The following is a 50505-nucleotide window of genomic DNA, read 5'->3' on the forward strand; positions in this document are numbered from 1 at the left end:
ACCGCCAAGCTCAACGGACTCGAGCCATTACGCTGGCTCAGCGATACACTCGAAAAGCTGCCCACCTGCCCGAACAGCAAGATCGACTCCTTGCTACCGTTTGCACAGTCTACCCAGTCGTAAACCGCATTCATAGGTGGGTGGGCCGGACGCTTACTGAAAAGGGGCCTTCGCTCATGATGAAGTCGCTCGGTGAACGGTATGTTCAATACATTAACCGTCGCTATACCAGGACCGGTACGTTGTGGGAGGGGAGGTATCGATCTTGTCTGGTGCAGAGTGAGCGATACCTGATGGTGTGCCACCGCTACATCGAGTTGAATCCTGTTCGTGCTCACCTGGTAGACGCACCTGCGCGCTACGAATGGTCTAGTTTCCATTCAAATGCATTCGGCGTGGAAAACGCCTTAGTGAAACCTCATGATTTGTATTTTCGTCTTGGATACGATCAGCGATCGCGCGAGCTCGCATATCGCGAATTGTTTAACGACGCGCTTACCGAGGAAATGTTGGTGCATGTTCGCCGTGCGACGCGCCACACGCGTGTATTGGGAACGCCTGAATTTAGGGACCAAACTAACAAAATTCTTGGCCAACAAGCTCTCGCCAACGACGTGCGCCCGTTGGCAGCGCCAAACAGTTAATTTTCCCCAAAACGGGGTCAGACCTAGGTCTGACCCCGTTTTGGGGTAACTGCCTGGAGACCAAAAATGAAAATGGTTGTCGCAGTTTGAAAAGAACTTTGTTGCATGGTTTCCTATAATGGGGCAACCGCCCAGCTGTACCAGCTCGGGCAAACCCCCTAACATTGGATGAGGAATGCCATGAACGCAAAGCTTGATTCGGCTGTCACCACGCGGCCTGTCACACGCCAGACTTTCGACGAAGTACTGGTGCCGACCTATGCGCCAGCGGCAATGGTGCCGGTGCGCGCCAGCGGGCTCGACTTGTGGGACCAGGCCGGCAAGCATTACCTCGATTTCACCGCCGGCATTGCCGTCACCAGCCTCGGCCACGCCCACCCGGTGCTGGTCGATGCCCTCACCAAGCAGATCAATACCCTGTGGCACCTCGGTAACGGCTACACCAACGAGCCGGTCCTGCGCCTGGCGCTGGCGCTGACGTCGGCCACCTTTGCCGACCGCGCTTTTTTCTGCAATTCCGGCGCCGAAGCGAACGAAGCGGCGCTGAAGCTGGCGCGCAAGTACGCCCACACCAAGTTCGGCCCGCACAAGTCGCGCATCGTGTCGTGCCTGTCGTCGTTCCACGGCCGCACCTTGTTTACCGTGTCGGTCGGCGGCCAGCCGAAATACACCGAAGGCTTCGAGCCGCTGCCGCAAGAGATCAACCATATCCCGTACAACGACGTGGACGCCGCGCGCGCCGCCATCACCGACGACGTCGCCGCCGTGATCGTCGAGCCGATCCAGGGCGAGGGCGGCGTCATCCCCGGCGACCTGGCATTCCTGAAGGCGCTGCGCGAACGCTGCGACGAAACCGGCGCGCTGCTGGTATTCGACGAGGTGCAATCCGGCGTCGGCCGCACCGGCGCGCTGTACGCCTACATGGAATGCGGCGTCACGCCCGATATCCTGACCTCGGCCAAGGCACTCGGCAACGGCTACCCGATCGGCGCCATGCTGACCACCAATGCAATTGCCGAACATTTCGGCGTCGGTACCCACGGCACCACCTACGGCGGCAATCCGCTTGCCGCGACGGTCGCACTGAACGTGATCGATACCATCAACACGCCGGCCTTCCTGGCGCGCGTGAAGGAAGCCAGCGCCAAGCTGTTCGCCAACCTGACCAAGCTGGCGGCCGACTATCCGCAGCTGTTCGGCCAGGTGCGCGGCTCGGGCCTGCTCATTGGCCTGCCGGTGGCCGAGACTTTCAAGGGCCGCGCCAAGGACTACACCAAGGCCGCCGAATCGCTCGGCCTGATGCTGCTGATCGCCGGCCCGGACGTGATCCGCCTGGCGCCGGCGCTGATCGTGTCGGACCAGCAGATCGCCGACGCCGACCGCATCATGCGCGCCGCCGCCGACGCCATTCTGGCCGCAGCCTGATCCCGGCCGCGCGGCACGCATCGTCCCCACCTAAGGAAGTCACCATGCATGTTGTTCGACCGGCGGAGCTGTCCGACATCGCGGCCCTCGAAAAGCTGGCCGCGGTGACGATGCCGGGTGTCCATACGCTGCCTAAGACGCGCGAGAAAATCGCCGCTTCGGTGGAGCGCTCGATCGCCTCGTTCGCCGCGCACGTGGACATCCCCAGCGAAGAATCCTACCTGTTCGTGCTCGAGAACCCGACCTTTGGCGAGATCGTCGGAACCGCCGCGATCTACGCGTCGGCCGGTTCGAACGGCACCTACTTCTCGTTTCGTAACGACGTCATCCAGCAGGTCTCGCGCGACCTCAATATCAGCCACAGCGTGCACGCGCTTACCTTGTGCTCCGAACTGACCGCGTACTCGCAGCTGTCGGGCTTTTACGTGCAGGGCCGCGAAGCGGCCGGCGTCGAGGCGGCGCTGCTGTCGCGCGCGCGCCTGCTGTTCGCGGTGCTCGCGCCGCACCGCTTCGGCGACCGCTTCTTCGTGCCGCTGGCCGGCGTCACCGACGCCACGGGCTCGTCGCCGTTCTGGGATGCGCTCGGCCGAAAATTCTTCAAGATGGATTTTCTCGATGCCGAAAAAGTCATCGGCGGCGCCCGAAACCGCACCCTGATCGTCGAATTGATGCCGCACTATCCGGTGTATGTGCCGCTGCTGCCGGGCGACGCCCAGGCCGCGATGGGACAGATCCACCCGGACGGCGAACTGGCCTTCAACCTGCTCACCGAAGAAGGCTTCGAGGCGGACGACTACATCGACATCTTCGACGGCGGCCCGATCCTGCAAGCGCACAAGAATTCGCTGCGCTCGTTTTCCGGCGCGGTGGTGCGCAGCGTGATGCTCGATGAACGCGGCGGCGGGCGCGATGCGGCCGTTACCTACGCCATCGCCGCCAGCAGCGAGCAGAACTTCCGCGCCATCACCGCGGTGTGCCCTTCGGTCGACGCCAGCGACTGCGTGCACCTGCCGCGCTCTGCCATCGATGCGCTGATGGTGGCGCCCGGCGACAGGGTCATCTGCGTCAGAATCTGAGAGAGAACCATATGCTAGTCGTACGCGCCATTACCACGTCGGACCTCGATGCACTGTTAGAGATGGCCAGCCAGGTCGGCACCGGCATGACCACCCTCAAGCCCGACCGCACCATGCTGGGCGACCGCATCGCGGTGGCGGTGGCCTCGTTCGCCCAGACCATCGCCCCCGAAAAACGCGACTACATGTTCGTCATGGAGGACACCTCGAGCGGCCGCATGGCCGGCGTGTGCGCCATCAAGGGCGCGGTCGGCCTCACCGAGCCGTTCTATAATTACCGCATCGGCACGCTGGTGCACTCGAGCCGCGAACTCGATATATTCACCCGCATGGATACGCTGTACTTGTCGAACGACCTGACCGGCTCGACCGAACTGTGCTCGCTATTTTTGCATCCGGACTACCGCATCGGCCATAACGGCAAGTGGCTGTCGAAAAGCCGCTTCCTGTTCATCGCCCAGTTCCCGCACCTGTTTACCGAAAAGCTGATCGCCGAGATGCGCGGCTTCCAGGCCGAAGACGGCAGCTCGCCGTTCTACGAGGGACTCGGCCGCCATTTCTTCAAGATGGACTTCGACCATGTCGACGACCTCACCGCGCTCGGCAAGAAGTCGTTCATCGCCGAACTGATGCCGCGCCAGCCGCTGTACGTGGCCTACTTGCCGGACGACGCCCAGTCGGTCATCGGCATGGTCCACCGCAGCACCGCGCCGGCGCGCAAGCTGCTCGAGCAGGAAGGCATGCACTTCGAGGGCTACATCGATATCTTCGACGCCGGCCCGGTGCTGCAGGGCCGCGTGTCCGAACTGCGCGCGGTGCGCGACAGCGCCGTGGTAGCCGCCAGCGAAGGCGCGTCGGCGCCGGACGCCGAGCAAACCCTGATCTCCAACACCGTGCTGCAGGACTTTCGCATGATCGTCGCCCAGGCGGCGCCCGCCGGCGGCAGGCTGCCTCTCAGCGCGGCCCAGCTCGAGCTGCTCCATTGCAGCCGCGGCGACCCACTGCGCACCCTGCCACTCAATGTAAGGAAGAACACCAATGTCTAATTTCTCCAATTTCATCGGCGGCGAGTGGCTGCCTGGCGGCGGCATTGAGCTGGTGACGATCGATCCGTCCACTGGCCGCCAGACCTGGTCGAGCAACGAGTCGACCGCGGACGACGTGCGCCACGCCGCGCAAGCGGCCAGCGCCAGCTTCGCGCAGTGGGCAGCAACGCCGTTCGATGAACGCATCGCCATCTGCACGCGCTTTCGCGACCTGCTCAAGCAGGACGCCGAGCAGCTGGCGCAGATCATCGCCGAGGAAGTCGGCAAGCCGTTGTGGGAAGCGCGCACCGAAGTGGCCACGATGGCCAACAAGGTTGACATCTCGGTGCAGGCCTACGCCGCGCGCACCGGCGCCAGCTCGGCCAGCGTGGCCGACGGCACCGCCGTGCTGCGCCACCGTCCACACGGCGTGTTCGGCGTGTTCGGCCCATATAACTTCCCTGGCCACCTGCCGAACGGGCACATCGTCCCGGCGCTCATCGCCGGCAACACGGTGGTGTTCAAGCCGAGCGAATACGCGCCACGCACCGCCGTCAAGACGGTCGAACTGTGGCAGCAGGCCGGCGTGCCGGCCGGCGTCATCAACCTGGTCAACGGCGGACGCAATACCGGCATCGCGCTCGGCCAGCAGCCGCTGCTCGACGGCGTGCTGTTTACCGGCAGCTGCCAGACCGGCGTCGCACTGCACAAGCAGTTTGGCGGCCAGCCGGGCAAAATGCTGGCGCTGGAAATGGGCGGTAACAATCCGCTCGTGGTATGGGATGTGCTCGACGTCGACGCGGCGGTCCACCACGCGGTGATGTCGGCGTTTATCTCGGCCGGCCAGCGCTGCACTTGCGCGCGCCGCCTGATCGTGCAGGACACGCCGGCCGGCGCCGCCTTCATCAAGCGTCTGGTCGAAGTGGCGGCCACGCTGACGGTCGGCCCGTCGAACGCCGAACCGCAGCCTTTCATGGGCCCGGTCGTGTCGAACGCGGTCGCCGCGATGCTGGTGCAGGCGCAGGCAGCCATGGTCGCCAAGGGCGGCGTCACGCTGCTGCAGATGCGCCAGCCGGATGCGAACGCCGGCTTCGTCACCGCCGGCATCGTCGACGTCACCGACGCCAAGGGCATCCCCGACGAGGAGTGGTTCGGGCCGCTGCTGCAGGTGATCCGCGTGGCCGACTTCGATGCCGCAGTCGGCGTCGCCAACGCCACCGAGTTCGGCCTCGCCGCCGCGCTGCTGTCGAACGACGCGGCACTGTGGAAGCGCTTTAGCGAGCAGGCGCGCGCCGGCATCGTCAACTGGAATCGCCCGACCACCGGGGCGGCCAGTTCGGCGCCGTTCGGCGGCATCGGCAAGTCCGGCAACCATCGCCCGAGCGCCTACTACGCGGCCGACTATTGCGCCTACCCGGTGGCGTCGATCGAAACGAGCGACCTGGCGATGCCCGCCAAGCTGTCGCCGGGCCTGACCTTCTGACACGGAAAACCCCGATGCAAACTGCACGCGAATACAACTTTGACGGCCTGGTCGGCCCCTCGCACAATTATGCCGGCCTTTCGTTCGGCAACGTCGCCTCGTTCAGCAACGTCAAGAGCGCTTCCAATCCGAAGCAGGCGGCCTTGCAGGGACTGGCGAAGATGCGCGCCCTGGCCGCGCGCGGCTTCGCCCAGGCGTTGCTGCCGCCGCACGCGCGTCCCAACTTTCGAATGCTGCGCCGCATCGGCTTGACCGGCACCGACGCCGACGTGCTGGCGCGTGCCTGGCGCGAGGCGCCGGTGATCCTCGCCTGCGCCTATTCGGCCTCGCCGATGTGGACCGCCAACGCCGCCACCGTCAGTCCTTCGGCCGACAGTTTCGACGGCCGCACCCACTTCACCAGCGCGAACCTGAACAACAAGCTGCACCGCGCCGAAGAACACATCCAGTCGACCCGCACCTTGCGCGCGCTGTTTGGCGACGAGCGCCATTTCGCCGTGCACGACGCGCTGCCCTCGACGCCGGCGTTCGGCGACGAGGGCGCTGCCAACCACACCCGCCTGGCCGCCAGCCATGGCGACAAGGGCGTGCAGCTGTTCGTCTACGGGCGCGTCGAATTCGACCCGTCGGCGCCGGCGCCGAAGCGCTATCCGGCGCGCCAGACGCTGGAGGCGTCGCAGGCAATCGCGCGCCTGCATGGCCTCGATGCGGCGCGCACCGTGTTCGCCTCGCAAAATTCCGACGTCATCGACCAGGGTGTTTTCCACAACGACGTCATCGCTGTCGGCAATGGCAATGCGCTGTTCTATCACGAGCAGGCGTTCGCCGACGAAGCGGCGGTGCTGAACAAGCTGCGCGCGGCGATGGACAGCGTCGGCGCCGAACTCGATGCGCTGCGGGTCGATACGCGCGCGGTGCCGGTGGCCGATGCGGTGACGAGCTACCTGTTCAACAGCCAGTTGCTGACCAAGTCCGATGGCGCGATGGCGCTGGTGGTGCCGCACGAATGTCAGGAAAACCAGGCGGTGTCGCGTTATCTTGAACAGCTCGTGGCCGGCGACGGACCGATCGATGAACTGATCGACTTCGACCTGCGCCAGAGCATGCGCAACGGCGGCGGACCTGCCTGCCTGCGCTTGCGCGTGGCGCTGACCGACGCCGAGGCTCAAGCGATGCACCAGGGCGTGGTAATGACCGAGGCGCTGTATGCACGGCTGGTAACCTGGGTCGAAGCGCACTACCGCGACCGCCTCGAGCCGAAGGACCTGGCCGACCCGCAGCTGGCGATCGAATGCGCGCAGGCGCTGGAAGAGCTGCAGCGCATTCTGGGTTTGCCCGGACTGTACGATTTGTCGTGACGGTGGCACGCGCCGTTTGATTACGCCGGCGTTAGCTGTTCTAATATCGGCAGCGTCGATTCTTTGACTTTTATTTTTGGACCGGCCACCCCGGTCTGCCTGTAGATCGCCCAGCGCGTGGCCACAAGCCGGCGCGCCAGCGAAGCGACAACACTCTCGATTGGAGAAGTAAATGAAACAGATGCCACAAGACTTGCGTACGCAGACTCTCGAACTGGTGAACGCCAACCAGGGTGCCGGACCGGCCAGCCAGGTATCCGCGCTGATTAGCGCCTGGCTCGGATCGCTCGACGAAGAGGACCTCGCCGGCACGTCGCCCGATAGCCTGGCGCCGGTCTTGTGGGCAGGTTTCACCGCGGCGGCCCGCCGCGAAGCGCCCGGCTGCGAGATCGTCCAGCTGCGCTACTCGGACGGCCGCGGCGGTATGGCCACGGCGCTGTTGATCCTCAACGACGACATGCCTTACCTGGTCGACTCGATCGTGATGGCGATGCGCAAACAGCGCGTCGCCGTGGCCGGTGTGATGAACGCGGTGCTGCCGGTGCGGCGCGATGGCGCCGGCGTCGCCGTCGCCGTTGGCGATGGCGCCGCGCTCGAGTCGTACGTTTTGTGCCTGCTGTCGGAAGACCTGGCCGCCGACGAGCTGGCCGCGCTGGTCGAGCGCCTGCAGATGGTGGCGCGCGACGCCGCCGTGGTGCGCCGCGATTCGGTGGCGATGGCCGACCGCCTGACCGCGGTCGCCGCGCAGGCGGCCGCGCACGGCGGCACCGGCCTCGAAGTGGCCGCTTTCCTCGAATGGGCCAAGAACGAAGGGTTCGAGCCGTTCGGCTACGCCTACTACGTTGTCAAGCCGGGCGAGCGCGAACTTGAACGCGACATCCCGAGCCGCATCGGCGTGCTGCAGGATACGTCGCATCCGGTGTACGGCACCTGCCTGGCCAACATCCCGGGCGACTTCGATACGCTGTCGCGCCGCGCCGACACGCTGTCGATCGTCAAGGCCGACGTCGAAGGCACGCTGCACCGCGACCAGCCGCTCGACTTCATCGGCGTGCGCAACACCGACACCCAGGGCAACATCCTCGGCGAGCACTGCTTCGTCGGCCTGTTCACCCGCGCCGCCACCGCCACGCCGTTGGCGCGCCTGCCGTATGCGCGCGGCCGCGTGGCCAAGGTGCTGAACTTGGCCGGCGTGCGCCAGGAAGGCTTCCGCGCCGAGAAATTCCTCGAGATCCTCGAGTCGCTGCCGCGCACCGAAGCGCTGGAAGCCGATCCGGAATGGCTGGCGCAGGTATGCAGCTCGGTCGTGTCGCTGTACAAGCAGCCGCGCGCGCGCGTGTTCGCCCGCCGCGACGTCTATGCGCGCCACTTGAACGTGCTGGTTTACCTGCCGCGCGAGCGCTACAGTGCCAGCGTCGCCGCCAGCCTGGCCAACGCACTGAAAGAAAGCTCCGGCGCGCGCGAAGTGCGCTCGCAAACGCTGGTCGCCGATGGCCCGCTGGCGCGCGTCTACCTGATCGCCCACGCCGCCCGCAATCCGCTCGACCTCGAGTCGGACATCCAGCGTCCACTGCTGTCGGTGCTGGACGGCTGGCACGACACGTTCGCCGCGCTGACCGACAGCGTCACCGACGTCGCCGCCCGCGGCAGCCTGCGCAAGCTGTGTGCCACGCTGCCGGTCAACTACGTATCCGCTACCGCGCCGGCAGTCGCCTTCCGCGACCTCGGCGCGCTTCTGTCGAACGGCCAGCCGGGCCACGTCTCGGTGCGCGTGGAAGCGAACAACGCCGACGAAGGCGGCGGCGCGTCGATCCGCCTGTATTCGGCGGCCAGCGTGCCGTCGCTGTCGCGCATTTTGCCGGCGCTGCACAACGCCGGCGTCGCGATCGACCGCGAGCAGACCTTTGCCGTCAACCTGGCCGACGGCAGCCGCCATTACGTTACCAGCCTGTCGGTCGATGCCGCCAGCGCGGTGAAACTGGCCAGGCCGAACGTGGTGGCCGTCGCCGAAGAGCTGTTCGCGTCGCTGTTCAACGATGAAGCCGAAGACGGCCGCCTGAACGGGCTGGCCATCGAAGGCGGCCTGCGCATGCGCGAAGTGCAGCTGGTGCGCGCCTACATCAGCTACTGGCGCCAGACCGGCGCCAAGTTCTCGGTGCGCTACATCGCCGACACCTTGCGGCGCCAGCCGATGCTGGTCAAGGAGCTGGTCGACGGCTTCCTGCTGCGCTTCGATCCGTCGCTCGGCGACGCCCAGCACCAGGTCGGCGCCGAACAGATCGCCGGCGTCAAGAAGCAGCTGGCGTCGGTCAACCATGCCGATACCGAGGAAATCCTCGCCGCGCTGGTCGACCTGATGCTCGCCACCGTGCGCACCAACTACTTCCAGAACGCGCAGGTGGGCGACAAGATCATCTTCAAGTTCGACACCATCAACCTGGCGCTGGTGCCTGAGCCGCGACCGTACCGCGAGATCTTCGTGTTCTCGCGGCGCTTCGAAGGCGTGCACCTGCGCGGTGGCCCGGTCGCCCGTGGCGGCCTGCGCTGGTCTGACCGGATGGAAGACTACCGCACCGAAGTGCTTGGCCTGGTCAAGGCGCAGATGGTGAAGAACGCCGTCATCGTGCCGGCCGGCTCGAAGGGCGGCTTCGTCTGCAAGCAGATGCCGCAGGACGCCGTGCGCGAGACCATCGCCGCCGAAGGCGAAGCAGTCTACCGCCTGTTCATCTCCAGCCTGCTGGAAGTGACCGACAACCGCGTGCGCGGCGCCATCGTGCCGCCGAACGACACGGTGCGCTACGACCAGGACGATCCGTACCTGGTGGTCGCTGCCGACAAGGGCACCGCGACGTTTTCCGACATCGCCAACGGCATCGCCGTGCAGCGCGGCTTCTGGCTGGGCGACGCCTTCGCGTCGGGCGGCTCGAACGGCTACGACCACAAGAAGATGGGCATCACCGCCAAGGGCGCGTTCGAAGCGGTCAAGCGCCACTTCTACGAAATGGACCACGACATGAACACCACCCCGATCACGATGGTCGGCGTGGGCGACATGTCGGGCGACGTGTTCGGCAACGGCGTACTGCTGTCGCGCCAGCTGAAGGTGCTGGCCGCGTTCGACCATCGCCACATTTTCCTCGACCCGACGCCGGACGTCGCGGTGTCGTTCGCCGAGCGTGAGCGCATGTTCGCGTTGCCGCGCTCTTCGTGGGAAGACTACGACAAGGCGCTCATCTCACCAGGCGGCGGCGTGTTCCCGCGCAGCGCCCGCTCGATCGAGCTGTCGCCGCAGGTGCGCGCCGCGCTCGACATCGCCGAGACCGCGCTGGCGCCGGAAGAACTGATGCACCGCATCCTGCTGGCGCCCGTCGACCTGTTCTACAACGGCGGCATCGGCACCTACATCAAGGCGTCGACCGAAACCGGTGCCCAGGTCAAGGACCGCGCCAACGACAACATCCGCGTCGACGGCAATCAGCTGCGCTGCAAGGTGGTATCCGAAGGCGGCAACCTGGGCGCGACCCAGAACGGGCGCATCGAGTTTGCGCTGGCGGGCGGTCGCATCTTCACCGATGCGATCGATAACTCGGCCGGCGTGGATTGCTCCGACCACGAGGTCAACGTCAAGATCTGGCTCGACACCGAAGTCAATGCCGGCGAACTGACGGAAGTGGACCGCAACCGCATTCTCGGCGAGATGACCGGCGATATCGAGCGCCTGGTCCTGCGCGACAACACGCTGCAGACCCACCTGCTGGTGCGCGAGGTGCAGGCGCAGCTTGACCCGGCGGTGGTCGACGTGTATGCCGCCTTGATCACCAGCCTGGAGGCCGAAGGCGCGCTGTCGCGCGAGCTCGAGCAGCTGCCGACCGACACCGAACTTGCCCGCCGCAAGGCCAACGGCATCGGCCTGACCGCGCCCGAACTTGCGGTGGTGATTGCCAACGTCAAGAACCGCTTCAAGCGCCTGCTGGCGGCGTTGCCGCTGACGGGTGAGGCGTGGGCCGAGTCGGTGCTCAAGCCGTACTTCCCGGCCCAGCTGGTGGCCACCCGCAAGGCGCTGGCGCACCCGCTGGCCAATGCGATCCTGGCCACCGTGCTGGCCAATGAAGCGGTCAACCGCTGCGGTCCATTGATGATCCGCGAGCTGGCGATCGAAAACGGCGTCGACGAGACTGCAGTCGTCAAGGCCTGGGGCCAGGCCTGGTCGGCATTGAACCTGGCGCCGATCTTCGGCGCGCTCGACGCCGACGCCATGAACGTGCCGCGCGCGGTATCGATCAAGGTCGACCAGCGCACCCGCGTGCTGTTCAAGGCGGTGCTCGAAGGCGTGCTGTCGGTGGCCACCGGCCAGGCCGGCGGCATGGACGAGTTGTCGCGCCTGTTCGCCGATCCGGCCATGCTGCAGCAGATGGCGCCAAGCCACGCGGACGCCGACTCGCTGCCGGAGCTGCCGGTTCGCTTCGCCCAGGCGTGGAAGTCGGTCGATGCGATCGACTCGGTGGCCAGCTTCGTGTTTGCGGCGATGTCGGTGCCGCGTCCGGCCGGCATGTCGCTGTCGCAGTTCCTGCAAGTGGGGATGGCGTTGCGCGGCCGGGCCGGCATCGACACGCTCGAGCGCGGCCTGAAGCTGGCGCCGCACAGCAAATCGCAGGAGCAGCTGCGCAACTACGCAATGAAGGCACTGCGCCGCACCCAGCAACGCCTGCTGATGCAGGTGCTGACCAGGTCGAACGGCGGCAGCGAGCCTCTCGAGGCGGTCGGCGCCGTCACGCACGCGATGGGCCTGGCCGGCTATGCCGAGCCGGCTGACCTCGAGCAGGCAATGCTCGACGTCTGGGCGCTGTCGGAAGCGACCAGCCCCGCCGCGGCGTGATGGAGACCGTGCCGCCGGCAGTACGCCAACTGGCGGCTGCCGATTTCAGCGAGTTGGCGCGGCGCTTCGACGAAGCCGGTTTTGCGGTGACGATGCCGGCCGCCGGCATCGTCACGCTCAAGGCGCCGGCGGGCGGCGCGCGCACCAGCGTGCTGGTGTCGGTCGGCGTGCACGGCGACGAGACCGGGCCGATCGAAGTGCTGGCCTACGTGCTCGACGCGCTGTCGCGCCAGCCCGCGGCGCTGGCGGTCGACCTGATGGTCTGTGTCGGCAATATCGACGCCATCGCCGCAGGCAAGCGCTTCATCGACGCTGACCTGAACCGCATGTTCCGTCCCCAGCGCGGCAGCCTGGCCGGCACCGCCGAAGCTGCGCGCGCCGACGCCATGGTCCAGGCCACCGCCGATTTTTTTGCCGGCGCGGGTCCCGTGCGCTGGCACCTAGACCTGCATACCGCGATCCGTCCGTCGGAATACCCAACCTTCGCCGTGGTGCCCGACCTGATCGCCGACGGGCCGAAGGCCGCGCTGATCGAATGGCTCGGCCAGGCGGCGATCGGCGCAATCATCCTGAATCCGCAATCGGCCGGCACCTACAGCTACTACTCGGCCGAACACCACGGCGCCGCCGCCAGCACGGTCGAGCTGGGGCGGGTCGGCACGCTGGGCCAGAATGACCTGAGCCAGTTCGCCGATGTCGACCGCGCGCTGGCCGGCCTGCTGCGCGGCGGCGACCTGCCGGCGGCAACAGCGGCGCCGCACGTGTTCAAGGTGGCGCAGGAAATCATCAAGCTGAGCGACGACTTCAAGATGGCGTTCGGACGCGACACGCGCAACTTCACCGCGCTGGCGGCGGGTGCGGTGATCGCCACTGACGGCGACACCACGTACCGGGTGCAGCACGCGCAAGAGCTGGTGGTGTTTCCCAATCCCGACGTGCGGGTTGGCCTTCGCGCCGGCCTGATGGTGGTGCGTTCAGCGTAATCGGCGCCTGCGCGGTAGACTACTGGTTCGACCCAGAACCGGAGTTCCCGTGAGCCTGCTTTTCTCCCCCATTTCGCTCGGCCCCCTGCAGCTTGAAAACCGCATCGCCATCGCGCCGATGTGCCAATACTCGGCCGACGAAGGCCTGGCCACCGACTGGCACATGATCCACCTCGGCCACCTGGCGCTGTCGGGCGCGGCTATCCTGTTTCTTGAAGCGACGGCGGTGACGCCGGAGGGCCGCATCTCGGCGCGCGACCTGGGACTGTGGTCGGACGACCATGCCGCTGCGCTGGCGCCGGTGCTCAAGGCGATCCGCCGGCATTCGCCGATCAAGCTGGCGATCCAGCTGGGCCACGCCGGCCGCAAGGCGTCGAGCGCGGTGCCGTGGGAAGGCGGCGCCAACATCGCGCCGGGCGATGGTGGCTGGCAGACGGTGTCGGCGTCGGCGCTGCCGCATGCCGACGGCGAAGCGGCGCCGCTGGCGCTAGACGCGGCCGGCATGCAGCATGTGATCGACGGCTTCGTCGATAGCGCGCGCCGCAGCCACGCGCTCGGCTTCGATGCGATCGAGCTGCATTCGGCGCACGGCTACCTGCTGCACCAGTTCCTGTCGCCGCTGTCGAACCAGCGCAGCGACGAATACGGCGGCTCGCTGGAGAACCGCATGCGCTTTCCGCTCGAAGTATTCAAGGCCGTGCGCGCCGCGGTGCCGGCCGAGATGACGGTCGGCGTGCGCATCTCGGCGACCGACTGGGTCATTGGTGGCTGGGACGTCGAACAGAGCGTGCGTTACGCGCAGGCGCTGGAACTGGCCGGCTGCCACTTCATGCACGTCTCCAGCGGCGGCGTCTCGCCGCTGCAGAAGATCCCGGTCGGTCCCGGCTACCAGATCGAGTTCGCCGAACGGATCAAGCGCGAGACCGGCATGCCGATCATCGGCGTGGGCATGATCACCGAGGCGGAGCAGGCGCAAGGAATCCTCGAACAAGGCCAGGCCGACATGGTGGCGCTGGCGCGCGCGATGCTGTTCGATCCGCGCTGGCCGTGGCATGCGGCCGCCGAGCTGGGCGCGCAGGTGCAGGCGCCGCCGCAGTACTGGCGCTCGCAGCCGCGCGAGTACAAGGACCTGTTCGGCGCCACGCGCCTGGGCCAGCGCTAGGCCCAGCGACGGCCTGTACCCCGTTTTTGGCAGTTCGTCGCAGCGCGCCGTCGGCGACGATGGGCTTTTGATAATGTGCAGGCAGTGGCGCAATGACGCCATTCCTCTCCACGACAAACAAAGGTCCATCATGCGTTCACTGCTTACCGTCGGCTGCCTCCTCGCCCTGTCGGGCTGCGCCATCATCGTCACCGGCAACGACGACGTCCAGGTCAAATCGATCTTCAGCAGCGATGCCATCGCCGGCAACGGCGTGCAGGCGCAGGACATGCGCGCCATCGGCGCGGCCTCCGCGATCGACGTGCGCGGCCCGCTCGAAGTGAACCTGCGCGTCGGCTCGGCGCCATCGCTGACGGTGGAAGCGGACAGCAACCTGCTGCCGATGATCCGCACCGAGGTCATTGGCGGCACCTTGCGCATCTGGATCGAAGGGAACGTCCGCAGCAACAACAGCCTGCGCGTGACGGCGACGATGCCGGCGCTGTCGCAGGTGACGTCGAACGGCTCGGGGCGCGTGACCATCAGCGAATTGAATGGCGGCCCGCTGGCCTTCATCAAGAGCGGCTCGGGCGTGGCCAATCTGTCGGGCCGCGTCAGCCGGCTCGACTTCCAGCATAGCGGCAGCGGCCATGTCAACGCCAGCGCACTGCAGACCGGCGACGCCAATGTCAGCATGAGCGGCTCGGGCCGGATGAGCCTTGGCCAGGTGCAGGGCGGCGCCCTCAGCGTCAACGTCCATGGTTCCGGGTCGCTGCAGGCCGGCGGCGCGGTCGCCTCGCTGACGGCGCGGGTGACCGGCTCGGGCGGCGTCAACCTGGCCGCGCTGACCAGCGACCAGGCCGACCTGGTCAGCAACGGCTCGGGCGACATCTCGGCGCGCGTCAAGCGCACCCTGGTCGCCCAGAGCAACGGCTCGGGCACGATCACGGTCTATGGCAACCCGGCCCAGCGCGACGTCAGCGGCAAGCGCGTGCTGTTGCTGAACTGACGCCCGGCAGCGACCGGTGAGTGTGGGAATCGTCTGAAAAAGATGTGCATAAGTAAAAGCATATGGTCATATAATCGCTAGGTTTTTGGCGGTTGGCCATCGTTGGCCGCTTTTATCGAATGCGACTCAAGGACAACTCCGTGAACCTGACACTCGGCCAAAAGCTGATTCGTACCAAACCCACCGAGCGCGTCGCCGAGCAAGGCCATGCCCCCGCGGCAGGCCGGCTCGGCCGCAGCATCGGCCTGTTCCCGCTGACCATGATCGGCGTCGGCGCCACCATCGGCACCGGCATCTTCTTCACGATGGTCGAGGCGGTGCCGAAGGCCGGGCCGTCGGTGATCTTGTCGTTCATGCTGGCGGCGATCACCGCCGGCCTGACCGCGCTGTGCTACGCCGAATTATCGTTCCGCATCCCGGCGGCCGGCTCGTCGTACTCGTTCGCCTACGCCACGGTGGGCGAATTTGCCGCCTTCATCATGGCCTTTTGCCTGCTGCTCGAATACGGGCTGGCGGCCAGCGCCACGGCGATCGGCTGGTCGGACTACCTGAACAATTTCCTCACCAATGCATTCGGCTGGCAGATCCCGGAAATGTTGCGCACGCCGATGGTGGTGTCGACGCCGAACGGCGTGCAGATCAACGCCGGCCACGTCAACTTGCCGCCGATCCTGCTGGTGCTGCTGTGCGGCGCCTTGCTGATCCGCGGCACGCGCGAATCGGCCACCACGAATGCGGTGATGGTGCTGATCAAGCTGGCGATCCTGGTGTTTTTTGTCGTCATCGCCTTCTCCGGTTTCGACATCAACAATTTTCATCCGTTCTTCAACGGCGCCACCAGCCACGGGGCGGGCGGCATGGTCGGCGTGACGGCGGCGGCGGCGACGGTGTTCTTTTCGTTCATCGGCCTCGATACGGTGGCCACCGCCGGCGAGGAAGTGCGCGATCCGACCCGCAACGTGCCGGTGGCGATCCTGTCGGCGCTGGTGATCGTGACGGTGTTCTACATGCTGGTGGCAGTGGCCGCGGTCGGCGCGCAGCCGGCGCACATGTTTGAGGGCCAGCAGGCAGGCCTGTCGGTGATACTGCAGAACGTGACCGGCAAGTCGTGGCCGGCGCTGGTGCTGTCGGCCGGCGCGGTGATCTCCGTGTTCAGCGTGACCCTGGTGACGATCTACGGCCAGACCCGCATCCTGTATGCGATCAGCCGCGACGGCCTGATTCCGAAGACGTTCCAGAAGGTGCACCCGCGCACCTTGGCGCCGGTTGGCAACACCGTCATCGTCTGCATCGCGGTCGGTATCGTCGCCGGGCTGGTCGATTCGACCTTCCTGTGGGACATGGTCAGCATGGGCACGCTGACGGCGTTCATCGTGGTGTCGATCGCCGTACCGGTGCTGCGCGCCAAGGAAGGCGTGTCGCTGACGAAGGGCTTCCGCGTGCCGTTCGGGCCTTACCTGGTGCCGGGCATGAGCATTGCCGCCTGCCTGTACCTGATGTACGGGCTGTCGATGACCACCTACCGCGTGTTCGCGGTGTGGATGACGGTGGCGGTGTTGACGTATTTCATCTACGGCATTCGCAATTCGCGCTTGAATAAAGTAAGCGCATAACGAGGGGGCAGACCGCGGTTTTTCAGTTGGGGGTCTGGCCCCGGTGTCGCTGCCGCCAACTGAAGCGGGGTCTGACCCCAAAAGAAGAACCGGGTCAGACCCCTCTTGCTAAGCCAACAAAAAAGCCACGGGACTTTGCGGTCACGTGGCTTTTGTCGTTCTGCGGCGTCGATTACTCTGCGTTCATTTCTTTCAGCAGGTTGTCGGCCTTGTCGACATGCTTCATGTTCCACAGCATGTAGCGCACGTCGACCTGGATGTCGCGGGTGTTGGCTTTGTTGAAGTCCCAGTCGGAAATGATCGAGTCGAGCGTGCCGTCAAACGCCAGGCCGATGAACTCGCCCTTGCTGTTGAGTGCCGCCGAACCGGAATTGCCGCCAGTGATGTCGAGCGTGGCCAGGTAATTGACCGGGACCGACTTCAGCTTTGGATCGACAAACTTGCCGAAGTCCTTCGCCTTGATCGCCGCCAGCTGGTTGGCCGGTGCGTTGAACTCGCCTTCGCCGGTTGCCTTCGCCGCCACGCCCTTGACGGTCGTAAATGCGGTCCAGGCGCCCGTGCCGTCGGCGCCATGCGCGCGGCCGGCAACTTTACCGAAGGTGACGCGCAAGGTACCGTTGGCGTCAGGGTAGACGGCCTGGCCTTTGCTGTTCATGTAAGCAATCTTTGCTTTCATGTAGTTGGCGTAGGCTTGCTGCAGCTTGCCGCCGAGCTCTTCGTCTTCCGCTTCGCGCTTCAGGCTGCCGTCGTACATGGCCACCGCTGCCTTGATGAACGGGTCGTTGCTGGCCTTGAAGTCGGCTGGGGTCTTCTTCAGCCAGGCGCTGCGCTGGGCGGCGTCGTTCAAGGTCGTGCTCGAGTACATGCGGTCTAGCATGGCCGAGAGGTCAGCTTGCGACATGCCGTCCTTGATGCCCATCGCGGCGTCGAAGTTGGCATTGCGCATCGCTGCCGGCTGGGCGGCGTACTTGGTCAGGCTGTTCATCACCAGCGCCTTGTCGACTTTGGCGTCGTAGGTGCGGTCGATGGCGGCAACGCCGGAAGCGAAGCGCGGCAGGTCACGTTCCTGATAGCCACCTTTGCGCTCGATGTTCGGCTTGGCGCTTTCGTTGGCCAGGCGGTACAGCGAGCGCGCGGTGTTCAGCAGGCGCGGCGACGACGACATCAGGTAGTAGTCGCGCTTGGCCAGGCCGTCGCGCTCGGCGATGAGCTTTTCGACCAGTTCGATGTCGACGGCGTACTCTTTCTGGCGCGCCGGGTTGCTATTGACCCACGCCTTCATGTCGGCGTGTTCTTTGGTTTTGCGTGCCAGGAAATCGCTGCCTTCGTAGCTGGTCAACATGCCCTTGCGGTTCTTGTAGTAGTTGTTGACGCCGGCGACCTGGCCGGCGTACTTGAGCTTGACGCCCGGATCGTTCTTGGTCTCGCGGTCGATGATCGCCAGCGTTTCGCCGGACGACTTGATGAACGCAGGGTAGTTCCAGTCGAACGTCGACGCCACTTCCGACGGCAGGCGGTGCCGGTTGGTGCGGCCAGGGTAGCCCAGCGCCATGATGAAGTCGCCTTCCTTGACGCCTTCCTTGGCGATCTTCAGGAAATGCTTCGGTGCGTACGGCACGTTGTCCTTGGAGAAGTCGGCAGCCTTGCCATCCTTGCTGACATACGCGCGGTAGAAGCCGTAGTCGCCGGTGTGGCGCGGCCACATCCAGTTGTCGGTGTCGCCGCCGAACTTGCCGACGCCGGCCGGTGGCGCGTGCACCAGGCGCACGTCGCGAATCTCGAGCTGCTTGATCAGGTAGAACTCGAGGCCGCCGTAGTAGCTGGCCACGGTGCAGCGGTGCCCAGGATCTTTTTCACACTCGGCAACGATGCTCTTCTCATTTTTTTCCATCGCATCGACGCGCGCCTTGCCGTTCAGCTTGGCGACGTCGGCGGTGACGACCTTGGTGCTGACGTTGCTGACGTCCTTGGTGACGAACACGCGCGTGCCAGGCGAAGCCGGCAGTTCTTCAGCGAAGTTGTTGGCCAGGAAACCATTGGCCAGCAGGTCGCGCTCAGGGGTCGAATTGACCGCCACGCTGTTATAGACGCAGTGGTGGTTGGTCGCGACCAGGCCTTGCGGCGATACGAACGACGCCGAGCATCCACCCAGGCTGACGATCGCGCCCATCGGGAATTCGGTCAGTTTGGTGAGGGTTGCCGGATCCAGCTTGAGGCCGGCGGCCTTCAGTTGCTTCGCTACTTGTGGCAGCTGCTGCGGCATCCACATACCTTCGTCGGCGTACGCGGCGGAGGTGCTCAGGATGGCGAGCGTGAGGAGGGTCTTTTTCATTCGTATCGGTCTCAGGAATGGGTCAATCGGAACAGGACGGCTCCGCGGAGCGCCCTAGAGTATCCGTACCGCCTCCCCAATAGTCAACCGGAATTTACGGCGTCAATACACCCGGTTGACTTTTTACCACGACACTACAGCTGGGCCCCTATCAGCGACGCCAGTTTGCCCATCATGCGGGTGTGCCACGGCCGCGCTTCCCACGCAGCCAGCGTGATCTGTTTGGTCTTGCTCCAGTCGTCGTTAAATACCGCCACCTGCTGCTTGGCAAATGCCGGATCGATGATGTTCAGGTTCGCTTCGTCGTTCAGGCTGAACGAGCGGTTGTCGAAGTTGGTCGAGCCGACCGACACCATCATTTCGTCGACCACCAGCGCCTTGACGTGGAACATGGTCGGCTGGTATTCGGCAAGCTGAACGCCGGCGCGCAGCAGCTCGCCCCACAGTTCGCGCGAGGCCGAGCGCACCACTTCCGAATCGATGTCGGTGCCCGGCGTGATGATCTGCACTTTCACGCCGCGTCTGGCGGCATCGGCCAGTGCCTTGATGGTGAGCTCGTCGGGCACGAAGTAGGCGCTCGACAGGTGTATCGTTCGTTTCGCCGCCGTAATGGCCATCAGGTACATCAGGTGCATGCTTTCGCTGCCGCCGGTGGGCGAGCTGGCGAACATCTGGGCGGCATGCTCGCCCACCGGCGTGAGTGCCGGGAAATAGGCGTCGCCGTCGAGCACGACCCCGGTCGACTTGGTCCAGTTATCGGTAAACACGGCCTGGATCTGGCCGACGACCGGGCCTTCGACGCGGAAATGGGTATCGCGCCACTGCTCCTTGCTCTGCGCGTCGCCGCGCCACTGGTCGGCAATGCCGACGCCGCCCGTAAAGCCGACCTTGCCATCGATGACCAGCAGCTTGCGGTGAGTGCGGTTGTTCAGCCGCGTCAGCTTCCACCAGACCGGCTTGTGGTAACGCTGCAGTTCGATGCCGGCCGCCTTCATCGCCTCCAGCGACGCCAGGTCCATCTTCATGCTGCCGATGAAGTCGAGCATGACGTGCACCTTGACGCCGGCGCGGGCGCGCTCGATCAGCGCGTCGGAAAATTCTTTGCCAATCGTTTCCGACCAGTAGATATAGGTTTCGAACGTGATGGTGCGCTCGGCGTTCCGGATCGCCTTCAGCATGGCCGGGAAGATCTGGTCGCCGTTGAGCAGTACCTCGACCTTGTTGCCTTCCACGATAGGCGGCCCCAGCAGCACGCCCATCGAGCGGCGGAACTGGGGATCGGCAACGTCATACTTGCGGATCAGCTGCTGTTCGATCTTCTTTTCGCCGGGCATGAAATTTAACAGCACAAATCCAACGATCAGCGTGACAACGCTGCTGACAAGGGCTACGACCACGGGCTTTTTTCTCATCAGTTAATCCATAGGGTAAAAAAAACCAACGCCTAAGCGTTGGTTAATTGGGGTACAACCGATGTTAACGTGTCCGGCCTCGGCGGAACAGGTTAACAATTGCCAGCAGGATAACTGCACCGAGGAACGAGACCAGCAGCGAAGTGACGCTGAAGTCATCGGAGTTGATGGTTCCGGCGCCAAACAGCGGCGACAGCAACCAGCCACCGAGGAACGAGCCGACGATACCGACGACAACGTTGAGGATCATGCCTTGCTCTGCGTCCGTTTTCATGACCAGGCTAGCCAGCCAACCCAAGATACCGCCTACGACGATCCAGATGATGAATAACATGTTGATTCTCCTTAAGTTGAAAGACATTCCTCTAGACCAATGAATATCGCTGGCCTTATGAAAAAGTCTAGTCAGTGCAAATCCCTTGGTCGGTGCGGCAACGAACCTAAGACGAACGATTGCAAAAAGACATCAGAAGCGATTTGGTCCGGCTACAAAGTCGGCGGACCAACAATGCCGAAAACACAGTTTTTCCAGACGGAATTAATGCCATCTGGAATGTCGGCAGGACGGTGCGGCACCGTACAGAAGCTCGACTGTAGAGTCTCTATTGTTGCGTCACTGGCAACGATTTAAAGGAAGTGTGCGGGCCCCGCAGACTGATAACTCGAAAGGAAATTACAATGAGCAACTACGACACCACGAAGAACGATTCCCGCATGGTCACTGGCCTGTTCCGTGACCGCGACAGCGCCGAGCGCGCTTACGGTTCCCTGTCCGACCGCGGCTACACCCGCGACGACGTCACCCTGATGATGTCGGACGATACCCGCAAAACCCATTTCGCCGACACCGACACTGAGCTCGGCAGCAAGGCCGCCGAAGGCGCCGGCGTTGGCGCCGGCATCGGCGGCACCATCGGCGCCGTGCTGGCCGGGATCGCCGCAGTTGGCACCACCTTGGTACTGCCAGGCATCGGCCTGGTGGTCGCCGGTCCTATCGCCGCCGCGCTCGCTGGCGCTGGCGCCGGCGGCCTGGCAGGCGGCGTGGTTGGCGCGCTGATCGGCGCCGGTATTCCCGAAGAGCGCGTCGTGCACTATGAAGAAGGCATCAAGAACGGCGGCATCCTGATGGGCGTGACCCCACGCTCGGCCGAAGACGCAGCGCACATCGAGCGCAGCTGGACCGACAGCGCCGGCGAGCACATCATCGGCACCGGCCTGGGCGCGACCGGCGGTGCATTGACCGGCGCGGCAATCGGCTCGGTTGCCGGTCCGATCGGCACTGTTGCCGGCGCGGCAATCGGCGGCATCGCCGGCGGCCTGGCAGGCAAGGGCGCGGCCGAAGTCGTCAATCCGAAGTCTGGCGACGACCTCTCCGAGCACCATTTGGCCAAGGGCGTTGGCGCAGGTAGCGGCGCTGCAATGGGTGCGGCCGCGGGTGCTGTCGCCGGTCCAATCGGCATGGCAGCGGGCGCGGCAATCGGCGGTATCGCCGGCGGCATGGCTGGCCGCGGCGCGGCAGAAGTTGCCAACCCGAAGGGCAACGATGAGCTCGGCGAACACAACCTGGCAACCGGCGTTGGCGCTGGCGGCGGCGCGATGGCTGGTGCGGCCATCGGCGCGGTCGGCGGCCCGGTCGGCATGGCAGCTGGCGCGGCAATCGGCGCCCTCGCTGGCGGCACCGCCGGCCACGCAGCAGGCAGCCTGGTCAATCCAGAAGCCGAGGCCGCTTACTGGAAGAGCTCGCACTCGACGACGCCTTATTACTCGCCAGAGTACAGCTATGACGACTATGCTCCTGCGTATGCGCTCGGCTACAACAACCGCGGCAAGTATGTCGGCCAAAGCTTCGACAGCGCCGAAAACGACCTGTCGAACCAGTGGAATTCGGTGAAGGGTTCGTCGCGCCTGAGCTGGCAGCAAGCCAAGTCGGCTTCGCGCGCAGCGTGGGACAAGATTGAGCGCGCCATTCCAGGCGACTTCGACCGCGACGGCAAGTAATTTGCGCCGATGAATAAAAAGCCCCGCTTCCGGAAGGAAGCGGGGCTTTTTTACGTATGCTCTGCGTTTATTTACTGCTTGACTGCTTCGACCTGGATGGCCAGCTTGACGGCTGGCGAGAAACCCATCTGCAGGCCGTAGTTGACGCCGAAGTCGCCGCGGTTGAATTCGCCCGACGCATCGGCGCCGCACACTTCACGCTTGAGCATCGGGTGCTGGATGCACTTGAATTTGTTGATCGTCAGCGCGACCGGCTTGGTGACGCCATGCAACGTCAGTTCGCCTTGCACTGCAACCGGCACGTCGCCGTTGAAGGTGATCGACTTGGCTTTGTAGGTCGCAGTTGGGAACTTAGCGACGTCGAACATGTCGGCGCCTTTGGCGTGGGCGTTCAGCTTTTCATGGCCGAAGTCGAGGGTGGTAGCATCGATCGTGATGTCGAGCGAGCCGGTCTTGGCGGCGCGGTCCAGCACGACGGTGCCGGTGGTCTTGTTGAATTTGCCGCGGAACGTCGACAGGCCGCCGAAGTGGTCCGCCTCAAAGCTCGGGTAGGTGTGGCCCGGGTCGATGGCGTAGGTGTCGGCCGCGAAAGCGGACGTGGCGGTCGCTGCAAGAACGGTAACGATCAGATGCTTGAAATTCATGGTAATCCTTTAGTAGAGAGGTAAGTTACTGCGCCGCGGTGACGCGGAATTTGATGACGACTTCATCGGCGACCATGCTGGTGTCTTTCCATTCACCTTCGCCGATATTGAAAGCGAGCCGGCGAATTGGCAAGGCGCCTTCGAATACCTGTTTGCCGCCTTCGGCCTTGACCGTCAGTGGAAATGTCACGTCCATGCTCTTGCCCTTGATCAGCAGCTTGCCGGCGACGGCCAGCTTGTCGGCGCCGGCAGGCTTGATCGACGACGACACGAAGCTCGCTTTCGGATACTTGGCCGAATCGAACCATTCCTTCTTCGCCACTTCCTTGTTCATTTCCGCTTCGCCGACGTCCAGGCTGGCCGTATCGATATCGACGGTTGCCCTGGACGCGTCCGGCTTGACTGGATCGTAATCGATTTGGGCGTTGAATTTCTTAAATTTTGCTTCGACCGGCACATTCATCTGCTTGAACACGGCGGCCACGCTGCTGCGCGCGACATCGGTCTTGAGCGGGACGGCGCTGGCGGCCAGTGCGACGCAGGCAAGCACTGCCGGCAGCAGCAGGCGTGATTTTTTCATGGGTTCTCCAGGTGGTGGGATTAGGGAAGCATGCGTTTGAACAGGCCGTCGCGGTCGATGAAGAGGTGCTTCAACGCGGCGGCGATGTGCAGGCAGACGGCGCCGGCCAGGCCTATGTTGAGCCAGTAGTGCAGTTGCTTGAGCACAGGTTTGAGTTCGGCGTTCGGCTCGATCAGCAGCGGCAGCTGGAACAGGCCGAAGTACACCACCGGCACGCCGGCCGACAAGGTGTAGAAGTAGCCCGACAGCGGCACGGCAAACATCAGCGCGTACAGCAGCGTATGCAGGTGGTGCGCGCTCGACTGCTGCCACTGCGGCATCGACGTCGGGTACGGTGGCGCGCGGTGGGTCAGGCGCCACAGCAGGCGCAGCGTGGCCAGCGCCAGGATCGTCACGCCGGCCCACTTGTGCCAGGAATAATATTTGAGTTTGGTCGGGGTGATGCCGGGGATGTCCGTCATGACCAGGCCCATCGTGAAGGCGCCGATGATCAGCAGGGCGATCAGCCAGTGGAGCAGGACGGCCGGGCGGGTGTAACGCAACATCGATGGAATTCCTGGGTTAATTAGTACGTGTTAGGACTAATGATACCGCAAAGTTACCGCAGGTGTGACAAGCGCCTTCGAGTATGCAACAAAAAGGGGCCCCCGCGTACGCTGGGACCCCATTTCAGTTCGTCATTGAAGAACTAGATTTCGGCCGCCAGCTTGGCAGCGATACCGATATAGTTTGCCGGCGTCATCGCCAGCAGCAGGTCCTTCGCTTCCTGCGGCACCGCCAGGGTCAGGATGAATTCGCGCAGCGCATCTTTCGAGATGCCCTTGCCGCGCGTCAGTTCCTTCAGCTGCTCGTACGGATTGGCGATGCCGTAGCGGCGCATCACCGTCTGCACCGGCTCGGCCAGCACTTCCCAGTTGGCGTCGAGGTCCTGCTCGAGCCGCGCGGCGTTCACTTCGAGCTTGTTCAGGCCGCGCAGGCAGCTGTCGTAGGCCAGCAGCGAATAGCCGAAGCCGACGCCGATGTTGCGCAGCACGGTCGAATCGGTCAGGTCGCGCTGCATGCGCGACACCGGCAGCTTTTCGGCCATGTGCTTGAGCACGGCGTTGGCCATGCCGAGGTTGCCTTCCGAGTTTTCGAAGTCGATCGGGTTGACCTTGTGCGGCATCGTCGACGAGCCGATCTCGCCGGCCTTCAGGCGCTGCTTGAAGTAACCCAGCGACACGTACGTCCAGATGTCGCGGTTCAGGTCCAGCAAGATGGTGTTGGCGCGCGCGATCGCATCGAACATCTCGGCCATGTAGTCGTGCGGCTCGATCTGGATCGTGTACGGGTTGAACGTCAGGCCGAGGCGCTGCTCGATGACGTTTTTCGAAAACGCCGCCCAGTCGAAATCGGGATACGCCGACAGGTGGGCGTTGTAGTTGCCGACCGCGCCATTCATCTTGCCGAGGATCTCGACGTCGGCGATGCGCTTGACGGCGCGCTGCAGCCGCGCGACGACGTTGGCAATTTCCTTGCCCAGCGTGGTCGGGCTGGCGGTCTGGCCGTGGGTGCGCGAGAGCATCGGCAGGCTGGCATTGGCATGTGCGATCTCGCGCAGCTTGGCGACCAGGTCAGATAACGCCGGCACGATCACGCCGTCGCGCGCGGCCTTGAGCATCATGCCGTGCGAGGTGTTGTTGATGTCTTCCGAGGTGCAGGCAAAGTGGATGAACTCGGTCGCGGCGACCAGTTCCGGCACGTCCTTGACCTGTTCCTTGAGCCAGTACTCGACCGCCTTGACGTCGTGGTTGGTGACCGCTTCGATCGCCTTGATGCGCGCCGCGTCGGTCTCGGTGAAGTCGGCCGCCATCTTGTCGAGCAGCGCGGTGGCATCCTTCGAGAACGGCTTGATCTCGGCAAAGCCGGCCTGCGACAAGGCCTGCAGCCAGCAGATCTCGACCTTCACGCGGTGGTGCATGAAGCCCGCTTCGGACAGGATCGGGCGCAGCTTGTCGGTCTTGGCGGCGTAGCGGCCATCGAGCGGGGACAGGGCGGAGAGGGTGGACGCGGTGGAATACTGGGCGGTGGAGGTCATGGGGAGCGGGGGTGTGCAAAACAGCGATTTTACCATTCGCGGCGCGCGCCGCCCGATGTTGCAGCCAGACCGCAATCGCGCCGTTGGCCGTCCATTGGCGTGCTGCCCAATGCTATACTGACTGCCAACCATCTATCCAAAGCAACTATGAAACTTATCGGTTCGACTGCCAGTCCATTTGTCCGCAAGGTCCGTGTCGTCCTGGCGGAAAAAAAGCTCGACTGCGAGTTCGCGCTGGAGGATGTCTGGAGCGCCGAGACCACCATCCATCTGGCCAATCCGCTGGGCCAGGTGCCCTGCCTGATGATGGAAGACGGCAGTTCCATGTACGACTCGCGCGTCATCGCCGAGTATCTCGATACCCTCACGCCGGTGTGCAAGCTGTTGCCGCCGAACGGGCGCGACCGCGCCGACGTCAAGGTGTGGGAAGCGCTGTCGGACGGCGTGGCCGACGCGGCCGTGCTGGTGCGGCTGGAAAAAACGCTGCGCCCGGCCGAGCAGCAAAGCGCCGCCTGGATCGACCGCCAGATGGGCAAGGTCCACGCCGGCCTCGCCGTGATGTCGGCCAACCTCGGCGAATCGCCTTTCTGCAAGGGCAACCATTACACGCTGGCCGACGTCGCCGTAGGCTGTACCCTCGGCTGGCTGTTGTTCCGCTTCCCCGAAATCGACTGGCGCGCCGACTATGCCAACCTGGCACGCCTGTTCGACAAGTTGTCCGAGCGGCCGTCGTTCAAAGAATCCTTGCCGCAGTGATCCCGGCCAGCGCGGGCGAGCGCCCCTTGACCACCGTCGTCTTCGGCGAAGCGCTGGTTGACGATTTCGTCACCGAACAGCTGGTCGGCGGCGCCCCGTTCAATGTCGCCCGCAACCTCGCCGCCTTCATGTCGCCGCAATTGATGGTCACGCGCATCGGCGACGACCGCAACGGCGTCGTCGTGCGTGGCGAGTTCGAGCGCTTTGCCATGTCGGAAAGCGGCCTGCAGCTCGATCGCATGGAAGAGACCGGCCGCGTGCTGGTCGAGCGCCGTCCGGGCGGCCACCGTTTCGTCATCCTGCCGAAGCAGGCCTACGACTTCATCGACCCGGCGCTGGCGCTCGAGGCGATGGCCAAGGTCACGCCGGCCAGCATTTATTTCGGCACCCTGGCCCAGCGCGCCGCGCGTTCGCACGACACCTTGTACAAGCTGCTGGGCGCAACGGGCGCCACGCGCTTTCTCGACCTGAACCTGCGCGAAGGCCAGTCCGACCGCGGCTGCGTGGCCGAGTCGCTGAATGCGGCCAACATCGTCAAGGTCAACGAGGAAGAGTTGCAGGCGCTGTTCAGCTGGTTTTTCCAGATCGATCCGAAGACCACGCTGGGCAGCGACGAAGTGCACGCCGCCTGCCGCGCGCTGCTCGACATGTTTGCGCTGGACGCATTGATCGTCACGCTGGGCCACCGCGGCTCCGTGTATTTCGGCGCCGACGGCGCGCTGATCGTCAACCGCGACAATCCGGCGCCGCCATTCGTCATCGACACGGTCGGCGCCGGCGACGCCTTCTCCGCCATTTTCCTGCTCGGTCGCGCGCGCAGCTGGCCGCTCGAGCAGACCCTGGCGCGCGCCAACGAATTTGCCGGCGCCATCTGCGCCGTCAGCGGCGCGGTGCCGCGCGATATCGGCTTCTACGACAAATGGGTGGCGCGCTGGCGCGCCGGCTGATGCCGCGGCGTTAAGCCTGCCGCGCTCGCAAGAAGGCCGCCGGGATGCCCGGGTAGTGCAGACCTTCAATAATATCGGCAAGTCGGTAGTTGCCATGGACACCAGCTTCTTGTAAACAAAGAAAGCCCCTGAAAATGCAGGGGCCTGGCGGACTGCGCAAGTAAGGCTTACTCGCCCAGCTGGCTTTGGATGTAGTTCTGGATACCGATCTTGGTGATCAGGTCGAGCTGCGTTTCGAGCCACTCGATGTGTTCCTCGGTGTCTTCCAGGATCACGACGAACAGCTCGCGCGAGACGTAGTCGGCGGCTTGCTCGGAAGCGAGTATGCCTTCCTTGACCGTCACTTGCGCCGCTTTTTCCAGCTGCAGGTCCAGTTCCAGCATTTCCTGGGTGTGTTCGCCGATCAGCAGCTTATGCAGCGCCTGCAGGTTCGGCAGGCCGTCGAGCATCAGGATGCGGTCGATCAGCTTGTCGGCGTGCTTCATTTCGCCAATCGATTCCTCGTATTCCTTCTTGCCCAGCTTCTCCATGCCCCAGTGACGGTACATGCGCGCGTGCAGGAAATATTGGTTCACTGCGGTGAGCTCGTTCGTCAGCTGCGCATTGAGCAGACGGATGATGTTGGGATCGCCCTTCATGGAGTGCTTTCGTGTGATGAGATGGAGAACATCATAACAAAGTGGCGGCCGGCTTTACTAACTTTATGCGTCAAAGCAGCGTCGCGCCGGCCACGCCCAGCAGGAGCGCCAGCCAGCGCGCCGGCTGGGTCAGTGTCTTGATGCCCCATGCAACCGGGCGCGGCGGGTCAACCTTGACCTTGCTCGCGGCCGGCGCCAGCGCCTGCGACTGCCGCAGCCAGGCCGCCATCGCTGCGGCAGCGGCAGCTGGACTGTCGATTCCTGCGTCTGCACGGCGGGGATTTTCAGTAACGAGCGGTGATTGAGCAAGATGCCGGAGTTGCCGAACAGCAGGCCCGGCGCGGCGCCCCAGAGGCCGATCCAGTCGTGCATCTTGCGCAGCCATTTGAGGGAGGTGGCGCGGCGCGAACGGACATCGCCAGGCGTGACAGCTTGGCCGACGAGGCGCGCGCTGCGGATCGCTCCAGTGGCGCGTCGCTCGTCGCGGTAATCCCCGCGCTCAGGCTGCCTGGCGGGCGCGGAAGGACAGTTCGGTGACGCGTGTGTCTGCGGCGGTGCGCTCGACGTGGAGAGTGAGCACTTCCTCAGCATAGGTGGCGCACTTGCCGCAGCAGGTGGCAACGCCGAGGTCGCTGCGCAGTTCGTCCATCGACGACAGCCCCAGGTCGACCGCCTGGCGGATCTCCCGGTCGGAGATGTTGTTGCAAACGCAAACGATCATTTGGTCAGCCTTATAAGAGGGACAATCCGCAGAGTTGCCGTTTCGTCCAGAACGAGAATCATTCTCATTAAGATTTGTATTCTCTCGGAATTCGTCAGCGATTGCAAGCGCTTTATTTGCGCAAGTTCATACACAGCCGGGATATCGCTCCCGCGGCTGCCATATTTTGTTGCAGAAGTACCAGCGGCGACGGGCCGGTGGTACTATCGTAAATAGAAATAATTCGCATTACCGTTTAAGATGCTAGTATCTGTTCCATGCCGGTAGCGACCTGTCGTCGCCGGCGGCACACCAACCAAAGTTCATCATGACTCTTGCTTCGACATTGACAACACTCGACACCCTCGCGGCAGGGCAGAGCGGCACGGTGATCCACCTGGCGCCGGCCGGCCTCGGTGGCGCCGCGGGCATCGACGTCGGGCGGCGCCTGATGGAACTCGGTTTCGTGCCGGGCGAACGCATCCGCATGCTGCGCCGTGGCATCCAGGGCGGCCCGCTGGCGATCAAGGTCGGCGAGTCGACCTTCGCGCTGCGCCGCTTCGAAGCGGCGCTGGTGTCGATCAAGCCGGAATAACCATGGGTGCAGCAGAACGGCGCGTCGAAACCGACGCGCGCACGCCAGTCACGCCGTTGATCGCCTTGCTCGGCAATCCGAATTGCGGCAAGACCGCACTGTTTAACCGCCTCACCGGCGCGCGCCAGAAGGTCGCCAACTACGCCGGCGTCACCATCGAGCGCAAGGAGGGCAGTTTTACCTCACCCGCCGGGCGCAGCTTCCGCGTGCTCGACCTGCCGGGCGCCTACAGCCTCACCGCCCAGACTCCCGACGAAGCGATCACCCGCGACGTCATCGCCGGCCTGCGCGCCGGCGAACAGGCGCCCGACGCCATCGTCTGCGTCGTCAACGCCACCAATCTGCGCCTGAACCTGCGCCTGGTGCTCGAAGTGCAGCGCCTTGGCCTGCCGATGGTGCTGGCGCTGAACATGGTCGACGTGGCCGCCAGGCGCGGCATCGTCATCGACGCCGACAAGCTGGCCGCCGAACTGCACATGCCGGTGGTGGAAACGGTGGCGGTGCAAAGCGGCGGCGAAAAGTCGCTGCTGCGCGCGCTCGACCTGATGCCGGCGATGGCGCCGGTGGCGTCGAAAGCGCTGTCGGCGATCGACGCCGTGTCGGTCGAGGACACCCAGCGCGAAGTGCGCCGCATCCTGGCCGCCTGCACCAGCCACGCCAACGACACCGGCAACCTGACCGAGAAGATCGACCAGGTGGTGCTGCATCCGGTAGTCGGCCCGATCCTGCTGGCCGCGCTGATGTTCCTGGTATTCCAGGCCGTGTTCAGCTGGGCCGCGCTGCCGATGGAGATGATCACCGGCGGCGTCGACAGCCTTGGCCAGGCGATCAGCGCGCACATGGCCGACGGCCCGCTGCGCAGCCTGCTGGTCGAAGGCATCATGGGCGGCGTCGGCAGCGTGCTGGTGTTCCTGCCGCAGATTCTGATCCTGTTCCTGTTCATCCTCGCGCTGGAGGACTGCGGCTACCTGCCGCGCGCGGCCTTCCTGCTCGACCGCCTGATGGGGGGCGTCGGCCTGTCCGGGCGCGCCTTCATCCCGCTGCTCTCGAGCTTCGCCTGCGCCATCCCCGGCATCATGGCCGCGCGCACGATCCAGAATCCGCGCGACCGGCTCGTCACCATCATGATCGCGCCGCTGATGACATGCTCGGCGCGCCTGCCGGTGTACGCGCTGATCATCGCCGCCTTCATCCCCGACCGCGAGGTCGGCGGTTTCATGAACCTGCAGGGCCTGGTGCTATTTACGCTGTACTTTGCCGGCGTCGCCAGCGCGATGGCGGTGGCCTGGTTCTTCAAGCGCGCCATGGGCGGCAGCGCCCAGCAGCCTTTGATGATGGAGCTGCCAAGCTATCACTGGCCGCACCTGCGCAACCTGGCGCTCGGCCTTTGGGAGCGCGCGGTGATTTTCCTGTCGCGCGTCGGCACGGTGATCCTGACCTTGATGGTGCTGATCTGGTTCCTGTCGAGTTTTCCCGGCGCGCCGGAAGGCGCCACCCAGCCGCCGATCTACTTCAGCATCGCCGGCATGATCGGCCGCGCACTGGCCGTCATCTTCGAACCGATCGGCTTCGGCTGGCAGATCTGCATCGCGCTGGTGCCGGGCATGGCCGCGCGCGAAGTGGCCGTCGGCGCGCTTGGCACCGTGTACGCGCTGTCGCAAAGCGGCGACGCGCTGGCCAGTTCGCTCACGCCGATCATCGCGCAATCGTGGACGCTGGCCACCGCGCTGTCGCTGCTGGCCTGGTATGTGTTCGCGCCGCAGTGCCTGTCGACGCTGGCAGTGGTCAAGCGCGAGACCGGCGGCATGCGCTGGCCGCTGATCATGGCCGCCTACATGTTCGCGCTGGCGTACATCGCCTCCTTCATTACTTACCGCGCCGCGCTGGCGCTGGGGAGCTGACATGGTGCAAAACCTGATCGTGGCCGCAATCGTCGTCGTCGCGCTGCTCTACATCGTACGCAAGTACCTGCCGGCAGGCCTGCGCCAGAAGCTGGTGTACCGCATGAGTGCGCGCGGCGCCAGCCAGTCGAAGATGGCGCAGTGGCTCAATACCGAATCGAGCTGCGGCAGCGGCTGCGACACCTGCAAGTCGTGCGCCGAACCGACGGCCGAGGCGCCGTCCGAGCGCGTCATCAAGATCCACGTTCGCCGCTGATTGCGCTGCACGGGATCCCGGCGTTCGCGCGGACGACGTAGCTAGATGTCGTTCGGCGACTTGCCCAACACGGTCAGCTTGCCGTCCGGGTCCAGGCCTAGTCTTTGTATCAGCTTGCGCGCATCGAACGGCGCCCCAACCTTGATGTCATTATCGAAGTAGCAGTACACGTCGCGGCTGGCGCGCTTGGGGGGCGCTTTCGGCGACACCCGGCGCGCGTCGTCCGGCTGCGCGCCGGCCGACCAGGCGCGGATGCGATCGGCCCAGTGGTCCAGCGCCTCGTCGGTGTAGCCCCCCGCGTACAGCTCCTTTTCGCCATGCAGGCGCAGGTACATGAAGTCGGCCGTCACGTCCTCGATGTGCGGCCATTTGCCGGCGGTGTCGGCCACCACCACCGCCACCTTGTACTTGCGCAGCATCGCGACAAACGCCGGATCGAGGAAGCTCTCATGGCGAACTTCGATCGCGTGCCGCATCTTGCGCTTCTTTCCCGCCTCCAGTGCGGTGCGCCCTTCCATGCGCGGCTCGTACTTGCGCGCCAGCGCCACGCCGGCGTCGGTGTCGTGCGGCAGCAGGCTGAGGAAATGCTCCATGCGCTCGGCATCGAACTGGAAATTCGGCGGAAACTGCCACAGGAAGGGACCGAGCTTGTCGCCCAGGTTGAACACCCCCGACGCCAGCATGTTCGCCAGCGGGCCGTCGATGTCGCGCAACCGGCGCGTGTGCGTCAGGTAGCGGTTGCCCTTGACGCTGAAGACGAAATCATCCGGCGTGTCGTCGTGCCACTGCTGAAAACTTTCCGGCCGCTGCAGCGAATAGAACGAGCCGTTCAGTTCAATCGTCGGCAGCGCCCGCGAGGCGAACGACAGCTCGCGGTGCTGCGCCAGTTTGGCCGGATAGAACACGCCGCGCCACGGCGGGTAGCGCCAGCCGGAAATACCGATGCGTATGGTGCCCATCCATCCACTGCAGGATACGGAACGCCGCGCTACTAGCCGGCTGGACCGACCACCGGCAGTTCGATCGTGCTCTCCATTCCCGGCGCGTGATACACGCGCTGGGTCGCCTTGCGGTAGTCGCCCGCCTTGGCATAGAAAATATTCGGCACGAAGGTCTGCGGATTGCGGTCGTACAACGGGAACCAGCTCGACTGGATCTGCACCATCACCCGGTGTCCCGGCAGGAACACGTGGTCGGCGTTGGGCAGCGCAAAGCGGTAGTTCTCGACCTTGCCGGCGGCGATCGGCACCGCCTTGTCGAGCCCTTCGCGGTAGCGGCCGCGAAAGATCGACATCGCGATGCCGAGCTGGTAGCCGCCCATCTCCGGCTGCGCCGCCACTTCGTCCGGGTAGACGTCGATCAGCTTGACGACCCAGTCCGCGTCGGTGCCGCTGGTGGACGCGAACAGGTTGACCATCGGCTGGCCGGAGATCTGCAGCGGCGCGCGCAGCGGCTCGCTGACGTAGGTCAGCACGTCGGTGCGGTCGGAGAAGCTGCGCTGATCGGTCACCAGCCACGGCTTCCAGACGTTGGCGTCGGCCATGCGCACCGGGCGCGGCACGAACGGCACCGGCTTGGCTGGGTCGGCGACATACTCGTCGAACTGCTCGCCGCCGGCGGCACGGTCGAAGCCTAGCCGGAAGCCGTCCTTCAGGTAGATCGGCGTGGTGGCGGCGGCCAGCGGCCAGCGGTCCAGCCGCTGCCACTTGTTGGCGCCGGTCAGGTACGAAAACACCGGCGGCGTGTCCGCCTTCGGCGCGCCGTCCTTCAGGTACTGGTCGAAGAACGGCTGCATGACATCGCGCCGGAACTCGGCCGCGGTGTCGCCGTTGAACTTCAGCGCGCCCAGGGTCGATCCGTTGTAATTGACGCCGCTGTGGCGCCATGGCCCGACCACCAGGTGATTCATGTCGTTCTGCTTGTCGCGCGGCTCGGTCGCGGCGTAGGTGGCGTAGGCGCCGTAGATGTCTTCCTGGTCCCAGCGCCCCACCACCGTCATGGTCGGCACCTTCAGCGGCCGGCCGGCCAGTACGCGGTCGACGGCCTGCTCCTGCCAGTAGCTGTCGTAGGCAGGGTGCTCGAAGATCTTCCTGGTGAAGTTGAGCTGGTCGACGCCGAACCGCTTGGCGAGATCCGCGGTCGAACCGGCCCGCAGCACCGTGTCGTAATCGTCGTAGACGCCGGTCGACAGCTGCACGCCTTCGCCGCGGGCGGCGGTCTGGCCGCCGATGTAATCGAGATTGTTGGTGCGGAAGGCGCCGTTCTGGAACCAGTCGTCGCCGCGCCAGCCGTCGACCATCGGGCTCATTGGCACCGCGGCCTTCAGCGCCGGATGCGGGTCGGCCAGCGCCATCAGCACCGTGAAGCCTTCGTACGACGAGCCGACCATGCCGACCTTGCCATTGCTTTGCGGGACATTTTTCACCAGCCAGTCGATGGTGTCGTAGGCGTCGGTGGCGTGGTCGACTTTCGTGTTGTTGAGCGGGCCGCGGATCGGCCGCGTCATCACGTAGTCGCCTTCCGATCCATGCTTGCCGCGCACGTCCTGGAACACGCGGATGTAGCCGGCGGCGACGAAGTTGTCATCGCCTTCCGGCAGCATCGACGCCATGCTCGGGCTGTGGTTGCGCGAAGCGCGCTTGGCCGCGTTGTACGGCGTGCGGGTCAGCATCATCGGCGCGCGCGCGGCGTTTTTCGGCGTCACGATGACGGTGTAGAGCTTGACGCCGTCGCGCATCGGGATCATGACGACCTGCTTGACATAGTCGGCGCCGGGAACGAGCGCTTCGAACTTCTTGCTGGCGATGTCGGGCGCCATGGCGGCGGTCTGGGCAAAGGCCGGCGCATGCAGCGCCAACAGGATCAGGGAGAGCGACGACAACTTCAGCGTGACTGGGCAAGGCATTGAACTCTCCACGGGGATGGGTAAATACAAAAATTGCTAAATATCAACAATTGCGCTGAGCATATTAGCATTTCCGTGGCGGCGCGCCACCCCGCGCCGGCGCTCGCCTAGGCCATCGGCTGGAACGACTCGGCCTGCGCGATCGGCCAGTACAGGCCGAATACCGGCGGCAGGCGCCGCAGCTGATCCGGGTCGAGCAGTTCGCCGGCCGTCAGGTAGGGCAGCAGCGCCGACGCCAGCTTGACCTGGTTGGGCGAGACGCGCCGCACGATGTGGTGCGGCTTGAGCTGCGACGGGTGGGTCAGGCCGGCAGCGGCGATCAGTTCCGACAGCGCCTTCATCGTGTTCTGGTGGAAGTGGGCCACGCGCGCCGTCTTGTCCGGCACGTCGAGCGCCTTCTGGCGCTGGACGTCCTGGGTCGCCACGCCGGTCGGGCAGCGGTCGGTGTGGCACGTCTGCGACTGCACGCAACCGAGGGCAAACATGAAGCCGCGCGCCGAGTTGCACCAGTCGGCGCCGAGCGCGATGGTGCGGGCGATGTCGAACGCGGTGACGATCTTGCCGGACGCGCCGATCTTGATGCGCTCGCGCAGGCCGGCGCCAACCAGCGTGTTATGCACCAGCAGCAGCGCTTCCTGCAGCGGCGTGCCGACGTGGTCGGAGAACTCCACGGGCGCCGCGCCCGTGCCGCCTTCGCCGCCGTCGACGACGATGAAGTCGGGCGTGATGCCGGTTGCCAGCATCGCCTTGACGATGGCGAAAAACTCCCACGGGTGGCCGATCGCCAGCTTGAAGCCGGTCGGCTTGCCGCCCGACAGAACGCGCAGCCGGTCGACAAAATTGAGCAGGCCGACCGGCGTCGAAAAAGCCGAGTGGCTGGCAGGCGACAGGCAGTCGCGTCCCGCTGGCACGCCGCGCGCGGCGGCGATTTCGATCGTCACCTTGGCGCCCGGCAGGATGCCGCCCTGGCCCGGCTTGGCGCCCTGCGACAGCTTCACCTCGATCATCTTCACCTGCACCGAACTGGCGTTGGCGACGAAGCGCTCCTCCGAAAAGCTGCCGTCGTCGTTGCGGCAGCCGAAGTAGCCGGAACCGATTTCCCATACCAGGTCGCCGCCGTTGACGCGGTGGTACTGGCTGATGCTGCCTTCGCCGGTGTCGTGCATGAAGCCGCCGATCTTGGCGCCGGCGTTGAGTGCCAGGATGGCGTTGGCCGACAGCGAACCGAAGCTCATCGCCGAGATGTTGAAGACGCTCGCCTGGTAAGGCTGCGCGCGCGGGCAGTCCGGATGGTTGCCGATCTCGATGCGGAAGTTGTGGCCGGCGATGTCGGCCGGCCGGATCGAATGGTTGATCCACTCGTAGCCGGTCTGGTACAGGTCGAGCTGGGTGCCGAACGGGCGCTTGTCGGTTTCCACCTTGGCGCGCTGGTAGACGATGCTGCGCTGGTTGCGTGAGAACGGCCTGGCGTCGGTATCGTCTTCGAGGAAGTACTGGCGGATCTCGGGCCGGATCGATTCGAAGAAGTAGCGGAAGTGCGCCAGGATCGGATAATTGCGGCGCAGCGCCTGGCGCGTCTGCAGCAGGTCGATCACGCCGACCAGCGTCAGCGCGCCGCTCGGCACCGCCAGCCACCAGCTGTGCCCCGCGTGCAGCGTGGCGATCGCCAGCGACAGGACGAACACGAAGGCGGCGCTCAGCAAAGCGAGGTAGCGGGCGGGGAAGGACGGCATGCGCATACTCCTGGGATCAAGGCGCAACGAGTGTACTCCGTTTCCAGCGCGGCCATATCGGCCGCCCGGACCGCCGCCAACAATGCTAAGCTTGCGCCCATTCCCCTTGGCGAAAGCACACGATGATCGTTGTCCACCACCTCAACAATTCGCGCTCGCAGCGAATCCTCTGGCTACTCGAAGAACTGGGACTGGAATACGAGATCCGCAAATACCAGCGCGATCCGAAGACGATGCTCGCGCCGCCCGAACTGCGCGCCATTCATCCGCTCGGCAAGTCGCCCGTGATCACCGACGGCGACGCCACCGTGGCCGAATCGGGCGCCATCATCGAATACCTGCTCGAGCGCTACGGCAATGGGCGCTTCATCCCCGCCGCCGGCACGCCCGACAAGCTGCGCTACACCTACTTCCTGCATTACGCCGAAGGCTCGGCGATGACGCCGCTTCTGATGAAGCTGGTGTTCGACCGCGTCGAATCGAGTCCGATGCCGTTCTTTGTCAAGCCGATCGCGCGCGGCATCGCGCAAAAGGTCAAGGGCAGTTACATCATGCCGCAGATCGTCCAGCACCTTGCCTACCTCGAAGCCGAACTGGCCAAGGCGAAGTGGTTTGCCGGCGACGTCTTTACCGGGGCCGACGTGCAGATCAGCTTCGTGCTGGAAGCGGCCGCCTCGCGCGGCGGCCTTGGCGAAAAACATCCGAAGCTGATGGCTTTCCTCGACCGCATCCATGCGCGCCCGGCCTACGTGCGAGCACTCGAGCGCGGCGGGAAGTACGACTTCGTCAAATAGGAACGGCCAGATGGGCAAGCTGCTCGCCATCGACGGGCTCAATATCGTGCGGCGTGTGTACGAAGCGTCTCCCGAGCCCGATTCGGCCGACAAGGCCGCCGTCGCGCTGCGCCACGCGCTGTCGTCGTTTCGCAAGCTGCTGGCCGCGCACGAACCGAGCCACGTGCTGGCCGCGTTCGATTTCGGCGGACCCACCTGGCGCCACGAACTGTATCCGCGCTACCGCGAGCAGCGCGCGCCGATGCCATCGTTCCTGCGCGATGCGCTGCCGGGTTTTCACGCCAGCCTGGCCGGCGAAGGCCTGCATGTGCTGATGCTGCCCGGCGTCGAGGCCGACGACGTCATCGGCACCGGCGTGATGCGCTGGCTGTCGGAGGGGCGCGGTGAAGCGATCATTGCCTCCACCGACAAGGACCTGCACGGCCTGATCGCGCACGGCGCGCTGGTATGGGACCACTTCAAGGGCGAGTGGCACGACGACGCCTGGGTGCGCAACAAGTTCGGCGTCGCCCCGGAGCTGCTGGTCGACCTGCTGGCGCTGATGGGCGACGTCACCGACGGCGTGCCGGGGGTCTCGAAAGTCGGCATGAAGACCGCCGCCAAGCTGCTCAATGCCTACGGCGACGTCGACGCGGTGATGGCCGGCGCCGGCATCCTGAAGACGCCGGTCGGCGAGAGGCTGCGCGCCGAGCGTGAGATACTGGCGCTGTCGCGCAAGCTGGTGCAGCTGAAAATCGACGTGCCGCTCGGCGTGACGTGGAAGATGCTGGCATATGAATCGTTCTAGCGACGACCCGAAGCCGCAGCTGCCGGTGCGCCCGCACAGCGACGAGTGCTGCCGCAGCGGCTGCGTGCGGTGCGTGTTCGACCTGTACGACGAAGAACTGGCGCTGTACCGGGTGGCGCTCAAACGCTGGCAGGCGCGCCAGGACGCAAAGGGAAAACCGAATGATCACTGACACCGCGGGACGCTGCTCATGCTGAAAGCCGTCATCGTCGACGCCAGCGCGCTGTCGCGCGACCTGCTCAACACCGTGCTCAGCGAGGGCGGCTACGGCGTCGCCGGGCAGACCCACACCAGCAGCCAGGGCTACGCGCTGGCGCTCAAATTTCGCCCGCAGCTGATCTGCATCGCCCGCGAGCAGATGGACGACGGCGAGCAGATCGTCGAGCAGATCCGCGCCAACCTGCCAAAGACCATCATTTTCATGCTGTCGGGCGCGCTCGACGCCCCCACCTTGCAGGCGGCGCTGGCGCGCGGGGTGCAGGGCTTCATCGTCAAGCCGTTCAAGGCCGACGCGGTGCTCAAGACGATCCGCAGCACCGTGCTGGCGATGATCAGGAAGCAGCAGGGCTAGACGGACAGGCCGCGCGCTGGTCAACGCCTGCTATAATTCAGCCGATCTTTAAGGGTTTTTTCGTGCGTCGACTCATCTGCTTACTGCTGCTCGTATGCCTGCCCTTGCAAAGCTTTGCTATGCAAGGTGGCTCGCTGTTCGTCAGCGCGGGCGAAATTGAGTTCAGTGTGGCGCACGAGTCGGCGCACGAAGACGGCACCGAGCATCACCACGATGCCGATGGGGCGGTCCACTACGACCATTCGGACGAGTCGGCCCGGCATATCCACGACCATTCGTCGTCGCCACAACTGGCGTTCCTTGCTGCACCGTTGGCCGCGCTCGCGCCTCAACCAGCGAACCGCGCGACCGAGGACGCCATGGCCCGCTTCATCCCCGATCCCTTCCTCGACAGTCCCCTGCGTCCCCCTGCCGACGCCCTCGGTCAAGCTGCCGAGGGAGCACTGCACTCACCACTGAACTGATCGGCGCGCGGCGTTTTGCCGCGCCGGTGCGCTCGCCCTCGGTGATCCTGTTCGTCACCTGATGGAGTACCCATGCGCGCTTTTCGCCTGCACCTGATATTTGCCGTCGCCGTTATCGCCCTGTCGGGGCCGGCGGCGGCTGCCCCCGAAGGCGCCACCCTGGCCAGCGCCGTCGACAGCGCCTGGCTGCGCTCCGTCCCCGCGCGCACGCTCGAGGCGCGCCAGGGCGAAGTCGAGGCGGCCGGCGCCACCGCCCGTTCCTGGGTTGCCGCCTCGCCCACGCTGGGGCTGGCGCAGCGCTCGGACCGCTGGACCGATCAGCGCGACCAGCGCGAATCGGAAGTGTCGCTGTCGGCGTCGGTATGGCTGCCCGGCCAGAAGGCGGCACGCGAGACGCTGGCCGCGCGCAGCACCGAAGAACTGGCCGCGCAGCTTCGCCAGGCCAGGTTGGCCGTCGCCGGCGAAGTGCGCAACCGCGCATGGGAAGCGGCCGCCGCCGAGGAGGTCCTGATCGAAAAGCGCGACCACCTGCAGCACCTGCAAGAGCTGGCCGAGGAAGTGCAGCGCCGCGTCAAGGCCGGCGACCTGGCGCGCAGCGACGGCCTGCTGGCGCAACAGGAAGCGCTCGGTGCGCGCATCGACATGACGCAGGCGGCGACGAAGGCGAGCGAAGCGCTGGCCCGCTTCCGCGTGCTGACCGGTCTGCGCGAGCTGCCGCGGCTCGAGCCCGAGCCGATTGCGGACGTCGCCGAACCGTTCAATGCGCGCCTGGGCGCCGCGCGCGCGTCCGAACGGCGGGCGGAGGCCGCGCTGCGGGTTGCCGAGGCCACCCGCAGTGCGCCGCCGACGATCGGCCTGTCGTACCGCCACGAGCAGAAAGGCGCCCTGCCGGCGCCCGAGCGCAGCGTCGGCGTCGCCCTGCAGATCCCGCTCGGCAGTGCGGCGCGCAACCGCCCCGTCGAGGCGCTGGCGCAGACCCAGATCGCCACCGCCGCGGCCGAGGCAGCGCAGGCGCAGGCCGGCATCGACGCCGACGTCGGCCACGCGCTGGAACAACTGTCGAACGTGCGCGAGGCGCTCGAAGCGGCCGTCGCGCGCGCCGCGGCTCTGCGCGAACACGCCGCCCTGATCGACAAGGCGTTCCGCGTCGGCGAGCGCGGCCTGGCCGAAATGCTGCGCGCCCGCATCCTGTCGCACGAAGCCGGCATGGCGGTGCGCCAGCAGCGCGTCGCGCTTGGCCTCGCGCACGCCCAACTCAATCAAGTCCGAGGAATCCTGCCATGAAACTGCTGTCCCTGATGCTGGTCGCGATGCTGGCGATCGCGCCCGTCCATGCTTCGCCCGGCGCCCACGGGCCGAACGGCGAGCACCTCGACGGTCCCGCCGCGGCGGCGAACGGTGGCGCCGCGCCGCGCGTTGAAACCTTCAGCGAGGCGTTCGAACTGGTCGGCCAGCTGTCGGGCGGCGAACTGTCGGTGCTGATCGACCGCTACGAGACCAACGAGCCGGTGCTCAAAGGCCAGCTCGAGGTGCAGTACAAGAACCTGAAGGCCAAGGCGACCTTCCATGCCGACATGGGCGACTTCTCGTTCGACGACGCCCGGCTGCTCAAGGCGCTTTCGGCGCCCGGCAAGCACGCGCTGCTGTTTACACTGGTTGCCGGTGAAGAGAGCGATCTGCTGGAAGGCACGCTCGTTGTCGCCGCCCCGGCGCCGCACGACGATCACGGCGCCCCTGCCTGGCGCTGGTGGCTAGGTGGCGCGCTGCTGGCAACCATTCTGCTCGCTGCCGTGATTGTCCGCACCCGCGCGCAACGCAAGGATAAATGAAATGAACAAGCTTACCAACTACCTCGCGGCCTGCCTGCTGGCCGCCGTCGCCGTCGCGGCGATCGCCTCGCCCGGAGCGCATGGCCCCAACGGCGAGCACCTCGACGCGCAGGCGGCCGGCAGCGCCGGCGCGCTGGCGCGGCTGCCCGACGGCAGCGTCAATGTGCCCAAGCTGGCCCAGCGCCGCATGGCGATCCGCACGCTGATGACGCAGCAGGGCGAATATCCGCACACGGTCGAATTGAATGGCCGCGCCGGCATGGATCCGAATTCCGGCGGCCGCGTACAGGCGCCTTTTTCGGGCAGCATCGAGCCCGGCCCGGGCGGCCTGCCGGTGGCGGGCCAGCAGGTGCGCAAGGGCCAGGTGCTGGCGCGCCTGCGTCCTGTGGCCAGTGCGATCGAACGCGGCAACCAGGCCGCCCAACTGGCTGAACTGAACGCGAATCGCGGCCTGCTCGAGCGGCGGGTGCGCCGTCTCGAGTCGCTCGAAGGCGTCGTGCCGGCCCGGGAGGTCGAGGCGGCGAGGGCGGAGCTGGCCGGCACCATCGGCCGCCAGCGTGCGGTCGCCGCGTCGATTGGCAGCGCCCAGCCGATCGTCGCGGCGGCATCCGGCGTCATCGCCAGCGCGAGTGTGCGCAACGGCCAGATCGTCGAATCGCGCGACGTCCTGTTCGAGATCGTCGATCCGCGCCGGCTGCTGGTCGAGGCGACATCGACCGACGTGACCCTGGCCGGCCGCATCGGCAGCGCGACCCTGGTGCAGGCGCCGGACGTGGCGCTGACCTTGCTGGGCGGGGCCATCGCCTTGCGCGACGGCGCCTTGCCGCTGAACTTTCGCGCCACAGGCAAGGACCTCGCGCTGGCGGTCGGCCAGCCGGTCACCGTCCTCGTCAAGCTCAATACCACCGTGAAGGGCATCGCCCTGCCGGCCGAGGCGCTGGCCCGCAACCCGGCCAACGAGACGGTGGTCTGGATCAAGTCCGGCGCCCAGCGCTTCATCGCGCTACCGGTGGAGGCCAGCGCGCTCGATGGACGCACGGTGGTGGTGACGAAAGGGCTGACCGCCGACAACCGTGTGGTTGTCTCCGGCGCCGCGCTGATCAACCAGATCAGGTAAGCGGCCCATGTTCAACTACATCGTTCGCTTCAGCCTGAGGAACCGCCTGCTGGTGCTGGCCGCCGCACTGCTGTTGATGCTGTACGGCGCCTTCACCGCCTGGCACACGCCGGTCGACGTCTTCCCCGATTTGAACAAGCCGGTGGTGACGGTGCTCACCGAAGCCGGCGGCATGGCCCCGGAAGAGGTCGAGCAGCTCGTCTCGTTCCCGCTTGAGACCACGCTCAATGGCATGCCGGGCGTGACGCGCGTGCGGTCGGTGTCGGGCGTCGGCCTGTCGATCGTCTACGCCGAGTTTGACTGGGGCACCGACCCGTACCGCAACCGCCAGCTGGTCGCCGAACGGATCGCGCTGGTCAAGGAACAACTGCCGGGCAAGATCGCGCCGATGATGGGACCGGTGTCGTCGATCATGGGCGAAGTGATGCTCATCGCGCTGCCGATCGACGTCACCGCGACCGACCCGATGAAGGCGCGCGAGTACGCCGACTTCGTGCTGCGACCACGCCTGCTGTCGATCGCCGGCGTGTCGCAGGTCGTGCCGATCGGCGGCGAGGTGCGCCAGCTGCGCGTCGAGCCCGATACGGCGCGCATGGCCCAGTTCGGCGTCACGCTCGAGCAGGTCAGCGCGGCGCTGCGCGGCTTCGCCGCCAATACCAGCGGCGGCTTCATTGACCTCAACAGCCGCGAATACCTGATCCGCAACCTCGGGCGAACCAACCGGCTCGACGACCTGAAGGGGCTCGCCGTCGCTTACCGCAACGGCGCGCCGGTGCTGCTCGAACAGGTCGCCGGCGTGCGCTATGCGCCTGCGTTCAAGCGCGGCGACGCCGGCATGAACGGCAAGCCGGCCGTTATCGTCAGCGTGCAAAAGCAGCCCGCCGCCGACACCGTGCGCCTGACGCGCGACATCGAAACGGCGCTCGCTGAACTCAAGCCCGGGCTGCCGGCCGGCCTGGCCGCGCCGGTGGTGCTGTTCCGGCAGGCGAACTTCATCGAAGCGTCGATCGGCAATGTCGTCGAAGCATTGCGCGACGGCGCGCTGATGGTCGCGGTGGTGCTGTTTGCCTTCCTCCTCAGCGTGCGCACCACGCTAATTTCGCTGGTCGCCATTCCGCTGTCGCTGGCGCTCACGGCGCTGGTGTTCCATATGCTCGGGCAGTCGATCAACGTGATGACCCTGGGCGGCCTGGCGATCGCCATCGGCGAACTGGTCGACGACGCCGTCGTCGACGTCGAGAACATCCTGCGGCGCCTGAAGCAGCGTTCTGAGAGCGGCATGTCGGTGATCGAGGTGATCTGGCGCGCGTCGGTCGAGGTCCGATCCGGCATCGTCTACGCGACCGTCATCGTGGTGCTGGTGTTCGTGCCCCTGTTCGCGCTGCCCGGCATCGAAGGCCGGCTGTTCGCCCCGCTGGGGATCGCCTACATCGCCTCGATCCTGGCGTCGATGCTGGTATCGATGACGGTCACGCCGGTGCTGGCCTACTACCTGCTGCCGCGCATGAAGCGGCTGCACCAGGGCGACACGGCGCTGATCCGGCGCCTGAAGTCGTGGGACGGCGCCGCCTTGCAATGGTCGTTTGCCCGCGTGCGGCCGATCCTGGCGGCGGCGCTGATCGTGGTGCTGGCCGCCGCCGCGTCGGTGCCGTTCTTTCCGCGCGCCTTCCTGCCGGCCTTTAACGAGGGTTCGCTGGTGATGGGAATGACTTTCGCGCCCGGCACCTCGCTGGCCGAAGCGAACCGCATGGGCGCGCTCGCCGAAACGCTGATCGGCCAGGTGCCGGAGGTGACCAAGGTCGGGCGCCGCACCGGCCGCGCCGAACTGGACGAACACGCCGAGGGCGTGCACTCGTCCGAGCTCGACGTCGACCTGAAGCCGTCGCCGCGCAGCCGCGAGGAGATCATGGCGAGCATCCGCGCGCAGCTGGCGGCGATCCCGGCGTCGGTGGCGATCGGCCAGCCGATCTCTCACCGGCTCGACCACCTGCTCTCCGGCGTGCGCGCGCAGGTGGCTCTGAAAATTTACGGCGACGATATCGACACCTTGCGCGCGCTGGCCGACGGCCTGCGCCAGCGCCTGTCGACGGTCGACGGTCTGGTCGACCTGTCGGTCGAACGCCAGGTGCTGATCCCTCAGATCAAGGTGCGGATCGACTATCGCAAGGCGGCCCAGCATGGCCTGGCTCCCGGCCAGGTCCTCGGCGCGCTCGAGTCGCTGGCCGAAGGCACGCGGGTGACCCAGATCATCGACGGCGCTCGCCGCTTCGACCTGGTCGTGCGCCTGGCCGATGCGCGCCGCTCGCCGCAGGACCTGGCGCGCGTGATGATCGACAGCCCGGCCGGCCCGGTCCCGCTGTCGTCGATCGCGACGATCGAGGAGGGCGACGGCCCGAACCAGATCGGCCGCGAGAACGGCCGCCGCCGCATCGTCGTGTACGCCAATACCGACGGCTCGAACATGTCGCGCATCATCGGCGACGTGCGCAGCCGCGTGGCGGCGACCACGCTGCCGGGTGGCTACTTCATCAGCGTCGAGGGCCAGTTCCAGGCCCAGGAACAGGCGCAGTTACTGATGGTCGGGCTGGCGCTGGCGTCGCTGACGCTGATTTTCCTGGTGCTGTATTCGCGCTACCGCTCTTCCACGCTGGCGCTCGTCATCATGGGCAACATACCGTTCGCGCTGGTCGGCAGCGTGATCGCGATGTGGATCGCCGGCGTCGCGCTGTCGGTCGCGTCGATGGTCGGCTTCATCACGCTGGCCGGCATCGCCACCCGCAACGGCATCCTGAAGGTCAGCCACTACGTCAACCTGTGCAAGTTCGAAGGCGAGACGTTTGGCTGGCCGATGATCGTGCGCGGCTCGCTCGAACGCCTGACGCCGGTGGTGATGACGGCGCTGGTGGCGGCATGCGCGCTGCTGCCGCTGCTGCTGGCGGCGGACACGCCCGGCAAGGAGATCCTGCACCCGGTCGCGGTCGTCATTTTCGGTGGCTTGATCAGTTCGACGATCCTCGATTCGCTGCTGACGCCCTTGATCTTCTGGCTGGTCGGGCGCCGGCCGCTGGAGGCGCTGGTGGCGTCGTCCGAGACCGACGCATATTAGATATTATTAGGGCCGAGCGGCGGCGCCCATATTCGAGCCGCCGCATTTTTGGAGAACAGCATGAACAAAGCAATCGCACTCACGACGTTGGCATTCAGCCTGGCCCTGGGCGGACAAGCGCAGGCGCACGGCAGCAAGGCGAAACATGGCGGCATCGTGCAAAGCTCGGGGGACTTGTCGTTCGAACTGGTCAGCAAGGATGGTGTTGCCACCATCTACGTCGACGACCATGGCAAGGACCTGGCGACGGCCGGCATGAGCGGCTCGCTGACGGTGCTGCAGGGCGCCAGCAAATCGGTGCTGCCGCTCGCAGCGTCCGGCGCCAATACGCTGGTTGCCAAAGGCGTCAGCCTGGCGCGCGGCAACAAGGCAGTTGCGTCAGTCACGTTCGCCAACAAGGACGTGGTCAGCGTGCGTTTTTCGGTAAAGTAAGTCGTTCTTCCGCCCCTGAGAGGCCCCGATGCAGCAAGGTGTTCTTTATGCGTTGATGGCAGCCATTTTATTTGGCGCCAGTGCGCCCTTTGCGAAAACGCTGCTTGGCGAAATGGCGCCGATGATGCTGGCCGCGCTGCTTTACATTGGCAGCGGGATCGGCCTGGTCGCGTGGTACGGCGCCCGCAGGCTCGCCGGCAAGGCAGCGGGCGAGCGTGCCGACCGGCTGATGGCGCGCGACTGGCCCTGGCTGATGGGCGCGACCGTATTCGGCGGCATCCTCGGACCGGTCTTGCTGATGGCCGGCCTGGCCACCACCGCGGCGTCGACAGCCTCGCTGCTGCTTAATACCGAGGGCGTATTCACCGCGGCGCTGGCGTGGTTCGCCTTCAAGGAGAATTTCGATCGCCGCATCTTCATCGGCATGCTGCTCATTGTCGCCGGCAGCGTGGTGCTGAACTGGCCGAGCGGGCCGCTGGGCGGCGTGCCGTGGTCGGGCCTGGCCATCCTCGGCGCCTGTCTGTGCTGGGGCATCGACAACAACTTGACGCGCAAGATATCGGCCAGCGATGCAGTGCAGATTGCCGCCGTCAAGGGGCTGGTCGCCGGCAGCGTCAACCTGGCGCTGGCGTTCATGCTGGGCCAGGCGCCGCCTCCGCTCACTACCACGCTGGTCGCTGCCTTGCTGGGATTTTGCAGCTATGGGCTGTCGCTGGTGTTGTTCGTGCTCGCCTTGCGCCATCTGGGCACGGCGCGCACCGGTGCGTATTTCGCCGTCGGGCCGTTCATCGGCGTGGCGCTGTCGCTGGTGCTGCTGGGCGAAACCCCTGGAGCGGCGTTCTGGCTGGCGGCTGTGCTGATGGCGGCCGGTATCTGGCTGCACCTGACCGAGCGCCATGAGCACGCGCACACGCACGAGCCGATGGCGCACGCGCACGCGCATCATCACGACGCGCATCACCAGCACGAACACGACGACGGCGGGGACGGCGCCGCGCCGCACACGCACGCGCATGCACACACTGAACTGACGCACGGGCACGCGCATACGCCGGATATCCATCACCGGCATGGTCACTGAGCCGGCGCGATGACCGGCGCTACCGCCTGGACAAATCAGGCGGTCTGTTTCCGGCGGCGGTGCAGGAAGCCAAGCACGCCAAGCGCCGCAAATGCCAGCGGCAGGGTGCCCGGCTCAGGCACGTTGACCGCATCGATCGACGTGACGGAGCCACCGTTCACGCGGCGGAACGTACCGCAGTTGTTGCATTCGTAAGTACTGGCGATATTGATGAGGTTCGTTCCGCCGGCATCCGTGAATGGGGCCAGGAAGGAAAAATTAAAAACGCGGCGGCCGTCGGTCGTGATCAGGGTGAAATTGTTCGGACCGGCCCCGCCGCCAAAGTACAGGCCGCTATTTGCCTGATTCCAGTTGAACGCCGACATGATTCCGGGGCGGGTGGCGATGCTGTAGCCGGATGACTTGTGTGTCGCCGCGTCGAATACAAAGCTGCCGGCGGCAGAGGTGCCATCGGTGAAAGTTACGTTTTGCAAGGCATAGGTGATCGGCGTAGCCTGCGCGGGAAGCATCGCGCTCAAGAGTACGACGGCGGCAAAGACGGATGCTGACAGGAATTTCTTGTTCATTATATTTTTCCAGGTTAGTTTTAGACTGCTCGGACAGTAGAGCAGTAATCGTGCCAACCGGAAATTCATATTGATTTCAAGAACTTACAAATTCGCAGCAGTAACACCGCGACCAGCATGTAAAGAAAACCGACAGCCAACCATGGCGCTACACCGCGGTGACGCTGTCGATGATGCCGCCGCCGAGGCAGACGTCGCCGTCGTACAGCACCGCCGACTGGCCGGGCGTCGCTGCCCACTGCGGATCGTCGAAGCGCAGCTCGAAGCGGTCATCGCCATTCGGCACGATGGCGCAGGCGACGTCGGCCTGGCGGTAGCGCGTCTTGGCCGCCATCAGGCGCGCTTCGGGCGCCACGCCGGCCACCCAGCTCGCCTGCGCCGCAACCAGCGACGACGACAGCAGCCACGGATGGTCATGTCCCTGCACGATGTACAGGGTGTTGTTCTCGATGTCCTTGCGCGCGACGAACCATGGCTCGCTGGTACCGTCGGCGTTGCGGTGGGATTTCAGGCCGCCGATGCCGATGCCCTTCCTCTGGCCGAGCGTGTAGAACGACAGCCCGACATGCTCGCCGACGGTGGTGCCGTCATCGAGCTTCATCGGACCCGGCTTGTACGACAGGTAGCGGTTCAGGAAATCGCGGAACGGCCGCTCGCCGATGAAGCAGATGCCGGTCGAATCCTTCTTCGCCGCGTTCGGCAGCGCCAGTTTTTCGGCCAGTTTGCGCACTTCGGTCTTCGGGATTTCGCCCAGCGGGAACAAGGTCTTGGATAACTGCGCCTGGTTCAGCCGGTGCAGGAAGTAGCTCTGGTCCTTGGTGGCGTCGACCGCCTTGAGCAGCTCGAACTTGCCGGCGTTTTCGCGCACGCGCGCATAGTGGCCGGTGGCGATCAGGTCGGCGCCGAGGTGCATCGCATGGTCGAGGAAAGCCTTGAACTTGATCTCGGCGTTGCACAGCACGTCCGGGTTCGGCGTGCGGCCGGCCTGGTACTCGCGCAGGAATTCGGCGAACACGCGGTCCTTGTACTCGGCGGCGAAATTGACCGCCTCGATGTCGACGCCGACCACGTCGGCCACGCTGGCCGCGTCGATCCAGTCCTGGCGCGAGGAGCAGAATTCGGAATCGTCGTCGTCTTCCCAGTTCTTCATGAACAGGCCGATCACTTCGTAGCCCTGTTCCTTCAGCATCCACGCCGCCACCGAGGAGTCGACACCGCCCGACATCCCGATCACGACTTTTTTCTTGCTCATGTCACGTCCGTCTTTAAAGTAAGCCCGCCCTCGAAGACCGAGGCGTGGGTGTGCAGCAGCGCCAAAGGGGCGCGCAGGCCGGCCAGGTAGTCGTCGACGCAGCGCAGCACGATCGGGCTGCGGTGGCGCTCTTCGCAGGCGGCGATTTCGTCGCGCGTCATCCACAGCGTGCGGATGATGCCGTGATCGAGCGGCACGTCGTGCTCCATGCCGGGCGTGCCGCAAAAGGTGAAGCGCAGGTACGTCACGTCGGTGCCGCGCCGCTTGGAGGTGTAGCGCGACATGTACATGCCCACCAGCGCCGTCGGCGTGAAGTCGTGCGCCGTCTCTTCGAGCACCTCGCGCACCACCGCCTGTTCGAGCGACTCGTGCGGATCGAGGTGGCCGGCCGGCTGGTTCAGCTTCACGCCTTCGCTGGTCTCTTCTTCGATCAGCAGAAAGCGGCCATCGCGTTCGATGACGGCGGCGACGGTGACGGACGGTTTCCAGGTATTCGGCATGGGCACTCTTTCGAAATGAGCCGACATTCTACCTTGGCGCCGCCGCGTGCGCCCGCAGTCCGGCTAAGAGTGGAATTTGAAAGTTGGCTGCGGGCGGCGGTTGGGCGCAGGGACACCTAACTTGCTCGGCATAACGAAATCATGTTGGGGCCTTTAGCAATAGCGTAAATGGCCTCTGCCTTAACAGAGACAAATTCCTTGCCTGCGCGGCGTTGCTCCTTCGTGCACACTGGAATTGCACCCGCGATTTCTGTAAACCGCTGCAGCGTTCGCGTATTTGTATCGATAGTTCCATCGTTAAAGCCAACTGCCCGATACGCCGCTTTCGTGTAATGGTAGGTCGCGAGCGCCGCACCAAAGAAAATCAATCCTGCCGCCACTGCAAGTCCAAACTTTGGCGTCAATTGCATGAGACCACCTCCGAATTACACAGGCCGTTGCAACTCACGGTGAGTTATGGCTTGGTTCGTGTCCGACGACGCCAGTCAACCGACCACTTACTCAACCTGCTGACTCGCTGCAAGGAGCCAGGCCAAATACCTAAATGGCCCCTCTCGCTCGCGCTAAATATGCCCTCAACAAGGACGTACCCATTATTTAGCTTCGCGGACGACCGCAGTTGAGAGTCCGTTAGGTCGATCGAAATCCCGTTTTGAAGTATCGCCTTTTCGAAGTCTTCACGGTGGAGATAAACAGCATTTCCTTCGAATTCCAAACGCAAGAACCCGATTACATGGACTGATTGGCCATCGAATCGTTGCGGATCGGCAATTAACTGAATCATAGACACATGTTTTGGTTGGTCAGCATGGGCCAAACCTAACAATCCAAGGTACAACAATACAGCCACATATATAGGCCTCATCTCATCCTCAGGAAAGGAATTAAAATACAAACTTAATTTTCGTTTTCATAGATTACCTATTCTGCCGCGCACGTAAAGCGCGCACTGATTCTACGGCGGCTCGATCCGTCTCAGCAGCTTCTGGATTGATGGTTTGGATCTCGGACAACAGCCTGTCAACCTCTGCATCAGCGGTATCAAAATGCATCAAAATCGAGACCAGTTCCCCTTTCGCATCAGCATGTGGGCATTTAGACGCCAAGCGATACCATCTTATCGCTTCGTTTGTGTTTCGCGTAGCAAACACGTGATGACGTCCAAGTCTGTATGCCGCTTTGCAGTCTCCCGATTGGGCTGCTTTTGCGAGACCGCCGTACACGGGCTCCTCAATGCGGTACTTCCCAGCGGGACTATCCTCCACGCGGACCTTGTCTTGTGTGGATATATTAACGAAAATTCCCAATGTCGCGATTAAGACCGAACTGGCTATTACGATAACCGCACCTGTTTTCATTATTTACTCCGTAGTCGACCGGTCGCCCAGGGCTCGCCCGCGAGATTCCCGATACTCCAGCGAGGCCACCCGTCTGAGCGCGCGGTTCGGTAAGCGGATTAGTTTTTAGACTTCCTGCGTCGATTTAGCGCCGGGGAAACGCTTCACTCTTATACGAATTTTTCTCAAGGCAATACTGAACTTTCGTAGGATATTGATTTCGGCAAAAATTAACCCACAGCAGCTGAATATTTTTCCGTTCAACATTGCGCTCCACCGGATTTGCACTGTCGTAACGGGATCCGATATCTTGATGAGTAATTTCTTGAAGGATGATTGAGAGCGCGTCGTGAACAACTTCGGCTTCATAGTTGGCTACCGTCTCGTGCACATGCGGATTGCTGGCGGGCAGACTTATTTGCGGGTTCGGGGGGGGCGCATATCAATCCACCCAAGTTAGCCGATTTCAACAATTTTTCTGACTCATTGCCTTGTGCGGTTTTTGGTCTTGCTTCCGCGGTTTCGAGAGATTTTCACGATGTCGATAGGTCCTTCCAGCGAT

General features: G+C 64.9%; 47 protein-coding genes. 29 read left to right on the top strand and 18 right to left on the bottom strand.

Features of this window, described 5'->3' with window-relative positions; all coding sequences use genetic code 11:
* The 12 genes from ACP7DD_RS22230 to ACP7DD_RS22285 all read left to right on the top strand — a co-directional run.
* Window positions 1-123 (top strand): transposase domain-containing protein (locus ACP7DD_RS22230; RefSeq protein ID WP_426175710.1); only part of this gene is annotated, 123 nt, incomplete at its 5' end.
* A 53-nt stretch (window positions 124-176) separates the two neighbouring features.
* Window positions 177-644, top strand: a complete 468-nt coding sequence (locus ACP7DD_RS22235; protein WP_426177016.1) for a transposase — start codon at window positions 177-179, stop codon at window positions 642-644.
* Window positions 645-824: 180 nt separating this feature from the next.
* A complete protein-coding gene (gene astC, locus ACP7DD_RS22240; protein WP_426177017.1) occupies window positions 825-2069 on the top strand; it encodes an acetylornithine/succinylornithine family transaminase in 1245 nt (414 codons plus the stop codon).
* 44 nt (window positions 2070-2113) lie between these two features.
* Window positions 2114-3145, top strand: coding sequence for an arginine N-succinyltransferase (locus ACP7DD_RS22245; protein WP_426177018.1), 1032 nt, complete (start codon window positions 2114-2116; stop codon window positions 3143-3145).
* 11 nt (window positions 3146-3156) lie between these two features.
* On the top strand, window positions 3157-4191 hold the full coding sequence (gene astA, locus ACP7DD_RS22250; protein ID WP_426177019.1) for an arginine N-succinyltransferase: 1035 nt from the start codon (window positions 3157-3159) through the stop codon (window positions 4189-4191).
* Window positions 4184-5653 (top strand): succinylglutamate-semialdehyde dehydrogenase, encoded by a 1470-nt coding sequence (gene astD / locus ACP7DD_RS22255; protein WP_426177020.1) that lies wholly within the window; start codon window positions 4184-4186, stop codon window positions 5651-5653. Before astA ends, astD begins: the two co-directional genes overlap by 8 nt.
* 14 nt (window positions 5654-5667) lie before the next feature.
* A complete protein-coding gene (gene astB, locus ACP7DD_RS22260; RefSeq protein WP_426177021.1) occupies window positions 5668-7011 on the top strand; it encodes an N-succinylarginine dihydrolase in 1344 nt (447 codons plus the stop codon).
* Between the two features lie 172 nt (window positions 7012-7183).
* The gene (locus tag ACP7DD_RS22265) at window positions 7184-11887 is read left to right on the top strand and encodes an NAD-glutamate dehydrogenase domain-containing protein (RefSeq protein ID WP_426177022.1); all 4704 of its coding nucleotides are present in this window, start codon (window positions 7184-7186) and stop codon (window positions 11885-11887) included.
* A complete protein-coding gene (locus ACP7DD_RS22270) occupies window positions 11887-12870 on the top strand; it encodes a succinylglutamate desuccinylase (protein WP_426177023.1) in 984 nt (327 codons plus the stop codon). The genes ACP7DD_RS22265 and ACP7DD_RS22270 overlap by 1 nt, the downstream gene beginning before the upstream one ends.
* A gap of 49 nt (window positions 12871-12919) precedes the next feature.
* The gene (locus ACP7DD_RS22275) at window positions 12920-14032 is read left to right on the top strand and encodes an NADH:flavin oxidoreductase/NADH oxidase (RefSeq protein ID WP_426177024.1); all 1113 of its coding nucleotides are present in this window, start codon (window positions 12920-12922) and stop codon (window positions 14030-14032) included.
* Between the two features lie 130 nt (window positions 14033-14162).
* Complete coding sequence (locus ACP7DD_RS22280) at window positions 14163-15020, top strand: head GIN domain-containing protein (RefSeq protein ID WP_426177025.1); 858 nt, start codon at window positions 14163-14165, stop codon at window positions 15018-15020.
* A gap of 140 nt (window positions 15021-15160) precedes the next feature.
* A complete protein-coding gene (locus ACP7DD_RS22285; protein WP_426177026.1) occupies window positions 15161-16633 on the top strand; it encodes an amino acid permease in 1473 nt (490 codons plus the stop codon).
* 172 nt (window positions 16634-16805) lie between these two features.
* Here the strand turns inward: ACP7DD_RS22285 and ACP7DD_RS22290 are convergent, their stop codons facing one another.
* From ACP7DD_RS22290 to ACP7DD_RS22300, 3 genes are all read right to left on the bottom strand, one after another.
* Window positions 16806-18965 carry a S46 family peptidase gene (locus ACP7DD_RS22290; RefSeq protein ID WP_426177027.1) on the bottom strand — a complete coding sequence of 720 codons (2160 nt, stop codon included), beginning with the start codon at window positions 18963-18965 and terminating at the stop codon, window positions 16806-16808.
* A 134-nt stretch (window positions 18966-19099) separates the two neighbouring features.
* A complete protein-coding gene (cls, locus tag ACP7DD_RS22295; protein WP_426177028.1) occupies window positions 19100-20362 on the bottom strand; it encodes a cardiolipin synthase in 1263 nt (420 codons plus the stop codon).
* Between the two features lie 79 nt (window positions 20363-20441).
* Window positions 20442-20711 carry a GlsB/YeaQ/YmgE family stress response membrane protein gene (locus ACP7DD_RS22300; protein ID WP_426177029.1) on the bottom strand — a complete coding sequence of 90 codons (270 nt, stop codon included), beginning with the start codon at window positions 20709-20711 and terminating at the stop codon, window positions 20442-20444.
* Window positions 20712-21055: 344 nt separating this feature from the next.
* Here ACP7DD_RS22300 and ACP7DD_RS22305 point away from each other — a divergent pair, with 344 nt between their 5' ends.
* Entirely contained in the window at window positions 21056-22375 is a 1320-nt protein-coding gene (locus tag ACP7DD_RS22305) for a hypothetical protein (RefSeq protein ID WP_426177030.1), read from the top strand.
* A 71-nt stretch (window positions 22376-22446) separates the two neighbouring features.
* Here the strand turns inward: ACP7DD_RS22305 and ACP7DD_RS22310 are convergent, their stop codons facing one another.
* The 4 genes from ACP7DD_RS22310 to purB form a co-directional block, all read right to left on the bottom strand.
* On the bottom strand, window positions 22447-23019 hold the full coding sequence (locus ACP7DD_RS22310; RefSeq protein ID WP_426177031.1) for a YceI family protein: 573 nt from the start codon (window positions 23017-23019) through the stop codon (window positions 22447-22449).
* 25 nt (window positions 23020-23044) lie between these two features.
* The gene (locus ACP7DD_RS22315; RefSeq protein ID WP_426177032.1) at window positions 23045-23599 is read right to left on the bottom strand and encodes a YceI family protein; all 555 of its coding nucleotides are present in this window, start codon (window positions 23597-23599) and stop codon (window positions 23045-23047) included.
* A 20-nt stretch (window positions 23600-23619) separates the two neighbouring features.
* The gene (locus tag ACP7DD_RS22320) at window positions 23620-24144 is read right to left on the bottom strand and encodes a cytochrome b (protein ID WP_426177033.1); all 525 of its coding nucleotides are present in this window, start codon (window positions 24142-24144) and stop codon (window positions 23620-23622) included.
* Between the two features lie 143 nt (window positions 24145-24287).
* Window positions 24288-25676 (bottom strand): adenylosuccinate lyase, encoded by a 1389-nt coding sequence (gene purB, locus ACP7DD_RS22325; RefSeq protein ID WP_426177034.1) that lies wholly within the window; start codon window positions 25674-25676, stop codon window positions 24288-24290.
* A 147-nt stretch (window positions 25677-25823) separates the two neighbouring features.
* Here purB and ACP7DD_RS22330 point away from each other — a divergent pair, with 147 nt between their 5' ends.
* The gene (locus ACP7DD_RS22330; protein ID WP_426177035.1) at window positions 25824-26432 is read left to right on the top strand and encodes a glutathione S-transferase family protein; all 609 of its coding nucleotides are present in this window, start codon (window positions 25824-25826) and stop codon (window positions 26430-26432) included.
* Window positions 26429-27379 (top strand): PfkB family carbohydrate kinase, encoded by a 951-nt coding sequence (locus tag ACP7DD_RS22335; RefSeq protein WP_426177036.1) that lies wholly within the window; start codon window positions 26429-26431, stop codon window positions 27377-27379. Before ACP7DD_RS22330 ends, ACP7DD_RS22335 begins: the two co-directional genes overlap by 4 nt.
* A gap of 167 nt (window positions 27380-27546) precedes the next feature.
* Here the strand turns inward: ACP7DD_RS22335 and bfr are convergent, their stop codons facing one another.
* From bfr to ACP7DD_RS22350, 3 genes are all read right to left on the bottom strand, one after another.
* Window positions 27547-28017 carry a bacterioferritin gene (gene bfr, locus ACP7DD_RS22340; protein WP_099787368.1) on the bottom strand — a complete coding sequence of 157 codons (471 nt, stop codon included), beginning with the start codon at window positions 28015-28017 and terminating at the stop codon, window positions 27547-27549.
* Window positions 28018-28087: 70 nt separating this feature from the next.
* Window positions 28088-28246 (bottom strand): hypothetical protein, encoded by a 159-nt coding sequence (locus tag ACP7DD_RS22345; protein WP_426177037.1) that lies wholly within the window; start codon window positions 28244-28246, stop codon window positions 28088-28090.
* Between the two features lie 270 nt (window positions 28247-28516).
* Window positions 28517-28738, bottom strand: coding sequence for a (2Fe-2S)-binding protein (locus tag ACP7DD_RS22350; RefSeq protein WP_426177038.1), 222 nt, complete (start codon window positions 28736-28738; stop codon window positions 28517-28519).
* Between the two features lie 307 nt (window positions 28739-29045).
* Here ACP7DD_RS22350 and ACP7DD_RS22355 point away from each other — a divergent pair, with 307 nt between their 5' ends.
* From ACP7DD_RS22355 to ACP7DD_RS22365, 3 genes are read left to right on the top strand one after another with little or no spacing between them, the layout of a single operon-like run.
* Window positions 29046-29312 (top strand): FeoA family protein, encoded by a 267-nt coding sequence (locus tag ACP7DD_RS22355; RefSeq protein WP_426177039.1) that lies wholly within the window; start codon window positions 29046-29048, stop codon window positions 29310-29312.
* Between the two features lie 2 nt (window positions 29313-29314).
* Window positions 29315-31213, top strand: a complete 1899-nt coding sequence (gene feoB / locus ACP7DD_RS22360; protein ID WP_426177040.1) for a ferrous iron transporter B — start codon at window positions 29315-29317, stop codon at window positions 31211-31213.
* Between the two features lies 1 nt (window position 31214).
* Window positions 31215-31469, top strand: a complete 255-nt coding sequence (locus tag ACP7DD_RS22365; protein ID WP_426177041.1) for a DUF6587 family protein — start codon at window positions 31215-31217, stop codon at window positions 31467-31469.
* Window positions 31470-31510: 41 nt separating this feature from the next.
* Here the strand turns inward: ACP7DD_RS22365 and ACP7DD_RS22370 are convergent, their stop codons facing one another.
* From ACP7DD_RS22370 to ACP7DD_RS22380, 3 genes are all read right to left on the bottom strand, one after another.
* On the bottom strand, window positions 31511-32428 hold the full coding sequence (locus ACP7DD_RS22370; protein ID WP_426177042.1) for a DUF72 domain-containing protein: 918 nt from the start codon (window positions 32426-32428) through the stop codon (window positions 31511-31513).
* A 32-nt stretch (window positions 32429-32460) separates the two neighbouring features.
* The gene (locus ACP7DD_RS22375; protein WP_426177043.1) at window positions 32461-34374 is read right to left on the bottom strand and encodes a CocE/NonD family hydrolase; all 1914 of its coding nucleotides are present in this window, start codon (window positions 34372-34374) and stop codon (window positions 32461-32463) included.
* 107 nt (window positions 34375-34481) lie between these two features.
* Entirely contained in the window at window positions 34482-36107 is a 1626-nt protein-coding gene (locus tag ACP7DD_RS22380; protein WP_426177044.1) for an FMN-binding glutamate synthase family protein, read from the bottom strand.
* Between the two features lie 122 nt (window positions 36108-36229).
* Here ACP7DD_RS22380 and ACP7DD_RS22385 point away from each other — a divergent pair, with 122 nt between their 5' ends.
* The 11 genes from ACP7DD_RS22385 to ACP7DD_RS22435 all read left to right on the top strand — a co-directional run bounded on the left by ACP7DD_RS22385 (window position 36230) and on the right by ACP7DD_RS22435 (window position 46288).
* Entirely contained in the window at window positions 36230-36901 is a 672-nt protein-coding gene (locus ACP7DD_RS22385) for a glutathione S-transferase (RefSeq protein ID WP_426177045.1), read from the top strand.
* A 10-nt stretch (window positions 36902-36911) separates the two neighbouring features.
* Window positions 36912-37688, top strand: coding sequence for a 5'-3' exonuclease (locus ACP7DD_RS22390; protein ID WP_426177046.1), 777 nt, complete (start codon window positions 36912-36914; stop codon window positions 37686-37688).
* Complete coding sequence (locus ACP7DD_RS22395; protein WP_426177047.1) at window positions 37675-37860, top strand: oxidoreductase-like domain-containing protein; 186 nt, start codon at window positions 37675-37677, stop codon at window positions 37858-37860. Before ACP7DD_RS22390 ends, ACP7DD_RS22395 begins: the two co-directional genes overlap by 14 nt.
* An 18-nt stretch (window positions 37861-37878) precedes the next feature.
* The gene (locus ACP7DD_RS22400) at window positions 37879-38259 is read left to right on the top strand and encodes a response regulator (RefSeq protein ID WP_426177048.1); all 381 of its coding nucleotides are present in this window, start codon (window positions 37879-37881) and stop codon (window positions 38257-38259) included.
* Window positions 38260-38321: 62 nt separating this feature from the next.
* Window positions 38322-38723, top strand: a complete 402-nt coding sequence (locus ACP7DD_RS22405) for a hypothetical protein (protein ID WP_426177049.1) — start codon at window positions 38322-38324, stop codon at window positions 38721-38723.
* Window positions 38724-38795: 72 nt separating this feature from the next.
* Entirely contained in the window at window positions 38796-40007 is a 1212-nt protein-coding gene (locus ACP7DD_RS22410) for a TolC family protein (protein WP_426177050.1), read from the top strand.
* On the top strand, window positions 40004-40552 hold the full coding sequence (locus tag ACP7DD_RS22415) for a hypothetical protein (protein WP_426177051.1): 549 nt from the start codon (window positions 40004-40006) through the stop codon (window positions 40550-40552). Before ACP7DD_RS22410 ends, ACP7DD_RS22415 begins: the two co-directional genes overlap by 4 nt.
* Window position 40553: 1 nt before the next feature.
* Window positions 40554-41669 carry an efflux RND transporter periplasmic adaptor subunit gene (locus ACP7DD_RS22420; RefSeq protein ID WP_426177052.1) on the top strand — a complete coding sequence of 372 codons (1116 nt, stop codon included), beginning with the start codon at window positions 40554-40556 and terminating at the stop codon, window positions 41667-41669.
* A gap of 7 nt (window positions 41670-41676) precedes the next feature.
* Entirely contained in the window at window positions 41677-44775 is a 3099-nt protein-coding gene (locus tag ACP7DD_RS22425) for an efflux RND transporter permease subunit (RefSeq protein ID WP_426177053.1), read from the top strand.
* A gap of 60 nt (window positions 44776-44835) precedes the next feature.
* Window positions 44836-45207 carry a hypothetical protein gene (locus tag ACP7DD_RS22430; RefSeq protein ID WP_426177054.1) on the top strand — a complete coding sequence of 124 codons (372 nt, stop codon included), beginning with the start codon at window positions 44836-44838 and terminating at the stop codon, window positions 45205-45207.
* A gap of 28 nt (window positions 45208-45235) precedes the next feature.
* Window positions 45236-46288, top strand: coding sequence for a DMT family transporter (locus ACP7DD_RS22435; protein WP_426177055.1), 1053 nt, complete (start codon window positions 45236-45238; stop codon window positions 46286-46288).
* Between the two features lie 35 nt (window positions 46289-46323).
* Here the strand turns inward: ACP7DD_RS22435 and ACP7DD_RS22440 are convergent, their stop codons facing one another.
* The 5 genes from ACP7DD_RS22440 to ACP7DD_RS22460 all read right to left on the bottom strand — a co-directional run bounded on the left by ACP7DD_RS22440 (window position 46324) and on the right by ACP7DD_RS22460 (window position 49964).
* Window positions 46324-46854 carry a PEP-CTERM sorting domain-containing protein gene (locus tag ACP7DD_RS22440; RefSeq protein WP_426177056.1) on the bottom strand — a complete coding sequence of 177 codons (531 nt, stop codon included), beginning with the start codon at window positions 46852-46854 and terminating at the stop codon, window positions 46324-46326.
* Window positions 46855-47002: 148 nt separating this feature from the next.
* Entirely contained in the window at window positions 47003-48106 is a 1104-nt protein-coding gene (gene mnmA, locus ACP7DD_RS22445) for a tRNA 2-thiouridine(34) synthase MnmA (RefSeq protein WP_426177057.1), read from the bottom strand.
* Entirely contained in the window at window positions 48103-48606 is a 504-nt protein-coding gene (locus ACP7DD_RS22450; RefSeq protein ID WP_426177058.1) for an NUDIX hydrolase, read from the bottom strand. Before ACP7DD_RS22450 ends, mnmA begins: the two co-directional genes overlap by 4 nt.
* 116 nt (window positions 48607-48722) lie before the next feature.
* Entirely contained in the window at window positions 48723-49016 is a 294-nt protein-coding gene (locus tag ACP7DD_RS22455; RefSeq protein ID WP_426177059.1) for a hypothetical protein, read from the bottom strand.
* Window positions 49017-49523: 507 nt separating this feature from the next.
* Window positions 49524-49964, bottom strand: a complete 441-nt coding sequence (locus ACP7DD_RS22460) for a hypothetical protein (RefSeq protein WP_426177060.1) — start codon at window positions 49962-49964, stop codon at window positions 49524-49526.
* Window positions 49965-50505: the final 541 nt, after the last annotated feature.

The organism is Massilia sp. TWR1-2-2, from assembly GCF_049897565.1.
Classification (GTDB): domain Bacteria; phylum Pseudomonadota; class Gammaproteobacteria; order Burkholderiales; family Burkholderiaceae_D; genus JAFCUW01.

Coding starts and splice junctions, on each gene's coding strand:
- ACP7DD_RS22235 (WP_426177016.1), top strand. CDS start 177: ATGATGAAGTCGCTCGGTGAACGGTATGTTCAATACATTAACCGTCGC.
- astC (WP_426177017.1), top strand. CDS start 825: ATGAACGCAAAGCTTGATTCGGCTGTCACCACGCGGCCTGTCACACGC.
- ACP7DD_RS22245 (WP_426177018.1), top strand. CDS start 2,114: ATGCATGTTGTTCGACCGGCGGAGCTGTCCGACATCGCGGCCCTCGAA.
- astA (WP_426177019.1), top strand. CDS start 3,157: ATGCTAGTCGTACGCGCCATTACCACGTCGGACCTCGATGCACTGTTA.
- astD (WP_426177020.1), top strand. CDS start 4,184: ATGTCTAATTTCTCCAATTTCATCGGCGGCGAGTGGCTGCCTGGCGGC.
- astB (WP_426177021.1), top strand. CDS start 5,668: ATGCAAACTGCACGCGAATACAACTTTGACGGCCTGGTCGGCCCCTCG.
- ACP7DD_RS22265 (WP_426177022.1), top strand. CDS start 7,184: ATGAAACAGATGCCACAAGACTTGCGTACGCAGACTCTCGAACTGGTG.
- ACP7DD_RS22270 (WP_426177023.1), top strand. CDS start 11,887: ATGGAGACCGTGCCGCCGGCAGTACGCCAACTGGCGGCTGCCGATTTC.
- ACP7DD_RS22280 (WP_426177025.1), top strand. CDS start 14,163: ATGCGTTCACTGCTTACCGTCGGCTGCCTCCTCGCCCTGTCGGGCTGC.
- ACP7DD_RS22290 (WP_426177027.1), bottom strand. CDS start 18,965: ATGAAAAAGACCCTCCTCACGCTCGCCATCCTGAGCACCTCCGCCGCG.
- ACP7DD_RS22300 (WP_426177029.1), bottom strand. CDS start 20,711: ATGTTATTCATCATCTGGATCGTCGTAGGCGGTATCTTGGGTTGGCTG.
- ACP7DD_RS22305 (WP_426177030.1), top strand. CDS start 21,056: ATGAGCAACTACGACACCACGAAGAACGATTCCCGCATGGTCACTGGC.
- ACP7DD_RS22310 (WP_426177031.1), bottom strand. CDS start 23,019: ATGAATTTCAAGCATCTGATCGTTACCGTTCTTGCAGCGACCGCCACG.
- ACP7DD_RS22315 (WP_426177032.1), bottom strand. CDS start 23,599: ATGAAAAAATCACGCCTGCTGCTGCCGGCAGTGCTTGCCTGCGTCGCA.
- ACP7DD_RS22320 (WP_426177033.1), bottom strand. CDS start 24,144: ATGTTGCGTTACACCCGCCCGGCCGTCCTGCTCCACTGGCTGATCGCC.
- purB (WP_426177034.1), bottom strand. CDS start 25,676: ATGACCTCCACCGCCCAGTATTCCACCGCGTCCACCCTCTCCGCCCTG.
- ACP7DD_RS22330 (WP_426177035.1), top strand. CDS start 25,824: ATGAAACTTATCGGTTCGACTGCCAGTCCATTTGTCCGCAAGGTCCGT.
- bfr (WP_099787368.1), bottom strand. CDS start 28,017: ATGAAGGGCGATCCCAACATCATCCGTCTGCTCAATGCGCAGCTGACG.
- ACP7DD_RS22345 (WP_426177037.1), bottom strand. CDS start 28,246: ATGGCGGCCTGGCTGCGGCAGTCGCAGGCGCTGGCGCCGGCCGCGAGC.
- ACP7DD_RS22350 (WP_426177038.1), bottom strand. CDS start 28,738: ATGATCGTTTGCGTTTGCAACAACATCTCCGACCGGGAGATCCGCCAG.
- ACP7DD_RS22355 (WP_426177039.1), top strand. CDS start 29,046: ATGACTCTTGCTTCGACATTGACAACACTCGACACCCTCGCGGCAGGG.
- feoB (WP_426177040.1), top strand. CDS start 29,315: ATGGGTGCAGCAGAACGGCGCGTCGAAACCGACGCGCGCACGCCAGTC.
- ACP7DD_RS22365 (WP_426177041.1), top strand. CDS start 31,215: ATGGTGCAAAACCTGATCGTGGCCGCAATCGTCGTCGTCGCGCTGCTC.
- ACP7DD_RS22370 (WP_426177042.1), bottom strand. CDS start 32,428: ATGGGCACCATACGCATCGGTATTTCCGGCTGGCGCTACCCGCCGTGG.
- ACP7DD_RS22375 (WP_426177043.1), bottom strand. CDS start 34,374: ATGCCTTGCCCAGTCACGCTGAAGTTGTCGTCGCTCTCCCTGATCCTG.
- ACP7DD_RS22380 (WP_426177044.1), bottom strand. CDS start 36,107: ATGCCGTCCTTCCCCGCCCGCTACCTCGCTTTGCTGAGCGCCGCCTTC.
- ACP7DD_RS22385 (WP_426177045.1), top strand. CDS start 36,230: ATGATCGTTGTCCACCACCTCAACAATTCGCGCTCGCAGCGAATCCTC.
- ACP7DD_RS22390 (WP_426177046.1), top strand. CDS start 36,912: ATGGGCAAGCTGCTCGCCATCGACGGGCTCAATATCGTGCGGCGTGTG.
- ACP7DD_RS22395 (WP_426177047.1), top strand. CDS start 37,675: ATGAATCGTTCTAGCGACGACCCGAAGCCGCAGCTGCCGGTGCGCCCG.
- ACP7DD_RS22400 (WP_426177048.1), top strand. CDS start 37,879: ATGCTGAAAGCCGTCATCGTCGACGCCAGCGCGCTGTCGCGCGACCTG.
- ACP7DD_RS22410 (WP_426177050.1), top strand. CDS start 38,796: ATGCGCGCTTTTCGCCTGCACCTGATATTTGCCGTCGCCGTTATCGCC.
- ACP7DD_RS22415 (WP_426177051.1), top strand. CDS start 40,004: ATGAAACTGCTGTCCCTGATGCTGGTCGCGATGCTGGCGATCGCGCCC.
- ACP7DD_RS22420 (WP_426177052.1), top strand. CDS start 40,554: ATGAACAAGCTTACCAACTACCTCGCGGCCTGCCTGCTGGCCGCCGTC.
- ACP7DD_RS22425 (WP_426177053.1), top strand. CDS start 41,677: ATGTTCAACTACATCGTTCGCTTCAGCCTGAGGAACCGCCTGCTGGTG.
- ACP7DD_RS22430 (WP_426177054.1), top strand. CDS start 44,836: ATGAACAAAGCAATCGCACTCACGACGTTGGCATTCAGCCTGGCCCTG.
- ACP7DD_RS22435 (WP_426177055.1), top strand. CDS start 45,236: ATGCAGCAAGGTGTTCTTTATGCGTTGATGGCAGCCATTTTATTTGGC.
- ACP7DD_RS22440 (WP_426177056.1), bottom strand. CDS start 46,854: ATGAACAAGAAATTCCTGTCAGCATCCGTCTTTGCCGCCGTCGTACTC.
- mnmA (WP_426177057.1), bottom strand. CDS start 48,106: ATGAGCAAGAAAAAAGTCGTGATCGGGATGTCGGGCGGTGTCGACTCC.
- ACP7DD_RS22450 (WP_426177058.1), bottom strand. CDS start 48,606: ATGCCGAATACCTGGAAACCGTCCGTCACCGTCGCCGCCGTCATCGAA.
- ACP7DD_RS22455 (WP_426177059.1), bottom strand. CDS start 49,016: ATGCAATTGACGCCAAAGTTTGGACTTGCAGTGGCGGCAGGATTGATT.
- ACP7DD_RS22460 (WP_426177060.1), bottom strand. CDS start 49,964: ATGAAAACAGGTGCGGTTATCGTAATAGCCAGTTCGGTCTTAATCGCG.